The organism is Streptomyces sp. NPDC056734 (genome assembly GCF_042790455.1).
Lineage (GTDB): Bacteria > Actinomycetota > Actinomycetes > Streptomycetales > Streptomycetaceae > Streptomyces.
Genome location: NZ_JBHTZD010000036.1, coordinates 1 through 48,087 on the forward strand (window position 1 = coordinate 1; position 48,087 = coordinate 48,087).

Genomic DNA, 48,087 nt, shown 5'->3' on the forward strand with positions numbered 1-48,087 from the left:
GCAAACAACCACACAACTGCCCATATTCCAGGGCCACTTTGTTAGGAGTTCTAAGGCCGCCGTGGGACCGGGGTGGGGCCCGGTGGGGACAGCCGAGGCCGGGGGGCCGGATGGGGCCGGGTGGGGATCGGTGGGGACAGCTAAGGCCGGGGTGGGACCGGGTGGGGCCGGGGTGGGGATCGGTGGGGACAGCTAAGGCCGGGGTGGGCCGGGTGGGGACGGCTAAGGCCGCCGTGGGACCGGGGTGGGGCCCGGTGGGGACAGCCGAGGCCGCCGTGGGACCCGGTGGGGCCGCATGGGGCCGGGTGGGGCCGGGTGGGGCCGGGTGGGGACAGCTAAGGCCGTGGGACCGGGGTGGGGCCCGGTGGGGACAGCTGGGGCCCGGGGGGGCCGGGGTGGGGCCCGGTGGGGACAGCCGAGGCCGCCGTGGGACCCGGTGGGGCCGGGTGGGGACAGCCGAGGCCGGGGGGCCGGATGGGGCCCGGTGGGGACAGCCGGGGCCGGGGGCCGGATAGGGCCGGGGTGGGGGCAGTTGGGGGCCGCCCGGGGTCAGGTGGTGGTGGCGTAGGTCGGCTCGGTCTCGTCGTCCGTTGAGTCGTTCGGGGCGACGTCCCAGCCCGCCGCCGCCAGTTTGCGGGACAGGGTGTGTGCCTCCGCCGGGGTGACCTCGAAGCGGATGACCAGGGGGCCGTCGGGGCCGTGCGGGGTGAGGGGGGCGGCGACGGTGTCGGGGCTCGCGCCGTGTGCGGCGGCGGTGTCGAGGAGCCGGGCGAGTTCGCCGGGGCGCTCGGCGATGGTGACGTCGACGTGGGCGGTGTCGGCTGCGGGGCGGCCCCTCGCGGGGGCGGGCAGGGCCGCCAGGGCGGCGGTGCCGCGTTCCAGGAGGGCGGTGAGGTCGCGCCGGCTGCGGGCCCGGTCGCGGGGGGCGCGGGCGGACAGGTCCCGTACGGCGGCCAGGAGTTCGGTGAGGTCGAGGTGCACGGCGGCCAGGACGCGGGCGACCTCGGCGGCGTTGGTCTCGATGATGTCGGTCCACAGCCGGGACTCGCCGCGGGCGATCCGGGTGGCGTCGCGAAAGCCCTGCCCGACCAGGAGCGCGGTCACCGGGGAGCGTCCGCCGAGCCGGGCGGCGACCAGGCTGGCCATGAGGTGCGGGGCGTGCGAGGTGAGCGCCACGGTCTCGTCGTGGGCGCCGCTCTGCATCACCGTCGGCACCCCGCCGCACAGGGCGATCAGGTCGAGCGCCCGGTCGAAGGCCCGCTTGGAGGTGAGCCGGGAGGGCGTGAGCACCCACACCCGGTCCTGGAAGAGGTCGGGGCGGGCGGCGAGCGGGCCGGAGCGTTCCCGGCCGGCCAGCGGGTGCCCGCCGACGAAGTGGGCGGGCCGGGGGGCGCGGGCGAGGACGTCGCGCTCGGGTCCGGCCTTGACGCTGGCCACGTCCGTGTAGCTGTGGGCGAGGCCCCGCGCCTGCTGTTCGGCGAGCACATCGGCGACCTTGCCCGGCGGGACGGCGAGTACGGCGAGGTCGACGGGTTCGTCGGGGGGCCGGGCGGTTCCGGCGCCGAGCAGGGCGGCGGTGCGTACGGCGGAGGCGTCGGCGTCGAGCAGATGGACCGCGAGACCGCGCCGGGCGGCGGCGAGCGCCACCGAGGTGCCGATCAGGCCGGTGCCGACGACGGCCAGGGAGCGGATCACGAGGCCGCCCCGGTGGGGACGCCCTCGGTGACGGCCAGCCGGGCGGTGACGGCCGCGGCCAGCCGGTCGAGACCCTCCTCGATCTTCTCCGGCGTCAGGGTCGAGATCGACAGCCGCAGTTGCCGGGAGACGGTGCCCGCGCCGTAGAAGTGGTGCATCGGCGTGAACAGCACGCCGTACTCGCTCCCCGCGTGCTCCAGGAAGGCGTCGTCCACGGTGAACGGGACGGTGACGACGACGAAGAAGCCGCCCTCGGGTTCGTTCCAGGTCACCTGGTCGGTGCCCCGGAAGCGGGCGCCGAGCCCGCTCAGCACCTGCGCCAGATTGGCCTGGTAGACGGCGGTCTCCTTGGCGTTCGCGGTCACCAGGCTGAAGTCGTTCGCGATCAGCTTGCCGCCGATGACGGCCTGCGCGATGGGTGAGGTGTTCACCGTCAGCATGCTCTTGATCTTCGACAGTTCGTCGGCGAGCAGCGCGCCGCCCGCCACCGGCTGATCGGCGACGGCGAACCCGACGCGGGCGCCCGCGACCCCGCTCTTGGCGAAGGAGCCGAGGTAGACGACCCGGCCCTCGCGGTCCAGGGACTTCAGGGTCGGCGGGCGCCGGTCCGGGGTGCGGTGGAAGATCCCGTACGGGTTGTCCTCCAGGAGCAGCAGGCCCTCGGCCCCGGCGATCTCCAGCAGCCGGTGCCGGTCGGGGACGGTCATGCTGACGCCGACCGGGTTGGCGAAGTCCGGGGTGACATAGCAGGCGCGCACCCGGCGCCCGGCGGCCCGCGCGGCATGCAGCAGGCGCAGCAACTCGTCGAGGTCGAGCCCCGCGTCGCCGGAGGGCACCGGCAGCACCGGCAGATCGGTGAGCAGGGCGGAGCCGGTGAGACCGACGTAGGTGGGGGACGGGGCGAGCAGGGTGTCGCTGCCGTCGGCGCGCAGGGCGCGCAGCACCAGGAAGAGCGCCTCCTGGAAGCCGACGGTGACCACGATCGCGCGCGGGTCGGCCTCGATGCCCTCGTCGACGGCGAGGTTGCGGGCGATCAGCTCGGCGATGACGCCCTTGGTGTCGCCGTACTGGAGGAGGGTGCGGGAGACCTGCTGGCGGGTCATTCCCCGTACGTCGCGCAGATAGCCCGTGAACACCGCGAGGTATTCGGTGAGCTGATCGGTGTCGAAGAATCCCTCGTAGGGCCGGCCGGCCGCGAACGATATTGCTTCCGGATAGGCTCCGGCAATATTGTTCAGCAGGTTCATCGACTCCATGGACGCAGCGGTGAGCGAGGCGTGCAGCGGCTCCGAACTCAATTCCGCAAGATTTTCCCGGATCGGCATGGGGGCCAGTATCACGCACGGCGCAAGCTGCGACAATGCCTCTTCTTTGACACTTGGACAGAGCGCCTGACCAGTGCTTTTCGGCCCCGTACTTTGACAGTTCGGAATTTTTTAATCGAGTTGTACGGTGGTGCCGCAAATCCCGATCCTTCTACGACCCAGGGACCGTCATGAATGATCGAGCGAGCGGTAATCTGCCCATCAGTCACTACACGATCGACTACGTTGAGATGTATGTGGAGGACCTCGCGGCGGCGGCCCGGGTCTGGCAGGGCGCGTACGGTTTCTCGGTGGTCGGCGAGAGCCTGTCCGCCGACCACCGAGGGCTCGCGCTGCGGCACGGCGGGATCACCCTGGTCCTGACCACCCCGCTGAGCGACCGGCATCCGGCGTCGGCGTATCTGCCGGCGCACGGCGACGGGGTCGCGGACATCGCGCTGGGCACCTCGGACGCCGCGGCGGCGTTCGCGGCGGCGGTGTCGGGCGGGGCGCGGGCGCTGCGCGGGCCGCAGCGGCACGACGACGGGGCGGGGCCGCGGGCGAGCGCGGTCATCGGCGGGTTCGGGGACCTCGTGCACACGCTGGTGGAGCGAGGGCCGGACGACGCGGGCGGGCTGCCGGCCGGGTTCACGCCGGTCGCGGGGGAACCGCCGTCCTGGGCCGGGGAGGTGGGGCTGCGGGAGATCGACCACTTCGCGGTGTGCCTGCCCGCGGGCGATCTCGGTCCGACCGTGCGGTTCTACCGCAACGCCCTCGGGTTCAGCGAGATCTTCGAGGAGCGGATCGTGGTGGGCACGCAGGCGATGGAGTCGAAGGTGGTGCAGAGCCCGAACGGGGCGGTGACCTTCACTTTGATCGAGCCGGACACCAAGGCCGAGCCGGGGCAGATCGACGACTTCCTGAAGAACCACGACGGGGCCGGTATCCAGCACATCGCCTACTCCAGCGACGACGCGCCGCGCACGGTCCGCGCGCTGGGCGAGCGCGGGGTGCGGTTCCTGAAGACCCCGGATGCCTACTACGACCTGCTCGACGGGCGGATCGACCTGGCGACGCACTCCATCGGCACGCTGCGCGAGACGCAGTTGCTGGCGGACGAGGACCACGGCGGGCAGCTGTTCCAGATCTTCACCGCGTCCACGCACCCCAAGCGCACCCTGTTCTTCGAGGTCATCGAACGGCAGGGCGCGGGCACGTTCGGCAGCTCCAACATCAAGGCGCTGTACGAGGCGGTGGAGCTGGAGAAGTCCGGGCAGCATGGGCTTCGGTGAGTCCGGGCGGGGCGCGGCGGGCTCTCCGTCCGGCTCCCTGTCCGGCTCTGTATCCGGCTCCGCATCCAGCTCCGTGTCCGGCCCCGTCGACATGGATGACGTCGAGCGGATCGCCGCCGCGATGCTGCCGCGTGAGGTGTGGGACTTTCTCGCCGGGGGCAGCGGGCGGGAGCGGTCGCTGGCCGCCAACCGGGCCGCGTTCGACCAGGTGTTCGTGCGGCCCCGGGTGCTGACCGATGTCTCCGGGTGCGCGCCGGACGCGACGCTGCTGGGGCGGGCGGTGCGGATGCCGGTGGCGGTCGGGCCGGTCGCGTACCACCGGCTGGTGCATCCCGACGGGGAGCTGGCGACCGCGCGGGCGGCGAAGGCGGCCGGGGTGCCGTTCACCGTGGCGACGCTGAGCAGTGTGCCGGTGGAGGAGATCACGGCGGTCGGCGGCACGGTGTGGTTCCAGCTGTACTGGCTGCGCGACACCGGGCGGACGCTGGAGCTGGTGCGGCGGGCGGAGGACGCCGGCTGTGAGGCGATCGTGCTGACGGTCGATGTGCCGTGGATGGGGCGGCGGTTGCGGGATGTCCGCAACGGGTTCGCGCTGCCGCCGGACGTGTTCGCCGTGCATCTGGGGGACGGGCCCTCGGCGGCCCACCGGGGCGGGGCGGGGGTGTCGGCGGTCGCGGCGCACACCGCGGAGATGTTCTCCCGGTCGCTGGGGTGGGCGGACGTGGAGCGGCTGCGGGCGCACACGCGGCTGCCGGTGGTCCTCAAGGGGGTGCTCGATCCCGAGGACGCGCGGCGGGCGGTGGCGTACGGGGTCGACGCGCTGGTGGTCTCCAACCATGGGGGGCGTCAGCTCGACGGGGCGGTGACCGGCGTCGCCGCGCTGCCCGCCGTACGGGACGCCGTGGGCGGCGCCTGTGAGGTGCTGGTCGACGGGGGTGTGCGGGGGGGCACGGATGTGCTCAAGGCGCTGGCGCTCGGGGCGTCCGGTGTGCTGGTGGGGCGGGCGGCGATGTGGGGGCTGGCGGGGGGTGGGGAGGACGGGGTGCGGGAGGTTCTGTCGCTGCTCGCGGGGGAGTTGACGGATGCGTTGGGGTTGGCCGGGTGTGTTGGGGTCGCTGACGCGGGGCGGTTGGTGACGGTGTTCCCTGCGGGCGGCTGAATGTGTACGTGGGAGTGCCCGGCAGGTGGATTCTGCCGGGCACTTTTTTCGTTTCGGGCGGGGGTGGTTGTTCGGGTGCGGGTCGTGGTGGGTTGCTCGCGCAGTTCCCCGCGCCCCTATAGGTCGGCTGGTGCAGCGTCTCTTTGTGGGTTCCCTACGTTGGGTGGTCCAGGGGCTGTTTCTCATGGGTTGAGATTGCGTGGCCTGGGCAGCGCCAGATTACTGAGCGGATGGCTGCGGCCTGGGCCTCGGGTGGGGCGGTGGTGTTCACCACGCCCACGCCTTCGTCGTCCTGGTCGAAGACCTGGGGGGCGAACATGGCGCAGACGCCGCCGCTCACGCACTTGTCGCGGTCGATCCGGATCTCCATGGCGCTCCCCTCACCAGGTGACCGGCAGGCGGTGCACCCCGTGGGCCAGCGCGCGGTTGTAGAAGCGCACCTCGTCCAGGGGCACGGCCAGGCGCAGGTCAGGGAAGCGCCGCCACAGTGCCTTGTAGGCGATGCGCAGTTCGGTGCGGGCCAGCGCGGCGCCCAGGCAGTGGTGGACGCCGTGGCCGAAGGCGACATGGGCGACCGGTTCGCGGGCCAGGTCCAGACGGTCCGCCCCGTCGGTGAGGGAAGGGTCGCGGTTGGCCATGGTGAGGGAGCAGATCACCGTCTCGCCCGCCTTGATCAGCTGGTCGCCGACGCGTACGTCGTGGACGGCGGTGCGCGGGGTGGGCGCGTTGGCGACCGACATGTAGCGGATCAGTTCGTCCAGGGCTCGGTCGGAGGCGAGCCGCCCGCCGTCGCCGCGGCCCCTGCCCGGCGTACCGGACGCGGCCGGGGTGTCGTTCGCGCCGAGGAGCTGGGGCAGCTGGTCCGGGTGTTCCAGCATCGCCAGCACGCCGAGGCCGATCATGCCCTCGATGTTGTCGATGCCGGCCAGGATCAGCAGCACGCACACGCCGCGCATCTCGTCGTCGGTGAAGTCGTCCCCGTGCTCGCGGATCAGGGCGCCGATGAACCCGTCGTCGGGGTCCTTGCGCTGCCGGGCCACCATGGAGACCAGATAGCGGGAGAACGCGGCGCCGTCGGCCGCCCGCACCTTGCGGCTGCGGGAGAAGTCCAGGTGCCGGTGGCAGTGGCGGAGGAACTCGGGCCGGTCGTCGCGCGGCACTCCGATCAGCTCGCACAGCACCTCGCCGGGCACGGGCTGCGCGTACAGCGGCATCAGGTCGGCGCCGGGACCCGCGGCCTCGATGGCGTCCAGGTGCTCCTCGATGATCGCCTCGATGTCCGGCTCCAGCCGGCGCAGCCGCCGGACGGTGAACTCGGGGGTCAGCATCGAGCGCAGCCGGGTGTGCTCGGGCGGGTCGTAGTCCATGAGGTGGCCGACCAGCTCCGGCGGGCGCCAGGTCGGGCCCTCGGCGCCCCAGCGGCGGCGGGTGGAGAAGTTGGTGTGGTCGCCGAGGATGCGGCGCACCTCGTCGTAGCCGGTGGCGAGCCAGACCCATTCGTCGGACTCGTTGGGGCCGATCGTGTACTTGCCGAGGGCGGGCGCGGCCCGCAGGTCGGCGGCCGGGTCGTAGCGGGTGCGGCGGGTGTAGAGCAGCTCGGGGTACGCCTGGGAGCGCGGCGCTTCCTGCGCGGTCGGGGTCTGCTGCGACATGGGTCGGTTCCTCCTACCAGGTCACCGGCAGCGCGTCCACGGAGTAGACCCGTGAGGACGGCATCCGGAACCTGATCTCGTCGGGCGGGACGGCGAGCCGCAGGTCCGGGAAGCGCCGCCACAACGCCAGATAGGCGGTGCGCAGTTCCATCCGGGCCAGCGGGGCGCCGATGCAGTAGTGCACGCCGTGCCCGAACGCCATGTGCGGGGCGGGTTCACGGGTGATGTCGAAGCCGCCCTTGGGGTCGGCGCCGGGGGTCTCGATCCGGTTGGCGGCGAAGGCGGAGCAGATGACCCGCTCGCCCTTCGGCACCACCTGCCCGCCCAGCTCCACGTCCACCAGTGCCGTGCGCGGCGAGAGCGTCGGGATCGCCGAGACATGGCGGAGCAGTTCCTCCACGGCGCGGTCGATCAGCGTGGGGTCGTCGCGCAGCTTGGCGAGCTGGTCGGGGTGTTCGAGGAGCACGAGGGTGCCCAGCCCCAGCATGCTGGCGACGTTCTCGATGCCGGCGGAGGTCAGCGACGCGGCGAGGCCCTCCAGTTCCTCGTCGGTGATGTCGTCGCCGTACTCGCGCACCAGCATGCCGAGCAGATCGTCGCCAGGGTCGGCCCGGGTCCGGGCGGTGAGCTGGTGGAAGTAGGCGCGGTAGGCGCGGCCCGCGGCCAGCTGGCGGGCCCGGCCGCGCCCGTCGTCGCGGGTGATGTCGAGATGACGGGAGAGTTCGGCCCGGTCGTCGCGGGGCACGCCCAGCAGTTCGCAGGCGGTCTCGCCGGGGATCTGCCAGGCGAAGTGCTGCATCAGGTCGGCGGGCGTCCCGGCCTGCTCCACCGCGTCCAGGCACTCCTCGACGACCTGCTCGATCCGCGGCTGGAGCCGCCGCAGCCGGCGCATGGTGAACTCGGGGTTGAGCATCTTGCGCAGCCGGGTGTGCTCGGGCGGGTCGTAGTGCAGCGGGTTGCCGATGTTCTGGAGCCTGCGGGACTGCGCCTCGGTGTCGGCCGGCGGCAGCATGGTGAACCGCTCCAGGTCGCTGAGCACCTCCCGGGACTCCTCGATGCCGGTGACCAGCCAGCCGACGACCTGGCTGGAGGGCCCGGAGTGCAGCTCCGTACGGAGCACCGGACACCGGGCGCGCAGCTCGGCCAGTTCCGGGACCGGGTCGAACCGGTCCCGGCGGTTGTACACGGGGACATCCTTGGACGACGCCATCGCCTTCTCTCTCCTCCCCTTCGGCTCCCCTCGGGTCCCCCTCAGCCGGTCTTGGCGGGCAGCCAGTACATGCCGTCCGCGGAGGAGACGAGCCCGCCGGGGAACAGCGGCGCCTCGGGTTCGGCGTCCTCGCCGAGCAGCGCCCGCATCTGCACCTGGCCGGCCTCGTGCATGGCGTTGCGGACCACGGAGGAGCTGAACAGCGGGACCGAGCTGCCGTCGTCGTTGGCGGCGAACTTCTCCACGGCGGTGGCGAATTCCTCGGAGTTCTCCGCGAGCCGCTCGCTGAGCGCCTCCGGGTTCATCAGGCCCTGCTCGCCGGAGGAGACCCCGCCGATCAGCTCCACGAACGCCTGGAGTTCCGGCTCGGTGTTGGAGGTGACCTTCTTGGCCTGCCAGAAGTAGGAGTTCTCGTCGCGGTGCATCTCGTAGAAGGAGACGAGGAACTCGTAGAAGACGCCGTACTCGCGCCGGTAGCGGGCCTCGAACTCGTGCATCGCCGCGTCCTCCTCGACCTTGCCCGCAAGGACGCTGTTGAGGGAGCGGGCGGCGAGCAGGGAGCTGTAGGTGGCCAGGTGGACGCCGGAGGAGAAGACCGGGTCGACGAAGCAGGCGGCGTCGCCGATCAGCATCATGCCGGGCTTGGTGAAGGTGGTCTGGTGGTACGAGTAGTCCTTGCGGACCCGGATCTCGCCGTACTGGCCCTCGGTGACCCGGGTGGCGTCGGAGAGGAAGTCGGCGATCATCGGGCACTCGTCGATCAGTGCCTTCAGCGCCTTCTCGGGGTCGCCCTGGATCTTCTCGGCGAGATCATGACGGACGACGGCGCCGACGCTGGTGAGGGTGTCGCTGAGCGGGATGTACCAGAACCAGCCGCTCTCGAAGGCGACGCACAGGATGTTGAAGCGGCTGGGCTCCGGCATCCGCTTGCCGTTCTCGAAGTAGCCGAAGAGGGCGAGGCTGCGGAAGAAGTCGGAGTACTCGCGGGTGCCGCCGACCTTGTTGTAGAGCCGGCTCTTGTTGCCGGAGGCGTCCACCACGTACCGGGCGCGGATCTCGCGCTCGACGCCGTCGGGGTCGGTGTAGGCGATCCCGCGCACCCGCTCGTCGTCCTCGACGAGGCCGCGCACCGAGCAGCCCTCACGGACGTCGGCGCCCTGCTTGCGGGCGTTCTTCAGCAGGATGTCGTCGAACTTGGACCGCTCGACCTGGTACGCCACCGAGGTCGGGCCCGCCATCCGGGGCGAGACGGCGAACGCGAACGTCCAGGGCTCGGGCCGGGCGCCCCAGCGGAAGGTGCCGCCGCGCTTGAGCGGGAAGCCCGCCTTGGCGAGGTCCTCCGAGGCACCGGAGAGCCGGCAGACGCCGTGGATGGTGGACGGCAGCAGCGATTCGCCGATCTGATAGCGCGGGAAGTTCTCCTTTTCGAGGACGACGACCCGGTGTCCTTGTTTGGCGACGAGTGCGGCGAGGGTGGAACCGGCGGGTCCGCCGCCGACGACGGCCACGTCGAATTCTTCGGTCAGTGCTGCCACAGCCAACTCCCTGTCCGTTTATGCGCTATCTGAAATTTCGGTGTTCACTTTGTTCGCTGCGTTCGCGCTTCGTTCGCTGCGTTCGCTGGGCTCGCTGGATTCGCTGGGTTCTTATTGAGCCTGAATTTTTCCGGCTGGCTGGTCAAGTCGTCCAATGTCGTTTTCTGGACGGTCTCTTCGCGCGATCAGGGTGAGCAGGGGCCCGGTCATGAAGGTGGTGATCAGGGCCATGAGGACCAGTACCGTGAAGAGCCCGGGGCCGATCACGCCGGCTTCCAGCGCCACATTGAGCACGATCAGTTCGGTGAGCCCCCGGGTGTTCACCAACGCGGCGACCCGCGCCGACTGCTGGGTGCCGAGGCCGGTGAACCGGCAGGCCGCGTAGGCCGGGCCGAGCTTGCCGACCACGGCGATGGCCAGGATCAGCGCGAGCAGCACCAGGCCGTCGCCGTCGAGGGTGCCGACGTCGAACTTCAGCCCGGTGGTGACGAAGAACAGCGGCAGCAGCAGCGCCGCGGTGTGCTCCATCGGCTGGAGCACCTCGGCGTCCGGGACCTCGTTGCGGCGCGGCATGACGAGCCCGGCGAGGAAGCCGCCGAACACCGGGTGCAGCCCCAGTTCGGAGGTGACCCAGGCGCTGCCCATCGCCAGTCCGAACGCCAGCGGCACCTGGCCCAGGAGCCGGGACTCCGAGCGCCGCAGCAGCCAGTCGAGGGCGGGGCGGACCAGCAGGAACATCACCGCGCTGAACAGCACGATCAGCACGAGCGAGGCCAGCCACGACGGCCCGTCCCCATGTGCGGTGCCGGCGAACGCGGCGGCCAGCACCAGCCAGGCCACCACGTCCATCACCCCGGCCGCGGTGGTGGCGACCGTGCCGGTCGGGGTACCCGCCAGGCCCCGTTCGCGCACGATCGCCACCAGCACCGGGAGCGCGGTCACCGAGCAGGCCACCGCCATGAACAGCACGAACGTCCGCCCGCCCGCGTCCGGTTCGACGGCCGTGAACAGCCCGTCGAACAGGGTCACCGCGCCCGTGCTGAGCCCGGCCGGGACCAGCAGCGCCAGCGCCGCCACCGCCAGCACCGAGCGGCCGCCGCCGCGCAGTTGCCGGTAGTTGATCTCGTATCCGGCGAGGAACATGAAGATCACGACGGCGACCTGGGAGAGCACCGTCAGGAACGGCAGCACCTCCGCCGGGAACAGGTCCTTCGTCGGATCGCCGGGGAGCCGGCCGAGCAGGGTGGGGCCGAGCGCGATCCCGGCCACGATCTGCCCGATCACGGTGGGCTGGCCCAGCCGCCGGGCCAGTGCGCCCATCAGCCAGGAGGCGACGACGATCAGCCCGACGTCCGCGATCACCAGGGCGGTCACCTGTTCGGTGTCCACGCTGTCCACACCTCTCTTTCCCTCATGTGCGTCCGGGTGGTGGCGGCCCTCAGACCGTGGCGGCGCTCTCGGTGCGCGCGATGAGGCTCTTGGGCCGCAGGTCGGTCCAGTGCCGCTCGACGTACTCCAGGCATTCGGCGCGGCTCGCCTCCCCGAAGGCCGTGGTCCAGCCCTGCGGGATCTCCGCGAAGACCGGCCAGAGCGAGTGCTGTCCCTCGTCGTTGACGAGCACCAGGAAAGTGCCGTTCTCGTTGTCGAAGGGGTTTGTCATGGTGTTACTCGCTTTCTTTTCCGAAGGAGGGCGCGGACGCCGTGTTCAGGGGTTCCGGGGTGCGGCGGTGAGTTTCTCGGTGAGAATGCGGCCGACCGGCGGGAGATTTCCGGGGTGCAGCATCTTGTAGTGGTCGACCGGCACTTCATGGGCCTCGATGGCGCCGCCGGTGTACGGTTCCCAGCTGGCCCGGGCCTCGGGGGCGGGCAGTTCGGCCGGGCGGTCGTGGGCGGCGATGAACAGCAGGAGGTCTCCGCCGAACCGGCGCGGGGTGTGGCCGGGGGCGAACCGGGCCATGTTGCCCAGCACCTCCTGCATCCGCGACAGCACCCGGTCGCCGAGGTTGCCGCGCGCGTCGACGCCCGCCGAGACCTCGATCTCCTGCTCCATCAGCGTCGACGCCTGCTCCTCGCGGGAGACCCCGCGTTCCCGGGAGATCGACTTCCCGGCGCTGCTGGGGTAGGCGTCGAGCAGGGCCAGGAGCGCGACCTCCTCGCCCAGTTCCTCCAGCCGGCAGGCGATGGCCTGCGCGATCATCCCGCCGAAGGACCAGCCGAGCAGGTGGTAGGGGCCGGTGGGCTGTACGGCACGGATCTCGTCGGCGTAGTCGGCGGCCATGTCCTCGATGCTGTGCGGCAGTTCCTCGGGCCCGGCGAGCCCGCGCGCCTGCACGCCGTACACCGGGAGATCGGCGGGCAGATACGGCACCAGTGCCGCGTAGGACCAGCTCAGGCCCATGCTCGGGTGCAGGCAGAACAGCGGCGGGCGGTCGCCCTCGGGGCGCAGGGGCAGCAGCACGCCCAGCTCGCTGCCGGCGCGGGCCGCCGGGCGGGTGCCCCGGGTCACCCGTCCTTCGCGCAGGGCCAGCACGCCGTCCCGGTCCCGGCGGGCGCGTCGGCCGGTCCGCAGCATCCGGCCGCCGGGGCGGTACGGGTCGGCGACGAACCGTTCGGCGGTGAGCGCGGGGCGCTGCGCGTAGCCGCGGGCGAGGGCGCTGCCCGCCACGTACAGATCGCCCTCGGTCCCGGCGGGGACCGGCCGCAGCCGCTCGTCCAGGACGTAGGCGAGGGTGTGCGGGAGCGGGTGCCCGGCGGGGAGCCCACTGGCGGGCGGGTGTGTGCCGCGGGCCAGCCGCGCCTCCAGCCAGCCGCCACCGGTCTCCGCGAGCGAGTGCCCGGTGACCCGGACGGTGTCGGCCGGGATCCGGTGCGGCTGCTCGTCGGCGACCAGGATCTCCTCGTACGACGCCGCCTGCGCGCCCTGTTCGGCGAGCAGGGCACCGGTGGTGACGAGGAGGGTGTGATCGCCGGGGGTGGGGAGGTGGGGGGTGGGGAGGTGGGGGGTGGGGAGGTGGGGGGTGGGGAGGTGGGGTGTGGAGGTGCCGGACGGGGAGGCACCCGGCCCGGGGACACCATCCGGCGCAGAGGCGCCGAAGCGCACCGTGCCTCCGGCGGTCAGGGTCGCCAGCAGCGGGACCACGAGGGACTCGGCCGGGACGCGCGGGTCCAGCAGGGTCTGCCCGGCGACGGGCGAGGTGTCCGCGCGATGGGTGATCCGGGCGACGAGCGTGCGGTGTTCGATCACCGCGTGGGCGCCGTCGCGGGCGGGGAGGAACAGGGCGGGGTGAGCGGGGAGCGCCGGGCGCGGGTCGCCGTCCGTGCGGTCGTCGGTGCCGGTGCCGGTGCCGGTCCCGCTGCCGGTGCCTGTGCCGGTGCCGGTGCCGGTCCCGGTGCCGGTGTCTGTGGCCGTAGCTGTGGCAGTGCCGGTCTCGGTGCCGGTCCCGGAACCCGTGTCGCTGAGCGCTACGGACGGGAGGCCGGGCCAGGTTGCCGAGGGGCCCGGCCCGGTGATGACGGCGGCCGGGGTGATGTCCCCCGCCGGGCCCGTCAGCCAGGCGGCGCCCGACTTCAGTACGCCCAGTACCGCGCGGGTCAGTGCGGTGCCCGTGGGGACGTCGACGGCCACCGCGTCCTCGGGGCCGATGCCCCGGCCGGCGAGGCGGCGGGCCAGCGCCGACGCCGACGCGTGCAGTTCGGCGTAGGTCAGTGAGGCGTCAGTGTCCGTCACCGCGAGGGCGTCCGGGGCGATGACCGCGCGGGCGGCCAGAGCCTCGGTCACCGTGACGGTCGGGGCCTCGGTCACCGTGACGGCCAGAGCCCCGGTCACCGTGGCGGTCGGGGCCCCGGTCACCGTGGCGGCCACAGCCTCGGTCACCGTGGCGGTCGGGGTGTCGGCGGCGGACTCCGGGAACGGTCGGCGTTCGGTGTCGTCGAGGAGGATGTCGATCTCCGTGACCCGCAGCGCGGGATCGGCGGCGATCTGCTCCAGGACCCGGACCAGCCGGGCCGCGAAGGTGGTGGCCGTCTGCTCGTCGAAGAGGTCGGTGGCGTAGCGCAGGGTGCCGGTCAGGCCGCCGGGGGCGCCCTCGAAGTCCTCCGTCTCGTCCAGGTGGAGGGAGAGATCGAACTCCGTGGCTTCGGTGCCCAGGTCGACGGGGCTGGAGTTGAGGCCGGGCAGCTGCCAGGCGTCCCACGGGTCCTCGCCCTCGTCGCGAACGTCCAGGGCGACCTGGAAGACGGGGTGGCGGTCGGGGGTGGGCGGCAGTTCCAGGGCCTCCAGGAGCCGGGCGAAGGGCACGTCCTGGTGGCGGCGGGCCTCGCGGCCCGCCTCGTGCGTGCGGGCCAGCAGTTCGCTGAAGGCGGGGTCGCCGGAGAGGTCGGTGCGCAGGGCGAGGGGGCGGTCGAAGGCGCCGATCAGGCCCTCCAGCTCCACCTCGTCGTCGCTGCGCGGCAGCACGGTTCCGACGGTGACGTCCTCGGCCGCGCCGAGCCTGCCGAGCAGCAGGGCGAGAGCGGCCTGGACGACGGTGAAGGTACCGGCGCCGGACGGTTCGGCCGCCGCCCTGAGCCGGGCATGGGCCTCGGCGCCCAGCCGTACGGGCACGACTGCGGCCCGCCGGGTGGGCAGCGCCGGGCGGGCCCGGTCGGTGGGCAGGTCGAGGGCGTCCGGGGCGCCTTCGAGGGCGCCGCGCCAGAACTGGATCTCGTCCCAGGCGAGGGTCTCCCGGTCCTGCTCCCCGGCCAGCAGCTCGCGCTCCCACAGGGCGTAGTCGGCGAACTGGAGCGGCAGCGGGGCCCGTTCGGGGGCGCGGCCCCGGCGCCGGGCGCCGTACGCGGCGGCGAGGTCCCGCATCAGCACGCCGGTGGACCGACCGTCGGCCGCGATGTGGTGCACCAGCAGATGCAGCACATGGTCGGTGTCCGACAGGGCGAACAGGGTGTGGGTCCAGGGCACTTCGCGGGTGAGGTCGAAGGTGTGGGCGCCCGCGTCGGCCAGCAGCGCGGGGAGATCGTCCTCGCGGGCCCCGGTGAGCCGCAGACCGGGCCGGGTGTCCTCGGGGGCGCGGACATGCTGGCGCACCGAGCGGCCGGTGCCGGGGAACGTGGTGCGCAGGATCTCGTGGCGGGCGGCGAGATCGCCGAGGGCCGCCGCCAGCGCGTCCCGGTCCAGGGCGCCACGTATCCGCAGGGCGGCGGCGTGGTGCGCGGGCGCCGCCTCCTCGCCGTCGGTGAGCCGGTCCAGGAGCCAGGTGCGCAGTTGCCCGGCGGTGACGGGCAGCGCCTCGGGAGCGTCCTCGATCCGGCGCAGCACGGGCCGGACCTTCGCGGCCAGGGCGCGGGCCACGCCGGCCGGGGTGGGCGCGGAGAACAGCCGCCGGATGGGCAGATCGACGCCGAGATCCTCCTTGATCCGGCGGGCGAGCCGCATGCCGAGGCCGGAGTCGCCGCCGAGTTCGAAGAAGTTGTCCTCGGCGCCGACCTCGTCCAGCGCGAGCACCTCCGCGAACAGCGCGCACATCTGCTGTTCGGTCTCGCTCTGCGGGGCGCGGCCGGTGCCCCGGGAGTCGAAGTCGGGGGCGGGCAGCGCCTTGCGGTCCACCTTGCCGTTGGCGGTGACGGGCAGCGACACCATCGCCATCACCATCGCCGGGACCAGGTACTCCGGCAGCACCCCGGCGAGTTGCTCGCGCACCTGCTCGGGGTCGACGTCGGGCCCCTCGGCGACGACATAGCCGATCAGCCGTTTCTCGCCGGGCCCGTCGTCGCGGGCGGCGACCACGGCCTGCCGCACGCCGGGCATGGCGGCCAGCGCCGCCTCCACCTCGCCGAGTTCGACGCGGAAGCCCCGGATCTTGACCTGGGCGTCGGCCCGCCCGACGAAGAGCAGCTCCCCGTCGTCGCTCCAGCGCACCAGGTCCCCGGTGCGGTACATCCGCCGCCCGGCCGTGTGGGGGTCGGCGACGAACCGTTCGGCGGTGAGGGCGGCCCGCCCGGCGTACCCGTGGGCGACGCCCTCGCCCGCCAGGTACAGCTCGCCGGGCACGCCGGCCGGCACCGGCTGGAGGAAGGCGTCCAGGACGTAGGCCCGGCGTCCGGCCAGCGGCCGTCCGATGGGCAGCACCTTGGTGTCCGGGCCGGCCAGGTGCCAGGTGCCGCACAGGGTCGTCTCGGTGGGCCCGTACAGATGCCGGACCCGCAGCCGGGGGTGGGCGTCGCGCACCCGCCGTACGGCCTGCGGCGGTACGACATCGCCGCCGGTCAGCACCTCGCGCAGCCCGGCGAAGCACTCGGGTGCCTCCTCGGCGAGCACCCGGAAGGTCCCGGCGGTCAGATGCAGCACGGTCACCCCGGCGGCCACCTCCTCGCGGATCCGCAGCGCGTCCACCACGCCCGGCTCGGCGACCACCACGCGGGCCCCGGACACCAGCGGCACCCAGATCTCGAACAGGGAGGCGTCGAAGGCGTGCGGGGCGTGCAGCAGCACCGCGTCGTCGGCGCGCAGGGCCCAGCCCGGGTCCCCGGCGAGCGCCGCGACCGCCCGGTGCGGCACGGCCACGCCCTTGGGGGTGCCGGTGGAGCCGGAGGTGTACATGATGTACGCGAGGTCGTCGCCGGACAGCGAGAGTGGCGGCAGCTCACCCGCGTCCCCGGCCAGCTCCTCCAGCACGAGCGGCGCGACCGGCGTGTCCTCGGGCACGGCCCCGCGCGTCGAGCCGGTGCACAGCACGGCGGCGGGCGCGCTGTCCTTGAGCAGGAACGTGATCCGCTCGGCCGGATAACCCACGTCCACCGGTACGTACGCGGCGCCCGCCCGCCAGCTGCCGAGCAGCGCGGTCAGCAGGTCGGCGGAGCGGTCCATGAGCACGGCGACCCGGTCACCGCGCCGCACGCCCCGCCGCGCCAGCTGGGCCGCCAGTTCATCGGCGCGCGCGTCCAGTTCGGCGTAGGTCAGGCTCCGCTTGCCGTCGACGACGGCGACCGCGTCGGGCGTACGGGCCGCCTGCGCGGCGAACAGCTCCGGCACCGAGGTGCCCACGGCCGCCTTCCCCCCGGTGCTCCACTCCCTGAGCACCCGCTCCCGCTCGGGCCCGCCGACGGCGGCGAGCCGCCCGACGGGCACGGCCGGGTCGGCGACGAGCTGTTCCAGTACCCGGATCAGCCGGTCCAGGACGGCCTCGGCGGTGGCCCGGTCGAAGAGTTCCAGCTGGTGGTCCAGCTTGACGTGGAGCCGTTCGTCGCCGGGGGCGACGACCAGGGTGAACGGGTAGTGGGCGGTGTCGCGGGAGAGCTTGGCCGGGCGCATGGACAGGCCCCGGGAGCCGGGTTTGCCGGGCGCGTGGGGGAAGTTCTCGTAGACGACGAGGGTGTCGAAGGCCGCGCCGGGTCCGCCCAGGCGCTGTACCTCGGGCAGGCCCACGTGCTGGTGGGCGATCAGCCCGGCCTGCCGTTCCTGGAGGGCGGTGAGCAGTTCGACGGCGGGCTGGGCGCCGTCGAGCGGCACCCGTACCGGGAGGGTGTTGATGAGCAGGCCGACCATCGACTCGACGCCGGGCAGTTCGGCGGGGCGCCCGGAGACGGTGGCGCCGAACACCACGTCGGTGCGGCCGGCGAGCTGCCCCAGGACCACCGCCCAGGCGCCCTGGACCACGGTGTTGAGGGTGAGCCCGTGTCCGCGTGCCAGGGAGACGAGGCCCGCCGTCAGCTCCTCGGAGAGGTCGGTGAGGACGAACCCGGAGTCGGGCAGCCGGGTGAGGTCGGCGGGCGCGACCAGCGTCGGCTCGTCGAGCCCGGCCAGTTCGGCCCGCCACACGTCCCGCGCCCGCTGCTTGTCCTGCCGGTTCAGCCAGGCCAGATAGTCGCGGTAGGAGGCGGTGGCGGGCAGCCCGGAGGCGTCGCCGCCGGACGCGTACAGGGCGGACAGCTCGCTCATCACGACCGGCATCGACCAGCCGTCCATGAGCACGTGATGGCTGGTGACGACCATCCAGTGCCGGTCCTCGGCCAGTTTCACCAGGGCGATCCGCAGCAGCGGGGCCGCCGCGAGATCGAAGCGCCGGGCGAGTTCCTCGGCGGCCACCCGGTCGGCGGCGGCCCTCGCCCCGTCGGCCGGCAGCGCGCTGACGTCCTCCGACCGCCATGGCAGGGTCACTTCACGGGCGATGACCTGGACCAGCTGGGCGCCGCTGACATGCCGGAAGCAGGCGCGCAGGGCCGCGTGCCGGGCCACCAGCGCCTCCCAGGCGGCGCGCAGCCGGTCGCCGTCCACCGGCCCGTCGAGCGCGAGGACGGCCTGGACGGTGTAGACGTCGGGGCCGCCGCTGTCGTCCAGGGCGGCGTGGAAGAGCAGCCCTTCCTGGAGCGGGGACAGCGGCCACACGTCTTCGACAAGGGATCGGGGCATCGGGTGACTCCTCACAGCGGCTTGCGGTCGGGTGTGGTCACTGGTCGTCGGCGAGTTGCGCCTCCAGCTCCTCGATCTGGCTCTGGGCGAGATCCAGGAGGGAGAAGTCGGAGGGGGTGTGGCCGCCGGCGGCGGGGTCGTCCGTGTGGGCGGCGAGGCCGCCGAGCAGTTCGTGCCAGACCCGGCCGAGCCGTTCGAGCCCGGCGGGGGCGAACGCGGCGTCGGTGCCGCGCAGTTCGAGGACGAGTTCCGGTCCGTGCGGGGTGTCGCGCAGTTCGGCGTCCGCGGTGAGGGCGTGCGCCGGGGGCCGGGTGGCGGCGGGGCGGGCGAGGGGCCGCCAGGGCTGCCGGGCGGCGGTGACCTGCCCGTGGTAAGCGAAGGCGAGCCTGTTGCGGGGCCCGCTCTCCCCGGCGCCCTCCCGGGCCTGCTCCTTGACCGCCTTCAGCAGTTCCCCGGCGTCCGCGCCACCGGCCCGCGCGGCGGCGAGATCGAGAGCCGGGAGGTCGACCCGTACGGGGAGGTGGTGGGCGAAGCGGCCGACGGTACGGGCCGGATCGATCCCGTCGGACGCCTCCCGCCCGGCGACCGCCAGGTCCAGCGGCACCCCCGGGCCGGTGCCTATGCCTATGCCGGTGCCGGTGCCGGTGCCGGTGCCGGTGCCGGTGCCGCTGTCGGCCAGCGCGCCCACCAGCGCGGCCAGCACCACTTCGGCGGGCTCGCAGTGGAAGGTGGCCGGGGTGCGGTCGGTGAGTACGGCGGTGACCTGGGGCGGGAGGGTCCAGGAGAGGTGCGTACGGGGCGCGTCGAGGGGTGCGACGGGCGCGGGCGGGAGGACCGGTGCCGGCTCCTGGGCGGAGGGCCCTTGGGCGGATGCGTCCCGGCCGGACGGCTCCTGGACGGAGGTCTCCCCACCGGACGGGTCCCGGCCGGACATCCCCTGGGCGGACAGCTCCCCGCCGGACGTGTCCTGGGCGGACGTCCCCTCGCCGGACGTGTCCCGGACGGACGTCCCCTCCCCGGACACCTCCCGGGCGGACATCTCCTCGCCGGACGTGTCCTGGCCGGACGCCCCCTCCCCGGACGTGTCCTGGCCAGACTTCCGGGCCCAATGCCGGTACGACGTTCCCGGCCGTTCCGGCGCCGGTTCCTCCCCGGCGGTCACGGCCTCGTACGCCGCCCGTAGATCGGCGGTGAGGATCCGCCACGACTCGGCGTCCACGACCAGTTCATGGACGATCAGCAGGAGCCGGCTGTCGGCGCCCGCGTCCACCCGGACCAGCCGGAGGAGTTCACCGGAGGCAGGGACGAGCCTGCCGGCGGCCTCCTGGGCGAGAGTCTCGTCGGAGATCTCGCCGGGCAGCGCATCCGGCGCGATCCACTCGATCAGGGCCGCCGCGTCGGGCGTCCCCGCCTCGCCGACGACCAGGTCCGCCCCGATCCGGCACCGCAGCATCGCGTGCGTGTCGAGCACGGCCCGCAGCGCCCGGGTGAGGGCGTCGGGGTCGAGGTCGGCGGGTGCGGCGAGCGCCACCCACTGGGCGGGTACGGCACCGTCGGCCCGTACCGCCCGCATGGGCGCGGTCCACGGGATCTCTCCCGTCGCCGCTTCCTCGGCCGCCGCCGCTTCGGCGAGGAGGGCGAGCCGTTCGGGGGTCTTCTCCACGAAGACCTGGCGGGGGGTGAGGACGACGCCCTCGCGGCGGGCGCGGGAGGCGAGCTGCATGGAGGTGATGGAGTCGCCGCCGAGCGCGAAGAAGCTGTCGTCGGCGCCGACCCGTTCCAGGCCGAGCACCTCCGCGAAGAGCCGGCACAGCAGTTCCTCGGCGGGGGTACGGGGGTCGCGTCCGCCCGCGCGGCCCGCGAAGTCGGGTGCGGGCAGGGCGCGCCGGTCGAGTTTGCCGTTGGGGGTGAGCGGCAGCCGGTCCATGGGGACGAAGGCGGTCGGGACCATGTAGGCGGGCAGCCGCTGTTCGACGTAGGCGCGGAGGTCGGCCAGCAGGACGCCGGTGCCGCGTCCGGCGGCGGGGTCGTTGGTCCAGGCCGCGGGGGGCAGGGCGGCGGGCGTGTAGAGGTCCACCACGGCGGCGCTCGCGGCGAGTTCCGCCCGGACGAGGACGGCGTCCACGGCGTCGGGTTCGCCGGTGGACCAGGTGACGCCCACCCAGTAGCCGAGCCGCTCGCCGAGGGCGTGCAGCTCCTCGATGTCCCAGGCGGCCTCCGGGGGCGCGGCGGGCCGCCGGCCCTCGTCCAGGGCGCGGGCGAGGGCTACCTCGTGGGCCACGCGGGAATTGGGCACGCCGGTCAGCCGGAGCCGGTCGGGGCGTACGGACTCCAGGTGGCGGGCGAGCCAGGGCAGATCTCCGTCGGTCTCGGCCCACGGCAGACGGGGCGCGTCGGCGACGGAGAGGGTGGGGCTGCCGGGGGCGCGCAGGACGACGTCGTAGCGGTGGCGGCTGAGTTCGTTGTGGTGGCGGGCGCGTTTGACGCGGATGTCGGCGCCCGCCGTGCCGGGCAGGGCGGCGAAGAACTCGGGGTCGACCAGGAGTTCCTTCTCGATGGTGAGGTTCTGCTCGACGGCCCGGCGCAGGGCGGGGATGTCCTGGTCGGGGGCGCGGGTGCTCTCCACGGCGGTGGCGAAGGGCCGCAGCAGCCGGTGGTTGCGGACATCGCCGACGAACACCGCGCCGCCGGGCACCACCAGGCGCAGCGCCCAGTCGAGCACGCCGCGCAAGTAGTCGGCGTCGGGGAAGTACTGGGCCACGGAGTTGAGGACGACGGTGTCGAAGTGGCCTTCGGGCAGCCCGTCGGTCTCGTCGGCGGCCTGCACCCGCAACTCGACCTTGGCGGCCAGCTCAGGATGGCCTTCGAGCCGGCGGCGCAGTTCCTCCACGACCGGTGCGGAGAAGTCCGTACCCCAGTATTCGTCGCAGTCGGGGGCCAGTCGGGAGAGCAGGAGTCCGGTGCCGACGCCGATCTCCAGGATGCGGCGGGGGCGCAGTTCCTGGATGCGGGCGACGGTCCGCTCCCGCCACTCGCGCATCTCGGTGAGCGGGATGGGCTCGCCGTCGTAGCTGCTGTTCCAGCCGGCGAAGTTCTCGCCGAACGCGGCGTCGGTGGGCTCGGCGTGCACGGTGTCGTAGAGCACCTGCCACTCGCCGACCTGGTCGCGGGCGATCCGCTCGTCCCGGCCCCGGTCGGTGGCGTCGGGCACGACGTAGCCGATCAGCCGGCGCTCGCCGGGGGTGTCCTCGCGGGCGACGACGGCCGCCTGGGCGACGCCCGGGTGGGCGGCGAGCAGGGCCTCGATCTCGCCGGGCTCGATACGGTGGCCGCGCACCTTGACCTGGGCGTCGGCGCGTCCGGCGAACACCAGCAGCCCGTCCGCCGTCCAGTGGGCGAGGTCGCCCGTGCGGTACATCCGCTCGCCCGTGGCGAACGGGTCGGGCACGAACCGGGTGGCGGTCAGCGCGCTGCGCCCGAGGTAGCCGCGCGCGAGTCCGGCGCCCGCGACATACAGCTCCCCGGTGATGCCGGGCGGGACGGGCCGCAGGAAGGCGTCCAGGACGTAGGTGCGGCCGTTGGCGATGGGCCGGCCGATCGGGACGGTGTCCGCGCCGGGGGCCAGCGGTGGGCTCATGGTGGCGCAGACGGTGGTCTCGGTCGGGCCGTACGCGTTGATCATCCGGCGGGTGCCGGCCCAGCGGCCGGCCAGCGCGGGCGGGCACGCCTCCCCCGCGACGACCAGCGTGCGCAGCCGGTCGGGGAGTTCGTCGGCGGTGGCCAGCGCGCTCGGCGGGACGGTGACATGGGTGATGTCCCAGTGACGCAGCGCCTCGTCCAGCGACACCTGCGGGGGCAGGGTCTCGGCGGGCGCGAGGATCGCGGCGGCCCCGGACAGCAGCGCCATCAGCAGCTCGGACACGGCCGCGTCGAAGCCGAGCGAGGCCAGTTGCAGGACGCGGGCGTCCGGTCCGACGGCGAACCGCTCGATCTGCGCGGCGGCCAGATTGCCGAGCCCGGAGTGCGGGACGACGACGCCCTTGGGGGTGCCGGTGGAGCCGGAGGTGTAGATGACGTAGGCGGCCTGGGCGGCCGGGACGGTCAGCGGCTCCAGCGGCTGTGCGGGCAGGGTCGCTTCGCTCAGTACGTCGTCCAGTACGACGATCCGGCCCGGGAAGCCGTCGGGCACGGCGGCCCTGGTCCCGGTGGTGCACAGGAGTACGGCGGGCCGGGCGTCGCCGGTCAGATACGCGATCCGGTCGGCGGGGTGCGCGGGGTCGACGGGTACGAAGGTGCCGCCCGCCTTCGTGACGGCGAGCAGCGCGACGACCAGTTCGACGGAGCGCGGCACGAGCAGCGCGACCCGGGTCTCGGCGGCCACTCCGAGGTCGCGCAGATACCGGGCCAGCCGCCCGGACTCCCGCTCCAGCTCGGCGTAGCTCACCTCCCGGTCGGCGCCGACCAGCGCGGTGTTGCCGGGCGTGCGGGCCGCTTGGGCGGCGAACAGCGCGGGCAGCGCGGGCCGGTCACGGTCCGGGGTGGCGGTGCCGGTGTCGCCATCGCTGTAGGTGTCGGTGGCCGTGTCGTTCCACGTGTCCAGCACCAGGGTCCGGTCCGCGGCGCCGGTCACCTCCAGGCGGCCGGCCGGGACCGACGGGTCGGCGACCAGCTGTTCCAGGACCCGGACGAGGGAGGCGAGGAGTTCATCGGCCTCGGCGCGGGTGAACGCGTCGGGCCGGTAGACGAGGTCCCCGCGGATCCGCTCGTCCTCCAGGACGGCGACCAGGGTGAGCGGGTAGTGGCCCGCGTCCTCGGGGGTCCCGGCGGGCCGGATGGACAGCGTGTCGGGGTCGTCGGTGGCGCCCAGCGGGGGGCGCGGGTAGTTCTCGTAGACGACGAGGGTGTCGAAGGTGGCGGCGGGACCGGCGAGGCGCTGGATCTCGGTGAGTCCCAGGTGCTGGTGGGACATCAAGGCGACCTGCCGTTCCTGGAGGTCGGTGAGCAGCTCCAGCATCGGCCGGGCGCCGTCCAGGCCGACCCGTACGGGCAGGGTGTTGATGAACAGCCCGATCATCGACTCGACGCCGGGCAGTTCGGTGGGCCGCCCGGCGACGGTCGTGCCGAACACGACGTCGGTGCGGCCGGTCAGCCGGGCCAGCAGCACCGCCCACACGCCCTGGAGGAGGGTGTTGAGGGTCAGGCTCCGGCCGCGCCCGAGGGCGACGAGCCGGCGGCCCAGCTCCGCGTCCAGTTCGTAGGTGATCCGCTGCGGTTCGGCGGGGTCGGTGACCCGGTCGGCCGGGACCACCAGCGTCGGTTCGTCCACCGGGGCCAGTTCGGCCCGCCAGGCGGCGCGGGCGGCCTCCTTGTCCTGCCGGGCCAGCCACTCCAGGTAGGCGCGGTAGGAGGTGGCGGGCGGCAGGGCACGGGGGTTGCCGCCCGCCTCGTACAGCCGGGCCACCTCGCTGACCAGGACCGGCAGCGACCAGCCGTCGGAGGCGATGTGGTGGCTGGTGAAGGCCAGCCGGTGGCGCCGCTCGGCGATCTTGACGAGCAGCACGCGCAGCAGCGGGGCGGCGGTGATGTCGAAGCGGTGTTCCTGGTCCTCGGCGGCCAGCCGCCCGAACGCGGCGAGCGCGTCGGCCTCGGGCAGGTGCGATACGTCGTCGGAGCGCCACGGGATGGCCACCTCGCGGGCGACGGTCTGCACGAAGCGCCCCGACTCCAGCTCCCGGAACCCGGCCCGCAGGGTGGCGTGCCGGGCCACGACCGCCTGCCAGGAGGCGCGCAGCCGTGCCATGTCCAGCGGCCCGGTCAGCTCCAGCCAGCGCTGCCCCTCGTAGACGTCGGGCCCCTGCTCGTCGTAGGCGGCGTGGAAGAGCAGCCCTTCCTGGAGCGGGGACAGCGGCCATACGTCGGCCAGCGCGGGTACGGCCGTCTCGATCTCGGCGACCTCGGCGCGGGTGAGGTCGAGGAGGGTGAAGTCGGAGGGCGTGTGACCGCCTGCCGTGGGGTGGGCGGCGTGGGCGGCGAGGCCGTGCAGCATCGCGAGCCAGGCCCGCCCCAGCGCCTCGGCGCCGTCGCCGTCGAGCACCTCGCCGGCCCAGCTAAGGGTCAGCGTCAGCTCGGGCCCGTCGGGGGTGTCGCGGACGGTCGCGCCCGCCTCGACGACATGCTTCACGGGCGTGGCGGGGTCGACGGAGCCGCCGATGCCGGTGGTGGGCTGCCAGAGTCCGGGGAGTCCGGTCCCGGACGCGCTGGGCGCGGCGGACCGGCCGAGGTAGTTGAACCCGATCTGCGGGACGGGGAGCCGGGCCAGTTCGGGCGCGGTGTCCGGGTTGAGATACCGCAGCAGTTCGAAGCCGAGGCCGTCGCCGGGCAGGGAACGGGCCTGTTCCTTCACGGCCTTGAGCAGTTCACCGGCGGCCGGGCCGCCCTCCAGTGCCTCGGTGAGGTCGACGCCCGCCGTGTCGAGGCGGACGGGCTTGACGCCGGTGAACCAGCCGACCGTACGGGAGAGGTCCACCCCGTCCAGGGCCTCACGGCCATGTCCCTCGATGTCGAGCAGCACGGCCGTGCCCCGGCCGTCCCGCCAGTGGGCGACGCCCCCGGCGAGGCTGGCGAGCAGCACCTCGTGAACCCCGCAGTGGAAGGCCCCCGGGGCACGGTTGACCAGGTCCCGGGCCTGCGCGGGCGGCAGGGTCCAGGCCACCCGGCGAACCGTCCCGGCGGTGTCCCGGGCGGGGTCGAGCGCCCGGGACCCGATCCGCTCTTCGCCGTGGCCACCGCCGTTGCCCCCGCCACCGCCGTCGCCACCGCCAGCGCCCTCGCCGCCGAGCAGCGCGGTCCAGGCGGGCAGTTCGGCGGTACGGGTCTCGGCGCGCGCCTCGGCGGCGAGCTTCCCGGCCCAGTTCCGGAAGGTGATCGCCGGGGGCGTGAGCGCGGGCTCCCGCCCGGCGGCCACGGCCTCGCAGGCGGCCCGCAGATCACCCAGCAGCACCGGCCAGGACACGGCATCGACGGCAAGGTGATGCACCGCCAGCACCAGCCGCCCGTCCGCCTCCCCCGCGTCGAGCCAGACGGCCTGCACGACGACACCGGAGACGGGATCGAGCCTGGACACGGCGTCGCGGGCGGCGTGGGTGGCGAGGGTGTCGAGGTCGGTGGGGGTGGCAAGGGCCCCGGGAGTGATGCCCTGCTCAGTCGTCTCGGCGTCGGACCCCCGCTCCCCGCCCACAGCCACCCGCCGCACCAGCAGCGCAGCGTCCCCGCTCCCCCGGCCCGCCACGAACAGCCGCGGCTCCTGACCCGGTTCGACTCGGGAGCGGAGCATGTCGTGGGTGTCGAGTACGGCGCGCAGGGCGCCGGTCAGGGTTTCCTCGCCGAGGCCGGGCGGGACCGCGACGACCGCCCACTGGGCGAGGCCGCCGGTCTCCACCGCCCTCGGGGCCCGCTCGCGCAGGGCCCGCATCACCGGGGTCCACGGCACCTCGCCCCCGGTGTCGGCCTCCGGCGTCCCCGAGGTGGCGGTGTCGTCCGCGAGGCGGGCGACGGCGGCGATGGCGGCCGGGGTCTCGTGCTCGAAGACGTCCTGCGCGCTGAAGACGATCCCCTTGCGGTTGCCGCGCGCGGCGAGCTGCATCGACATGATCGAGTCGCCGCCCAGCTCGAAGAAGCTGTCCTCGACGCCGACCTGTTCCAGCCCGAGCACATCGGCGAACAGCTCGCAGACCAGCTTCTCGGCAGCCGTCCGCGGCTCCCGGTTCGTGGCGGCCGTGAACTCGGGGGCGGGCAGGGCCCTGTGGTCGACCTTGCCGTTGACGGTGAGCGGGAGCGCTTCGAGGACGATGACGGCGGCCGGGACCATGTAGTCAGGGAGCCGTTCCGCCAGCCGCGCGCGCAGCGCCTCGCAGTCCACGCCGGTTCCGTCCGGGACGACGTACCCGATCAGGCGCTTCTCGCCGGGCCGGTCCTCACGGACGGCCACGACCGCCTGGCCGACGCCCGGCAGCGCCGCCAGCGCGGTCTCCACCTCGCCCGACTCGACCCGGAATCCCCGGATCTTGACCTGCGCGTCGGCCCGCCCGGCGAACACCAGCTCGCCGTCGTCGGTCCAGCGGGCCAGGTCCCCGGTGCGGTACATCCGCTCCCCGGCGGCGAACGGGGACGCCACGAACCGTTCCGCCGACAGCGCCGCCCGCGCGTGGTAGCCCCGGGCCAGTCCGGCGCCCGCGAGATACAGCTCGCCCGAGACGCCGGGCGGCACCGGCTGGAGGAAGGCGTCCAGCACATACGCCCGCCGGCCGGTCAGCGGCCGGCCGATGGGCAGCACCGGGCCGGTCTCCTCCCCCGGCTCCAGCACCTGCCAGGTCGCGCACAGGGAGACCTCGGTCGGCCCGTACAGATGCCGGACCCGCAGGTCGGGGCAGGCCGCCCGGACGCGTTCCACGGCCGCCGGGGGGACGACGTCCCCGCCGGTCAGGACTTCGCGCGCCCCGGCGAAGCAGTCCGGCGCCTCGTCGGCGAGGACCCGGAACAGCCCCGCCGTGACGTGCACATGGGTCACCCCGGCCGCGAGGTGCCGCCGTATCGCCGCCGCGTCCACCGCGACGCCCGGCTCCGCCACCACGATCCGGGCTCCCGCCGCCAGCGGCACCCACACCTCGAACAGCGAGATGTCGAACGCGTGCGGGGCATGGAAGAGGACCGTGTCCCCGGGACCGATCGACCACCCCCGCTCCCCGACCAGCGCCGCCACGCTCCCGTGCGGCACACCGACCCCCTTGGGCGTCCCCGTCGACCCGGAGGTGTACATCACGTAGGCGAGATCGTCACCGGTCGGGCCGCCGTACGACGGCGGCGCGTCCCCGCTGTCCAGGCCCGGCGGCGCATCGAGCGTCACGACCGGCGCGGAGTCCGCCAGCACGAACGCCACCCGCTCGGCGGGATACGCGCTGTCGACGGGGACGTACGCCGCCCCCGCCTTCCACACGCCCAGCAGGGTGCCGATCAGATCCGGCGACCGCTCCAGGCGGACCGCCACCCGGTCACCGCGCCGGACGCCCTGAGTGTGCAGATATCCGGCCACCCGGTCCGAGAGCGCGTCCAGTTCGCCGTACGACAGCCGCCGCTCGCCGTGGACGATCGCCGTCGCGTCGGGCGTCTCGGCCACGCGGGCGCGGAACGAGTGCAGGACGGAGGCGGGAGGTGTCGGGCCCGTCGTGGTGTTCCAGCCCTGGACCACCAGGCCGCGCTCCAGCGGGGCCGTGACGCCGAGGCGGCCGACCGGGAGGGCCGGGTCGGCGGCGATCTGTTCGAGGACGCGTTCGAACTGGCGGGCCAGGTGGAGGGCCTCGTCGTGGGCGAAGAGGTCGGGGCGGTAGGTGATGTGCACGCGCAGCCGCTCGCCGGGCATCACGCCGACGGCGAGGGGATAGCTGGTGCTGGCGCGGGTGGCGACGCGTTCGACGGTGACGCGGTCGTCGGTGCCGGTATCGGCGTCGGTGCCGGTGCCGGCAGCCGGTTCCGTGTCGCCGCCCGGGTAGTTCTCGAACATCAGCATGGTGTCGAACACCGCGCCCGGCCCGCACAGCGACTGGATCTCCGCGAGCCCGACATGCTGGTGGGCGAGGAGCGCGGACTGCCGGGTCTGGAGCCGGGTCAGCAGCTCGGCCACGCTCTCGGCGCCGTCGAGGCTCACCCGTACCGGCAGGGTGTTGAGGAACATCCCGACCATCGACTCCACGCCCGCCAGCTCCGGCGGGCGCCCCGCGACGGAGATGCCGAAGACGACATCGGTACGGCGGGCGAGGCGGCTGAGGACCATCGCCCAGGCGCCCTGGGCGATCGTGTTGAGGGTGAGGCCGTGCGCGCGGGCCACGGCGGTGAGGGCGTCGGTCAGTTCGCGGGTCAGGAGGACCGAGTCGCCTTCGGTGGGCGCCGGGGCCCGGCCGGCGGGCGTGGGCGCGATCAGGGTGGGCTCGTCGGCGCCCGCGAGTTCGCTCCGCCATGCCTCGCGGGCGGTCTCCTTGTCCTGGCGGGCGAGCCAGGCGAGGTGGTCGCGGAAGGAGGGCGCGGGGCCGAGGGCGGCCGGGTCGCCGCCGGAGGCGTAGATCCGGGCCGCCTCGGCGAGGACGACCGGGGTGGACCAGCCGTCCAGGAGGATGTGGTGGGAGGTCAGCACCAGCCGGTGACGCCGCTCACCGAACCGGATCAGGAGCAGACGCAGCAGCGGGGCGCCGGTCAGGTCGAAGCGTTCGGCGCGCTCCTGGCGGGCGAGTTCGTCGGCCTTGGCGAGGGCGTCCGACTCGGCGAAGGCTCCGCCTTCAGCTTCGGCTTCGGCCCCGGCGGAAACGGTGAGGTCGGCCTCGCGCCAGCGCGGTGCGGCCGTGCCGGTGACGGCCTGGACGCTGCGGCCGTCGGCGAGTTCGTGGAAGCTCACCCGGAGCATGTCGTGCCGGTTGACGAGGGCGTGCCAGGAGCGGCGCAGCCGGTCGGCGTCCAGGGGGCCGGTCAGATCGAGGACGCGCTGGGTCTCGTAGACGTCGGGGCCCTGGCCGTCGTAGGCGGTGTGGAAGAGCAGGCCCTCCTGGAGCGGGGAGAGCGGCCAGACGTCGGTGAGGGCGGGGACGGCCGTCTCCAGTTCCTCCACGTCGGACTGGGTGAGGGCCAGGAGCGGGAAGTCGGACGGGGTGTGACCGCCTGCCGCCGGGTCGGTGAGGTGGGTGGTCAGGGCGGTGAGAAGGGCGAGCCAGGTGGTGCCGAGGCGGTCGGCGGCGGGGGCGTCCAGGATGCCGTCGGCCCAGTTGAGGGTGACGGTCAGTTCGGGGCCGTCTGCGGTGTCGCGGAGCACGGCCGCCGCCTCGACGGTGTGGACGAGGGGGGTGTCCGGGGCGACGGAGCCGCCGAGCGCGGCGGGGCCGACGGGCTGCCAGAGGGCGTTCTCCGCGCCTGCGCCCGGGAAGCGGCCCAGGTAGTTGAAGCCGACCTGGGGGGTGGGGAGTGCGGCGAGGACGGCCGCCGTGTCGGGGTTGAGGTGGCGCAGCAGGCCGTGTCCGAGGCCGTCGCCGGGGATCGCCCGCGCCTGCTCCTTGACCGCCTTCAGCAGGGCGCCCGCCGCCGGTCCCCCGGCCAGGGCGTCGGTGAGGTCGATGTCGGCGGTGTCCAGCCGGACGGGCCGGGTGTCGGCGAACCAGCCGACGGTACGGGACAGTTCGGCGTCGGCGAGCGGCTCGCGGCCATGGCTCTCGACGTCGACCAGCAGGGCGGTGTCCGTGCCGGGCCGGGTCCGGGCGAACGCGCCCGCCAGCGTGGCGAGCAGCACCTCGTGGACACCGCAGTGGAAGGCGGCGGCGGTCCGGGCGAGCAGATCGCGGGCCTGGCCGGGCGGCAGGGTCCAGGAGCGGTGGCGCAGGGTGGCGGCGGTGTCGCGGGCGGGGTCGAGCGGGCGGGCGCCGAGCGGGGTGTCGCCGTCGGCGAGGATGCGCCGCCAGGCGTCCAGTTCGGCGGTACGGGCCGGGGTGCGGGCGTCGGACTCCAGCAGGGTGGACCAGCGCCGGAAGGAGGTGCCCACCGGCTCCAGTTCGGGGGTACGGCCCGCGACGGCGGCCTCGCAGGCGGCCCGCAGGTCCGGCAGCAGGATGCGCCATGACACGCCGTCCACCACCAGGTGGTGCACGACCAGGGCGAGCCGCCCGGTCCGCTGCGGCCCGGCGTCCAGCCAGACCAGCCGGACCATGGTCCCGGCCGCCGGGTCCAGCCGGTCCGCCGCCTCCCGCGCGGCTCGTTGCGCGGCCTCGTCCGTGTCCTGGGAGGCTTCCGGCTCCACGCGGGAGATCAGCGCGGCCGGGTCGGTGCCGCCCCGCTTCCCGACCACGAGCCGTCCGCCGTCCCCGGCCCGCGCCCGCAACATGTCGTGCGTGTCGAGCAGGGCGCCGAGCGCGGTCACCAGGTGCTTGGGGTCCAGGCCGGGCGGCGCGGCCACCACCGCCCACTGGGCGAACCCGGGGCGCGCGGCGGCCGGGCCCAGCGCCCGCATGACGGGCGTCCAGCCCAGCTCGCCCACGGCGTCCCCGTCGCCGTCACCGGTCCGCACCGGCTCGGCGGGCCGGGCGGCGAGTGCCAGCCGCTCCGGTGTGCGCAGGTCGAAGATCTGCCGGGGGGTCAGGACGAGGTCCGCGCGCCGGGCCCGGGACACCACCTGCATCGAGGTGATCGAGTCGCCGCCCAGGTGGAAGAAGTCGTCCTCGGCCCCGACCCGGTCCAGCCCGAGCACCGCCGCGAAGATCTCGCCCAGCGCCCGTTCCGCCTCGGTACGCGGCTCCCGGCCCGTCGCCCGGCCCGCGAAGTCCGGCGCGGGCAGCGCCCGGTGATCGACCTTGCCGTTGACCGTGAGCGGCAGCGCGTCGAGCACGATCAGGGTGGCGGGGACCATGTACTCGGGGAGCACGGCGGCCAGTTGCTCCCGCAGCGCGTCGGCGTCCAGGCCACCGTCGTCCACGCCCCCGCCTCCGTCCCCGTCCGGGACGACGTACCCGATCAGCCGGTCCTCGCGGGCGACCACGACGGCCTGGGCGACGCCGGGCCGGGCCGCCAGTGCGGCCTCCACCTCGCCCCGCTCGACCCGGAACCCCCGGATCTTCACCTGCGCGTCCGCCCGCCCGACGAAGAGCAGTTCCCCGTCATCCGTCCAGCGCACCAGGTCCCCGGTCCGGTACATCCGCTCCCCGGCGGCGAACGGTGACGCGACGAACCGTTCCGCCGACAGCCCGGCCCGCCCCAGATATCCCCGGGCCAGCCCGGCGCCCGCGATGTACAGCTCGCCCGTCACCCCGGGCGCCACGGGGTGCAGATAGGCGTCGAGGACATACACCCGCCGCCCGGTGAGCGGTCGCCCGACCGGCAGCACCCGCCCGGTCCGAGCCCCCGGCTCCAGCACCTGCCAGGTCGCGCACAGGGAGATCTCGGTGGGCCCGTACAACTGCCGCACCCGCGCCTCCGGGCAGGCAGCCCGGACCCGCTCGACCGCCCGCAGCGGTACGACATCTCCGCCGGTCAGCACTTCCCGCGCCCCGGCGAAGGACTCGGGCGCCTCTTCGGCGAGGACGCGGAACAGCCCGGCGGTGACGTGCACATGGGTCACCCCGGCGGCGAGGTGCCGCCGTATCGCCGCCGCGTCCACCGCGATGCCCGGCTCGGCGACCACGATCCGCGCACCGGCCGCCAGCGGCACCCACACCTCGAACAGCGAGATGTCGAAGGCGTGCGGGGCGTGGAAGAGGACCGCGTCCCCGGCGCCGACGCCCCACCCGCGCTCCCCGACCAGCGCCGCCACGCTTCCGTGCGGCACGGCGACCCCCTTGGGCGTCCCCGTCGACCCGGAGGTGTACATCACGTAGGCGAGATCGTCCGGCGCGAGATCCACGACCGTGCCGGCTGCCCCAGCGCCGTCCTGCGCGAACCTCGGGTCGTCCAGCGGGACGAGCCGTCCGGGTGTCCCGTCCGGTATCAGCGCCCGGGTCGCGCCGGAGCACACCACGGCCGCCGGGGCACAGTCCCCGAGCAGGAACGCGATCCGCTCGGCGGGGTAGCCGGTGTCCACGGGTACGTAGGCGGCGCCCGCGCGCCAGACGGCGAGCAGGGTGGTGACGAGTTCGGCGGAGCGTTCCAGGACGACGGCGACGCGGTCTCCGGGGCGTACGCCCCCGGCGGCGAGGTGGGCGGCCAGCCGGGCGGAGTCCGCGTCGAGCCGGGCGTAGGTCAGTTCGCGGGTGCCGTCCGAGACGGCGACCGCCCCGGGCGTCCGTGCCGCTCGGCGCCGGAACAGCTCCAGGACGGACGACGCCTCGGGGGTCGCGGTGCCGGTCGCGTTCCAGTCGTCGACGACCAGGGTCCGCTCGGAGTCGCGCAGGGCGTCGATGCGGCCGACCGGCTGCCGGGGGTCGGCGGCGAGCTGTTCCAGGACGCGGACGACCCGGCCGAAGATCGCCTCGGCGGTGGCCCGGTCATAGAGGTCGGGGCGGTAGTCGAGCTTGAAGAGCATCCGCTCCTTGGGGACGGCGACCAGGGTCAGCGGGTAGTGAGCGGTCTCCTGGCCGGCGGCGAAGCGCAGGGTGAAGGCGTCGGGGGCGGCCGGTCGCTCGGGCGGGCGGGGGTAGTTCTCGAAGACGACGAGGGTGTCGAACCCGGCGGCCGGGCCGGCCAGCCGCTGGATCTCGGCGAGGCCGACGTGCTGGTGGGCGATGAGCGCGGACTGACGGCTCTGGAGCTGCTTGAGCACCTCCACCGCCGGGCGCTCGGCGTCCAGCGTGACGCGCACCGGGAGGGTGTTGATGAACATGCCGATCATCGACTCGACGCCCGCGAGTCCGGCGGGGCGTCCGGCGACGGTGGCGCCGAAGACCACGTCGGTACGGCCCGACAGCCGGGCCAGGACCATGGCCCAGGCGCCCTGGACAACCGTGTTCAGGGTGAGGCCGGCGCTGCGCGCGAACGCGGTCAGCCGGGCGGTCGGCTCCTCGGCGAGGTCGGCGATCAGGCTCTCGGGCAGTACCGGGGTGCGGGCCGGGTCGGCGGGGGCGGCCAGGGTGGGTTCGTCGGCGCCGAGGAGTTCGGCCCGCCAGGCGGCGTGGGCGGCGTCCTTGTCCTGGCGGGCCAACCAGGCGAGGTAGTCGCGGTAGGAGCTGGGGGCGGGCAGGTGGGAGGCGTCGCCGCCGGCCGCGTAGATGTCGGTCAGTTCGTGCAGCAGGACGGGCATGGACCAGCCGTCCATGATGATGTGGTGGCTGGTGATGACCAGCCGGTGCCGGTCGTCGGCCAGCCGCAGCAGGAGCAGCCGGAGCAGGGGCGGGGCGGCGAGGCTGAAGCGGTGGGCGCGGTCCTCGGCGGCCAGCTCCGCCATCCGGGCCCCGGCCGCCTCGGCGTCCAGTCCCGTCAGATCCTCCACCCGCCAGGGGAGTTCGACGCTCCGGGCGATGACCTGGACCGCCTCGCCCGACTTGCGGCGCCTGAAGCCCGCCCGCAGCACCGGGTGCCGGGCGGCCAGCGCCTGCCAGGACGCGCGCAGCCGGCCGGCGTCCACGGGGCCGTCCAGGTCCAGGAGCCGCTGCCCTTGGTAGACGTCCGGCCCGTCGCTGTCGAAGGCCGCGTGGAAGAGCAGGCCCTCCTGGAGCGGCGACAGCGGCCAGACGTCCTCGACCTGGGATCGGGTCATCGCGTAACTCTCCTCACAGACGTGCGGGGGCCGGACGGGGCGGGGCGGCGGGACTGGCGGCGGTGGATCGATGGCCGTGGGCCGTGAGCGGACGGCTACGGAGCCTCGTCGGCGAACTCGGCCTCAAGCTCATCGACGTCGTCCTGATCGAGGTCGAGGAGCGGGAAGTCGGAGGCGGTGTGGCCGCCGGCCGCCGGGTCGGTGGTGTGGGCGGCGAGACCGCCGAGGAGCCGTAGCCAGGTGTGGCCGAGGCGGGTGACGGCGGCGGTGTCGAGCGGGCCCGTGGGATGGGCGAGGAGCAGGGAGAGTTCGGGTCCGGCGGCGCTGTCGCGGATGACCGCGCCCGCGCCGAGGACGTGCTTGACGGGCATGTCGGGGGCGTTGGAGCCGCCGATCGCCTGGGGCCCGGCGGGCTGCCAGGGGTGGACGTCCGGCGCCGGGGCGGGGAAACGGCCCAGGTAGTTGAAGCCCACCTGGGGGGTGGGGAGCGCGGCCAGCACGGCCGCCGTGTCGGGGTTGAGGTGGCGCAGCAGGCCGTGTCCGAGGCCGTCCTCGCCGGGGACGGCCCGCGTCTGGTCCTTGACGGCCTTCAGCAGGGCGCCCGCCGCCGGTCCGCCGTTCGCGGCGGCGCCGAGGTCGAGGTCTTCGAGGTCGATACGGACCGGGTGGACGCCGGTGAACCAGCCGACGGTACGGGAGAGTTCGGCGCCGGACAGCGCCGTACGGCCGTGCCCTTCGACATCCACCAGAACATCCCGAACATTCGGAACATCCCGAACGTCCCGGCCCGTCCCGGTGCGCCACTCTACGACGGCCGCGGCGAGGGTGGCGAGGAGCACGTCGTGGACACCGCAGTGGAAGACGCCGGGGGTCCGTTCGACGATCACCCTGGCCTGGGGTGCGGGCAGGGTCCAGGTGTGGCGTTCGGTGGTGGCGGCGGTGTCGCGGGCCGGGTCGAGCGGGCGGGTGCCGATCAGCGGGTCGCCGTCGCGCAGCAGACCGCGCCAGCCGTCGAGTTCGGCGACCCGGTCCGGGTGCAGCGCCGCGGACTCCAGGAGGGTGGCCCAGCGCCGGTACGAGGTGCCGACGGGGGCGGTTTCGGGAGTACGGCCCTGGGCGGCGGCCTCGCAGGCGGCGCGGAGGTCGGGCAGCAGGATCCGCCAGGACACGCCGTCCACGATCAGGTGGTGGGCGACGAACACCAGCCGGCCCACGTGGTCGGGTCCGGCGTCGACCCAGATCAGCCGGAGCATCGCGCCGGCGGCCGGGTCGAGCCGTCCCGCCGCCGCGCGGGCGGCCCGCTGGGCGGCCCCGTCCAGCTCGCCGGGGTCGGTCACGCGCAGTACGGAGATCAGCTCGGCGGGGTCGACGGCGCCGCGCTCGCCGACCACCAGCACGGGCCCGTCCTCGGCCCGCGCGCGCAGCATGTCGTGGGTGTCGAGGAGGGCGCCGAGCCCGGCGGTGAGGGTCTCAAGTCCGAGCGCGGGCGGCGCTCCGACCACCGTCCACTGGGCGAACCCGGGGCGCGCGGCGACGGCGCCGGACGCGGCGACGGCGGGGGTCGGCGGTACGGGCCCGGTGTCGCCGTCGCGGTCGGTGTCGCCGTCGGTGTCCAGGCGGGCGACGGCGGCGATGGCGGCCGGGGTCTCGTGCTCGAAGACGTCCTGCGCGCTGAACACCACGCCCCGGCGGGTGCCGCGCGCGGCCAGCTGCATCGACATGATCGAGTCGCCGCCCAGCTCGAAGAAGCTGTCCCGCACCCCGACCCGCTCCCGCCCGAGCACCTCGGCGAACAGCTCGCACAGCAGCTTCTCGCCGGCGGTACGCGGCTCCCGGCTCACGGCGGACGCGAACTCCGGCGCGGGCAGCGCCCGGTGATCGACCTTGCCGTTGACGGTCAACGGCAACGCGTCGAGGACGACGAGCGCGGCGGGAACCATGTAGTCGGGCAGGACGCCGGCGAGCTGGGCGCGCAGGGCCTCGGGGTCCAGGGGGGCGGGGGCGGGGGCAGGGGCGTCGGGGTCGGGGTCCTCGGCGACCTGGGTGGGCACGGCCTCCGGGTCCAGCGCATCGGCGCCCCGAACGGGCACGGCCTCCGGGTCCGGCGTCCCGGCCTCCCGGGCACGCCCGGCCTCGGCATCCAAGGCGTCGGCGGCCCGAGCAGACGCGCCCTCAGAGTCCAGCGCATGCGCGCCCCGAGCAGGCACAGCCTCCGGCTCCATCGTCCCAGCCTCCCGGGCACGCCCGGCCTCAGCATCCACGGCGTCGGCAGCCCGAGCGGGCGGGGCCTCAGGGTCCAGGGCATCGGTGGCCCGAGCAGGCGCGGCCTCGGCATCCGGCCCATCGGCCACCCAGGCAGGCACGACCTCGCGGTCCAGCCCCCCGGCCTCCCCGCCAGGCCCGCCCTCGGCATCCAGCCCACCCACAACCCCAGCGGACACGGCCCCGGCAGCCCGGCCAAGCGCCTCGCCCCCGCCCGGCACCACATACCCCACCAACCGCTTCTCGCCGGGCCGGTCCTCGCGCGCGACCACGACCGCCTGTCCCACCCCTGGCCGGGCGGCGAGCGCGGCTTCGACCTCGCCGAGTTCGACGCGGAAGCCCCGGATCTTGACCTGGGCGTCGGCCCGGCCGACGAAGACGAGTTCGACGCCGGTGGTCCAGCGGACCAGGTCGCCGGTCCGGTACATCCGCTCCCCGGCGGCGAACGGCGACGCCACGAACCGTTCCGCCGACAGCCCCGCCCGCCCCAGATACCCCCGGGCCAGCCCCGCCCCGGCGACATACAGCTCTCCCGTCACCCCGGGCGGCACCGGCTGGAGGAAGGGGTCGAGGACATACACCTGCCGGTTGTTCAGCGGCCGTCCCAGCGGCAGCACCTCGCCCTGTTCCTCCCCGGGTTCGAAGAGATGCCAGGTGGCGCACAGGGCGACCTCGGTGGGCCCGTACAGATGCCGTACCCGTACCTCAGGGCAGGCAGCGCGGACCCGCTCCACCGCCTCCAGGGGGACGACGTCACCGCCGGTCAGCACCTCGCGCACGCCGGTGAAGCTGTCGGGGGCCTCTTCCGCGAGGACCCGGAACAGCCCGGCCGTCAGGTGCACATGGGTGACCCCGGCGGCGATGTGCCGCCGTATCGCCGCCGCGTCGATCGCGACGCCCGGCTCGGCGACCACCACCCGGGCGCCGGTCGCCAGCGGCACCCACACCTCGAACAGCGAGATGTCGAACGCGTGCGGGGCGTGGAAGAGCACCGCGTCGCCGGGGCCGACGCCCCAGCCGCGCTCCCCGACCGTCGCCGCCGCGCTCCCGTGCGGCACGGCGACCCCCTTCGGCGTCCCCGTCGACCCGGAGGTGTACATCACGTACGCGAGATCGTCCCCGGCGCTCTCGACGACCGGCGGTACGCCAACGCGCTCCCCGTCGTGCACGTCGACCGCGTCGACCGTCACCGCGGGCGCGGAGTCCGTCAGTACGTACGCGACCCGCTCGGCGGGATACGCGCTGTCGACCGGGACGTACGCCGCCCCCGCCTTCCACACCCCCAGCAGCGAGCCGATCAGATCGGGCGACCGCTCCAGCCGCACCGCCACCCGGTCACCACGCCGGACGCCCCGCCCGTGGAGATACGCGGCCACCCGGTCGGAGGCGGCGTCCAGTTCGCCGTACGACAGGTGCCGCTCACCCGACGTGACGGCGACCGCGTCGGGGGCCGCCGCCACGCGGGCGCGGAAGAGGTCCAGGACGGAGCTGCCGGGCGGGTCCTCCCCGGCGGTGGCGTTCCAGCCCTCCACGACCAGGCCGCGTTCCAGTTGTCCCACGAGCCCGATGCGGCCGGCCGGGGCGGACGGGTCGGCGACGATCTGCTCAAGGATCCACACCAGCCGGGCCAGCAGGTCACGGGCCACGTCGGGGTCGACGGCGTCGGGCCGGTAGGTGATGTGCACCTTCATCGGCGTGCCGGGCATGACGCCGAGGGTCAGGGCGTAGTGGGTGGCCTGGTGGCCCTCGACGTGCGTGAAGGCGAGCGCGCCGGGGGTGGAGGGCCGGTCGGGGGGCAGCGGGTAGTTCTCGAACATCAGCATGGTGTCGAACACCGCGCCCGGCCCGCCCACCCGCTGGATCTCGGTGAGGCTGAGGTGCTGATGGGCGAGAAGCGCGGACTGGCGGGACTGGAGTTCGGTCAGGGTGCGCAGCACCGGCTGGTCGGGGTCGAGGCGGACCCGGACCGGCACGCTGTTGATGAACAGGCCCACCATCGCCTCGACGCCGGGCAGTTCGGCGGGCCGCCCGGCGACGGTGGCGCCGAAGACCACGTCGGTACGGCCGGTGAGCCGGGCCAGCAGCATCGCCCAGGCGCCCTGGACGACGGTGTTCACGGTCAGGCCGTGACGGCGGCCGAGGGTGGCGAGGGCGCCGGTGAGGGTGTCGGAGAGGGCCAGCGCGTTCTTCTCGGGCAGCACCGGCGCGCGGTCCGGGTCGGCGGGCGCGACGAGGGTGGGGCCGTCGGCGTCGGCGAGTTCGGCGTGCCAGGCGGTGCGGGCGGCGTCCTGGTCCTGCCGGGCGAGCCAGGCGAGATGGTCACGGAAGGTCGGCGCGGGCCCGAGCCCGGCCGGGTCGCCGCCGGCCGCGTAGAGGGCGGCGAGTTCGGTGAGCAGCACCGGCATCGACCAGCCGTCCAGCAGGATGTGATGGGACGTCATGACGGTCCAGTGCCGGTCGGGCGCGTACCGGACGAGCAGCAGCCGCAGCAGGGGCGCCTTGGCGAGGTCGAACCGCTCGGCACGCTCCTCGGCGGCCAGCCGCCGCACCTCGGTCAGTGCCTCGTCCTCGGTGAATCCGCCGTCGGAGATGTCGATCTCCCGCCAGCGCAGGGCGACCTCGCGCGGGATGAGCTGCACGGTCCGGCCGGACTTACGGCGGTGGAAGCTGGCCCGCAGCGCGGAGTGCCGTTCCAGCAGGGTCCGCCAGGCGGCGCGCAGCCGCCCCGCGTCGACGGCCCCGTGCAGCAGGTCGGTGCGCTGGATGGTGTAGAGGTCGGGGCCGCTCGCCCGGCCGCCGTACTGGGCGTGGAAGAGGAGACCTTCCTGCAACGGGGAGAGCGGCCAGACTTCGGCGAGCGCCGAGCCGTGGACCGGGGTTGTGGACGTCACCGGAAGAGCCCTCCTTCGAGGTCCGCTGCGATCGCTTCGAGCTGCTCGACCTCGTCCTGGTCCAGGTCGAGCAGGGGGAAGTCGGACGGGGTGTGGCCGCCGACCTCCGGATGGTCGGAGTGGCCGGCCAGGCCGCGCAGCAGCGCCAGCCAGATCCGGCCGAGGGTGTCCACGGCCGCGTCGCCCAGCACCCGGGCCGGGCGGCTGAGGGAGAGGGTGAGCTGGGGCCCGTGGCGGGTGTCACGGACGGCGGCGCCCGCCTCCAGCGCGTGCGGCACCGGCATGCGCGGGTCGTCCGAGCTGTACAGGGCGCGTGGCCCGGCCGGTTCCCAGGGGATGGCGGGGTCGGCGCCGGGGCGGGTGCGGGCGGTGAACCGGCCCAGGTAGTTGAAGCCGATCTGCGGGGCGGGCAGTTCGGCGAGGACGGGTGCGGTGCCGGGGTTGAGGTGGCGCAGCAGCCCGTAGCCGAGGCCGTCGCCGGGCACCGCGCGGATCTGTTCCTTCACGGTCTTCAGCAGCCGCCCGGCCGCCGCCTCCCCGTCCATCGCCCGGTACAGGTCCACCCCGCCCAGGTCGAGCCGTACCGGGTGGGCGCTGGTGAACCAGCCCACGGTCCGGGACAGATCGGCGCCGTCCAGCGGGGCCCGGCCATGGCTCTCGACCTGCACCAGGACCGGCGCGTACGGGTCCTGGCGCCAGTGCGCGACGGCTCCGGCGAGGGTGGCGAGCAGGATCTCGTGCAGTCCGCAGTGGAAGAGGGTCGCGGTACGGCCGGCGAGGGTGGCGGTGTCGTTGTTGCGCAGCGTCCAGGTGTCCCGGCGGACGGTCGCCGCCGTGTCCCCCTCGGGGTCCAGCGGCAGCACGCCGGGCAGCGGGGTGGCGTCGCGCAGCAGGGCGGCCCAGGCGGGCAGTTCGGCGACCCGGTGGTCCCGGTGCGCCTCCGCCGCGAGCCGCCGGGTCCAGTGCCGGTACGAGGTGGCGACCGGGGCGAGCCTGGGCGGCTGCCCGGCGGCGGCGGCCTCGTACGCCTGACGCAGCTCCGGCACCAGCACCCGCCAGGACACCCCGTCGACCGCGAGGTGATGCACGGCGAGCACCAGCCGCCCGCTGCGGCCCGGCCCGGCGTCCAGCCAGACGGCCCGGACCATGCCCCCGCCCGCCGGATCCAGCCGCTCCACGGCCTCCCGCGCGGCGCCCTCGGCGGCGTCGGCGAGTTCGGCGGCGGTACGGGCGGCGGTGGCGTCCAGGCTGCGGAGGAGGCCGGTGGTGTCGACGGAGTCACGGGGGACGACGGTCAGGTGGTGCGCGGCGAGACCGTCGGCCGTGCCCTCGGTGTTCCCGGCGCTCCCGTTGGTCTCGGCGTTCCCGGCGCTCCCGTTGGTCCCGATACGGGCGCGGAGGGCCGCGTGGGTGTCGAGGAGGGCGGTGAGGGCGGTGGCGAGGGCGTCGGGGCGCAGGCCGGGCGGGGTGGCGAGGACCGTCCACTGGGCGAAGGCCCGGCCGGTGATCCGCTCGCCGAGCAGATGCGCGGCGGGCGTCCAGGGCACCTCGCCCGTCTCGTCGTCGACGCCCGCCGCCCCGTCACCGGCGCCGAGCGGCTTGGCCACCAGGGCGAGCCGTTCCGGGGTCTTCTCGTCGAAGATCTGCCGGGGCGTGACGACCAGTCCGGCCTGCCGGGCCCGGGTGACCAGTTGCAGCGAGGTGATGGAATCGCCGCCGAGCGCGAAGAAGCTGTCGTCGGCACCGGCCCGGTCGAGCCCGAGCAGTTCGGCGACGGCCGTGCACAGGATCTCCTCGGCGGGACCCCGGGGCTCCCGGCCGACGGCTCCGGCGGCGAAGTCGGGGGCGGGCAGCGCCTCGCGGTCCAGCTTGCCGTTCGGGGTCAGGGGCAGCGCGGGCAGGACCACCACGGCCGACGGGACCATGTGGTCGGGGAGCACCCGGGCGGCGTGGGCGCGTACGGCCGACGGGTCCGGGGTACGGCCGGCGGCGGGCACCGCGTAGCCGATCAGCCGCTGGTCGTGGAGGGCGGCGACGGCCTGCTCGACGTCCGGGTGGTCCGCGAGCGCGGTCTCCACCTCGCCGAGTTCGATGCGGTGGCCGCGCAGCTTGACCTGCTCGTCGGCCCGCCCGACGAACACCAGTTCCCCGGCGGGGGTCCACCGGACCAGGTCGCCGGTGCGGTACATCCGCCCGCCGGGTGTCCCCGGGGCGGCGACGAACCGGTGGGCGGTGAGCGAGGGCCGGGCGAGATACCCCCGGGCGAGCCCGGTCCCGGTCAGATACAACTCGCCGGTCACCCCGGGCCGTACCGGACGCAGGAAGCCGTCCAGGACGTGCGCCCCGGACCGCGCGACCGGGCCGCCGATGGTCAGCGGGCCGGACTCGGCCAGCGGGGCGGTGACGGTGGAGACGACGGTCGCCTCGGTGACGCCGTACTCGTTGTACAGCGCGCAGCGGCCCGCCCAGCGGCGCCGGGTGTCGGCCGGGAGCGCGTCCCCGCCGGACACCAGCACCCGCAGGTCGGGCAGCGGCCGGTCGGGCAGATGGGTGAGCTGGACGGCGGGCAGCACGGCGTGGGTGATGCGGTGCGCGGCGAGCAGCTCGCCGAGTTCGTCGCCGGTGGTGTGCCCGCCGGGCGGCGCCAGCACCAGCCGACCGCCCGCGCACAGCGTCGGCCAGATGTCCCCCATCGACACGTCGAAGCTCGGCGACACGAGCTGGACGAGACGGGTGCCGGAATCCATCCCGTACCGGGCGATGCGGTCGGCGATCAGGCTCCCCAGTCCCCGGTGGGTGACGGCGGCGCCCTTGGGGGTGCCGGTGGAGCCGGAGGTGTAGATGACGTAGGCGGTGTGGTCGGGGTCGAGGGCCGGAGCGGTGAACTCCGGTACGGGCACCCCGGCGGCGTCCGGCTCCTCGCCGTCCAGCGTCACCACCGGCCCCGTGAACCCCTGCGGCACCATCGCCCGGGTCTCCGGGGTGCACAGCACGGCCTGCGGCGCGGCGTCGGCGAGGACGAAGGCGATGCGGTCGGCGGGGTGTTCGGGGTCGACGGGTACGTACGCCCCGCCCGCGAGCGCGATGGCGAGCAGCCCGGTGATCAGCTCCACCGAGCGCGGCGCCAGCACGGCGACCCGGGCCTCGGGCCCGACCCCGTGGCCGGCGAGCCGGCGGGCGAGCCGCCCGGAGTCGGCGGCGAGCCGGGCGTACGTCAGCTCCCGGCCACCCGCGACGAGGGCGACGGCCGCCGGGGTACGGGCGGCCTGGGCGGCGAAGTGACGGGGCGGGAGGGGGGCGGTGTGGGACGGGTCGGAGAGGCCAGGGGAGCCGGGCGCGGCGGAGGAGCCGGAGAGACCGGAGGAGCCCGGCGAGGCGGAGGAGCCGGAGAGACCGGAGGAGCCCGGCGAGGCGGAGGAGCCGGAGAGACCGGGCACGTCGGAGAGGTCGGGCACGTCGGAAAGATCGGGCGCGTCGAAGAGGTCGGGCACGACGGAGAGATCGGGCGCGTCGGACCCGGCGCCCGTCCCGGGCAGCGGCACCTCCACGCGTCCCACCGGCGTCGACGGGTCCGTCACCAGCTGCTCCAGCACCCGGGCCAGCGCGTCGGCGAGTGCCGCGGCGTCCGTCGCCGGGAACAGGGCGAGCCGGTGGGCGAGGCGCAGCCGCAGGCGGTCGCCGAGGACGACGCCGAGGGTGAGCGGGTAGTGGGTGCCCTCGACGGTCGAGAGGTGCTCCATGCGCAGGGCGCCGGGGGACGCCGGGTCGCCGACCGCGCGGGGGTAGTTCTCGAAGACGAGCACCGAGTCGAAGGCGGAGCGCGAACCGGTCAGCCGTTGCAGCTCCGACAGGCCCAGGTGGTGGGCGCCGAGCAGCGCGGACTGGCGGCCCTGCAAGCCGGTGAGCAGCTCCAGCGCCGGCTGCTCACCGTCCAGGGGCACCCGGACGGGCACGGTGTTCATGAACACCCCGACCATCCCCTCGACGCCGGGCAGTTCGGTGGGCCGGGCGGCGACGGGGGCGCCGAACACCACGTCCGTACGGCCGGTCAGCCGCGCGAGCACCAGCGCCCAGGCGCCCTGCACCAGCGTGTTGACGGTCAGCCCGGCGGCCCGCGCGAAGGCGACGAGGCGGGCGGTGAACTCCTCCGGGAGGGCCCGGGTCAGATATCCGGCCGCCGCGGAGTCGGCCGCCCGCCCCAGGGGGTCCACGAGCGTCGGCTCGTCCACCCCGGCCAGCTCCGCCCGCCAGGCGGTCCGCGCGGCCTCCTTGTCCTGCCGGGCCAGCCAGACGAGATGGTCCCGGAAGGACGGCGCAGGGCCCAGCCCGGAGGTGTCGCCGCCGGACTGCCCAAAGGCGTCGCCGCCGGACTCGTACAGGGCGGAGACCTCGTTCAGGACGACGGACATCGACCAGCCGTCGAACAGGATGTGGTGCGTGACGACGATCAGCCGGTGCACGCCGGCCGAGAGCCGGATCAGGACCAGCCGCAGCAGGGGCGGCCGGGCGGGGTCGAATCGCTCGGCGCGCTCGCGCTCGGCCTGCTCCGCGAGCCGCGCCTCGGTGTCCGCCGCGCCCAGCCCGGCCAGATCGACCTCCCGCCACGGCACCCGTACGTCGGTCACCACGGCCTGGACGAGCCGCCCCGAGCCGAGCCGGTGGAACCCGGCCCGCAGGGTGGGATGCCGGGCCGCGACCCCTTCCCAGGCCGCCCGCAGCCGGGCCGTGTCGAGCGGTCCGCGCAGTTCCAGCACCCACTGGCCCTCGTAGACATCGGGGCCCTGTTCGTCGTAGGCGGCGTGGAAGAGCAGCCCTTCCTGGAGCGGGGTGAGCGGCCAGACCTCGGCGAGTCGCGGGACGTCGGCGGTCAGTTCGGCGGACTCGTCGGCGGTGAGGACGAGGAGCGGGACATCGGGTTCCGACGGCCGCGCGCCCGCTTCGAGGGTGGCCACGGCGGCGAGGGCGGCCGGGGTCTCGTGCTCGAAGACGTCCTGGGCACGGAAGCGGACGCCCTTGCGGGTGCCGCGCGCGGCGAGCTGCATCGACATGATGGAGTCGCCGCCGAGTTCGAAGAAGCTGTCGTCCACGCCGACCCGCTCACGCCCGAGGACATCGGCGAAGAGCGCGCAGATGAGCCGCTCGGCCGGGGTGCGGGGCTCGCGGGTCGTGGTGGCCGCCGCCTCCGGTGCGGGCAGGGCCCGGTGATCGACCTTGCCGTTGACGGTCAGCGGGAGCGCGTCGAGGAGGACGAGGGCGGCCGGGACCATGTAGTCGGGCAGGGTCCGGGCGAGTTCCGCGCGCAGCCACTCCGGCCGGGCGTGCGCGCCGTCCGGGACGACGTACCCGATCAGGCGCTTCTCGCCGGGCCGGTCCGCACGGACGGCCACGACGGCCTGACCGACGCCGGGCAGGGCCGCGAGCGCGGTCTCCACCTCGCCGGGTTCGACCCGGAAGCCCCGGATCTTGACCTGGGCGTCGGCCCGACCGGCGAACACCAGTTCGCCGTCGTCGGTCCGGCGGGCCAGGTCACCGGTGCGGTACATCCGCTGTCCGGCCGCGAACGGGGACGCCACGAACCGTTCGGCGCTGAGCCCGGCCCGCCGGTGGTAGCCGTGCGCCAGCCCGGCGCCGGACAGATACAGCTCGCCGGTCACTCCGGGCGCGACCGGACGGAGGGTGTCGTCCAGGAGATGGACCTGACGGCCGGCCAGGGGGCGCCCGATGGGGAGCTGTGCGCCGCTGTGCGCGCCGGGCTCGATGGTGTGCCAGGTGGCGCACAACGTGGACTCCGTGGGGCCGTACAGATGCCGTACGCGCACACCCGGGCACCCCTCCCGCACCCGCCGTACGGCCTCGGGGGGTACGACGTCCCCGCCGGTCAGCACCTCCCGCGCCCCGGCGAAGCAGTCGGGCGCCTCATCGGCGAGCACCCGGAACAGCCCGGCCGTGACGTGCACATGGGTCACCCCGGCGGCGAGGTGCCGCCGTATCGCCGCCGCGTCGACGGCGATGCCCGGCTCAGCCACGACGATCCGGGCGCCCGCCGTCAGCGGCACCCACACCTCGAACAACGAGATGTCGAACGCGTGCGGGGCATGGAAGAGGACGGCGTCCCCGGGACCGACCCGCCAGCCACCGTCCCCGGCGAGGGCGGCGACCGCGCCCTGCGGCACGGCCACGCCCTTCGGTGTCCCGGTCGAGCCGGAGGTGTACATCACGTACGCGAGATCGTCACCCCTCGGGCCGTCGTACGGGGGTGGCGCGTCCCCACTGCCGGGGCTCGGCGGCGCGTCGAGCGTCAGGGCGGGCGCGGAGTCGGTGAGCACGAAGGCGACCCGCTCGGCGGGATAGGCGCTGTCGACCGGGACGTACGCCGCCCCCGCCTTCCACACCCCCAGCAGGACGCCGACCAGCTCGGCCGACCGCTCCAGCCGCACCGCCACCCGGTCACCACGCCGGACGCCCTGAGCGTGCAGATACCCGGCCACCCGGTCGGAGGCGGCGTCCAGTTCGCCGTACGACAGGTGCCGCTCGCCCTGGACGACCGCCACCGCGTCCGGCGTCCGCGCCACGTGTGCGCGGAACAACTCCAGCACCGAGCCCGGCGCTGCCACCGACGTGCCGTTCATGTCTCCCCCTTCGACGGGCGACCGCATGTGCGGGGTTCTGGGGCTGGTGGTGCCGATCGGCCGGGTTGCGGCCGATTCAGTCGAGATTGGGGCGGGTCGGACCGGTCACGGCCTGTCCCAAGGCCGGTCAGGCAGTTCCGTCGCCCGGTCGGCGCGGGCCACGGACCTTGCCGCCGCCGGGGATTCCGCCGGGTCCGCCGTTCGGACCGCCGTTCGGACCGCCGTTCGGGCCGCCGCCCGGGCCTCGGGTGGGACCGCCGGTCGGGTTGCCGTTCGGGTTGCCGCCAGGGCCGCCGGTCGGGCCGCCGCCCGGACCGCCTCCGGGTGTCCCGCCGGGTGTCCCGCCGCCACCCCGGCGGCGGAGCCCGCCGCCCGGCATGCCCCCTGGCATTCCTCCCGGCATCCCACCCGGCATGCCGCCGGGCATCCCGCCGCCTCGGGTACGGATGGCCGGCATCGGCCGCTGCTCGTGGGTGTCGGCCTCGCGGTGGCCGTTGTCGCGGGGGTGGGGCACGGCGTCGGGGGACCTGCTGAACTGGGTGGTGTGGAGCTGGGTGTAGAGGCCCCCGGCGGCGAGGAGTTCGTCGTGGGTGCCGCGTTCGCGGACCCGGCCGTCGTCGATGACGAGGATCTGGTCGGCCTCGCGGACGGTGGAGAGCCGGTGGGCGATCACCAGGGAGGTGCGGTCGCGCAGGGCGGTCTTCAGGGCGCGCTGCACGGCGGCCTCCGCCTCGGAGTCGAGATGGGCGGTGGCCTCGTCCAGGACGACGACCGCCGGTGCCTTCAGCAGCAGCCGGGCGACGGCGACCCGCTGCTTCTCGCCGCCGGAGAGCCGGAAGCCACGGTCCCCGACGACGGTGTCGAGGCCGTCGGGCAGGGACTGGATCAGATCCCAGATACGGGCCTGGTCGCACGCCTCGATCAGCTCCGCCTCGGTGGCGTCGGGGCGGGCGTAGGCGAGGTTGGCGCGGATGGTGTCGTGGAAGAGATAGGCGTCCTGGGCGACCACGCCGACGGTGGCGCGCAGCGAGTCGAAGGTGAGGTCTCGGACGTCCTCGCCGTCGATGCGGACGGTACCGCCGGACACGTCGTACAGCCGGGAGACCAGGTGGGTGATGGTGGTCTTGCCTGCGCCGGAGGGGCCGACGAGGGCGGTGAGGGTGCCCGGGGCGACGCTGAAGTCGAGGCCGTGCAGGACCTGGTCGGCGGGCCGGGTGCGTTCGCCGGCGGCGCCGGGGTGGTTCTCCAGGGAGGCGAGCGAGACCTCCTCGGGGCGGGGGTAGGCGAAGGAGACGCCCTCGAAGCGGACCTCGGGGGCCGGGGCGCTGCTCGGGGCGGGGAGCGCGGTGGCGTCGGGGCGTTCCTCGATGAGCGGCTTGATGTCGAGGAGTTCGAAGATCCGGTCGAAGCTGATCAGCACCGTGAGAGCGTTGGCCTGCATGCTGGAGAGCTGGGTGATGGGGCCGAAGAGCCGGCCCAGCAGGGTGGCGAGGGCGACCAGGGTGCCCAGTCCGATGGCCCCGTTGATGACCAGGCCGCCGCCGACGCCGTACACGAGGGCGGTGGTGAGCGCGGTGAGCAGGGCCATGAGAATGAACGCCAGTCGGCTGAAGACCGTCAGCCGTACACCGACTTCCCGTACGTTCGCCGCTTCGCCCTCGTACTTGCCGAGTTCCTGGGCCGGGCGGCCGAAGAGCTTGGCGAGCATGGCGCCTTGCACATTGAAGCGCTCGTGAATGGTGCCGCTCAGGTTGGCGTGCAATTCCATTTGCTTCCTGGAATACGCCTGGAGGCGGCGGCCGATGTAGAGCCACGGCAGGAAGAAGACGGGGAGGAGGACGAGAGCGATCAGGGTGACGAGCCAGGAGAGATAGAACATCTCGGCGAGCACCAGCACCACGGTGAGGGCGCCGGTCGCCGACATCAGCAAGGTGGTGAGGGCCTGCTGGGCCATCACCACATCGGTGCTGAGCCGGCTGGAGAGGGCGCCGGTCTGGGTGCGGGTGAAGAAGGCCAGCGGCATGCGCTGCACATGGCGGAACGCCTGAACCCGCAGGTCATAGCTGACGCCCTGGCCGATCCGGCCGGAGAGATAGCTCTGGGCGAGCTGGGTCACCGAGCCCACCAGGGCGAGTCCGGCGACCAGCAGCGCGAAGACCAGGACGACCTGGGAGTCGTCTTTCAGGATTCCGCTGTCGACGATCTCCTTCAGCAGCAGAGGGGTCGCGACGATGATGAGCGAATCGACGAGGGTGACCAGAATGAGCGCGATCACCGTCGCGCGATGCGGTGTGACAAAGGCGAGTACCCGCCGCGATGTTCCCGGCCTGATCGTGGACGGCTCCGAATCGTCGCCGCCCTTCATCATCACCCCACCGGGGGTCTGAGTGACCAGCATGTCGAAGGGAACCTCCTGCGGTAGGGATTCGGGGAAACAGCGGCCGTAAATGGGCGGAGTGAGTTCTCGGGCCATTCCGGTGTCTCGCGATCCGGGGCCGACGATACCTGTCTGAATTCCGACCAACCACGCACGCAGAGTGAGGTTTTAGGCATGGAAGATAGGGCGGCTCGTCGGCCGGATACCGTCCGGCCGGGCGGCATGCCGCACCGCCGCCCGGCCGGACGGTTCCGTGCGTCGCTGGAGCCGCGGCGGCGTCCAACCGACCGAATTGCCCGGTTGGACAACTCGGCCTGCTCGAATGGGCAGTCGGACGCACGGCCGGTTCGGACGGGTCGTGGCCCCCCCCCGCCGGGCGGCGCCGCGGGGGGGGGGTCCGGGGCCGGGGGCCCGGCGGAGTGGCCCGGCGGGACCCCCTGGGAACCCGGAGAGTACCCCCGGGTCCCGA

Annotated in this window: 15 protein-coding genes; 2 read left to right on the plus strand and 13 right to left on the minus strand. The window is 74.4% G+C overall.

What is annotated here, in order from left to right; all coding sequences use genetic code 11:
• Positions 1-549: 549 nt before the first annotated feature.
• Together ACFRFC_RS35430 and ACFRFC_RS35435 are read right to left on the minus strand one after the other, a co-directional pair.
• Positions 550-1,695 carry a prephenate dehydrogenase gene (locus ACFRFC_RS35430; protein WP_382692611.1) on the minus strand — a complete coding sequence of 382 codons (1,146 nt, stop codon included), beginning with the start codon at positions 1,693-1,695 and terminating at the stop codon, positions 550-552.
• Positions 1,692-2,993 (minus strand): aminotransferase class I/II-fold pyridoxal phosphate-dependent enzyme, encoded by a 1,302-nt coding sequence (locus ACFRFC_RS35435; protein WP_382692609.1) that lies wholly within the window; start codon positions 2,991-2,993, stop codon positions 1,692-1,694. Before ACFRFC_RS35435 ends, ACFRFC_RS35430 begins: the two co-directional genes overlap by 4 nt.
• Before the next feature lie 197 nt (positions 2,994-3,190).
• On the opposite strand from ACFRFC_RS35435, the gene hppD reads away from it, so the two are divergent.
• Both hppD and ACFRFC_RS35445 read left to right on the plus strand, forming a co-directional pair.
• The gene (hppD, locus tag ACFRFC_RS35440; RefSeq protein ID WP_382692607.1) at positions 3,191-4,291 is read left to right on the plus strand and encodes a 4-hydroxyphenylpyruvate dioxygenase; all 1,101 of its coding nucleotides are present in this window, start codon (positions 3,191-3,193) and stop codon (positions 4,289-4,291) included.
• Between the two features lie 91 nt (positions 4,292-4,382).
• Entirely contained in the window at positions 4,383-5,450 is a 1,068-nt protein-coding gene (locus ACFRFC_RS35445) for an alpha-hydroxy acid oxidase (RefSeq protein ID WP_382692615.1), read from the plus strand.
• Between the two features lie 154 nt (positions 5,451-5,604).
• On the opposite strand, the gene ACFRFC_RS35450 is transcribed toward ACFRFC_RS35445, so the two are convergent.
• From ACFRFC_RS35450 to ACFRFC_RS35500, 11 genes are all read right to left on the minus strand, one after another.
• Entirely contained in the window at positions 5,605-5,820 is a 216-nt protein-coding gene (locus ACFRFC_RS35450) for a ferredoxin (RefSeq protein WP_382692605.1), read from the minus strand.
• Between the two features lie 10 nt (positions 5,821-5,830).
• Complete coding sequence (locus ACFRFC_RS35455) at positions 5,831-7,102, minus strand: cytochrome P450 (protein ID WP_382692604.1); 1,272 nt, start codon at positions 7,100-7,102, stop codon at positions 5,831-5,833.
• Positions 7,103-7,115: 13 nt separating this feature from the next.
• Positions 7,116-8,312, minus strand: a complete 1,197-nt coding sequence (locus ACFRFC_RS35460) for a cytochrome P450 (RefSeq protein WP_382692602.1) — start codon at positions 8,310-8,312, stop codon at positions 7,116-7,118.
• Between the two features lie 41 nt (positions 8,313-8,353).
• Positions 8,354-9,847 (minus strand): tryptophan 7-halogenase, encoded by a 1,494-nt coding sequence (locus tag ACFRFC_RS35465; RefSeq protein WP_382692601.1) that lies wholly within the window; start codon positions 9,845-9,847, stop codon positions 8,354-8,356.
• 111 nt (positions 9,848-9,958) lie between these two features.
• Positions 9,959-11,236: a cation:proton antiporter gene (locus ACFRFC_RS35470; protein WP_382692599.1), complete on the minus strand. Its 1,278-nt coding sequence runs from the start codon at positions 11,234-11,236 to the stop codon at positions 9,959-9,961.
• 49 nt (positions 11,237-11,285) lie between these two features.
• Positions 11,286-11,507, minus strand: coding sequence for an MbtH family protein (locus ACFRFC_RS35475; RefSeq protein ID WP_382692597.1), 222 nt, complete (start codon positions 11,505-11,507; stop codon positions 11,286-11,288).
• A gap of 45 nt (positions 11,508-11,552) precedes the next feature.
• Positions 11,553-18,248 carry an amino acid adenylation domain-containing protein gene (locus tag ACFRFC_RS35480; protein ID WP_383112685.1) on the minus strand — a complete coding sequence of 2,232 codons (6,696 nt, stop codon included), beginning with the start codon at positions 18,246-18,248 and terminating at the stop codon, positions 11,553-11,555.
• Between the two features lie 37 nt (positions 18,249-18,285).
• Entirely contained in the window at positions 18,286-33,459 is a 15,174-nt protein-coding gene (locus tag ACFRFC_RS35485) for an amino acid adenylation domain-containing protein (RefSeq protein WP_382692593.1), read from the minus strand.
• A gap of 95 nt (positions 33,460-33,554) precedes the next feature.
• The gene (locus ACFRFC_RS35490) at positions 33,555-38,612 is read right to left on the minus strand and encodes an amino acid adenylation domain-containing protein (RefSeq protein ID WP_382692591.1); all 5,058 of its coding nucleotides are present in this window, start codon (positions 38,610-38,612) and stop codon (positions 33,555-33,557) included.
• Positions 38,609-45,241, minus strand: coding sequence for an amino acid adenylation domain-containing protein (locus ACFRFC_RS35495; protein WP_382692589.1), 6,633 nt, complete (start codon positions 45,239-45,241; stop codon positions 38,609-38,611). The genes ACFRFC_RS35490 and ACFRFC_RS35495 overlap by 4 nt, the downstream gene beginning before the upstream one ends.
• A gap of 127 nt (positions 45,242-45,368) precedes the next feature.
• Positions 45,369-47,639 (minus strand): ABC transporter ATP-binding protein, encoded by a 2,271-nt coding sequence (locus ACFRFC_RS35500; protein ID WP_382692587.1) that lies wholly within the window; start codon positions 47,637-47,639, stop codon positions 45,369-45,371.
• Positions 47,640-48,087 lie beyond the last annotated feature (448 nt).

Bases quoted from the DNA above. Each gene is read 5' to 3' on its own strand.
- ACFRFC_RS35455 (WP_382692604.1), bottom strand. From the start codon at position 7,102: ATGTCGCAGCAGACCCCGACCGCGCAGGAAGCGCCGCGCTCCCAGGCG.
- ACFRFC_RS35475 (WP_382692597.1), bottom strand. From the start codon at position 11,507: ATGACAAACCCCTTCGACAACGAGAACGGCACTTTCCTGGTGCTCGTC.
- ACFRFC_RS35495 (WP_382692589.1), bottom strand. From the start codon at position 45,241: ATGAACGGCACGTCGGTGGCAGCGCCGGGCTCGGTGCTGGAGTTGTTC.
- ACFRFC_RS35480 (WP_383112685.1), bottom strand. From the start codon at position 18,248: ATGCCCCGATCCCTTGTCGAAGACGTGTGGCCGCTGTCCCCGCTCCAG.
- ACFRFC_RS35485 (WP_382692593.1), bottom strand. From the start codon at position 33,459: ATGACCCGATCCCAGGTCGAGGACGTCTGGCCGCTGTCGCCGCTCCAG.
- ACFRFC_RS35500 (WP_382692587.1), bottom strand. From the start codon at position 47,639: ATGCTGGTCACTCAGACCCCCGGTGGGGTGATGATGAAGGGCGGCGAC.
- ACFRFC_RS35450 (WP_382692605.1), bottom strand. From the start codon at position 5,820: ATGGAGATCCGGATCGACCGCGACAAGTGCGTGAGCGGCGGCGTCTGC.
- hppD (WP_382692607.1), top strand. From the start codon at position 3,191: ATGAATGATCGAGCGAGCGGTAATCTGCCCATCAGTCACTACACGATC.
- ACFRFC_RS35445 (WP_382692615.1), top strand. From the start codon at position 4,383: ATGGATGACGTCGAGCGGATCGCCGCCGCGATGCTGCCGCGTGAGGTG.
- ACFRFC_RS35460 (WP_382692602.1), bottom strand. From the start codon at position 8,312: ATGGCGTCGTCCAAGGATGTCCCCGTGTACAACCGCCGGGACCGGTTC.